Annotated in this window: 57 protein-coding genes (2 of these 57 cut by a window edge); 41 read left to right on the top strand and 16 right to left on the bottom strand. The window is 69.2% G+C overall.

The window, feature by feature from the left end; translation table 11 throughout:
• Positions 1-303 carry the 3' portion of a hypothetical protein gene (locus ABD197_RS14555; protein ID WP_344055573.1) on the top strand. It extends 18 nt beyond the left edge of the window, so the window shows 303 of its 321 coding nt (coding positions 19-321); its start codon lies off the left edge, out of view; the stop codon is at positions 301-303.
• Positions 304-530: 227 nt separating this feature from the next.
• Here ABD197_RS14555 and ABD197_RS14550 read toward each other — a convergent pair whose 3' ends face one another.
• Positions 531-695 (bottom strand): helix-turn-helix domain-containing protein, encoded by a 165-nt coding sequence (locus ABD197_RS14550; RefSeq protein WP_344055572.1) that lies wholly within the window; start codon positions 693-695, stop codon positions 531-533.
• Between the two features lie 177 nt (positions 696-872).
• Between ABD197_RS14550 and ABD197_RS14545 the strand changes: the two genes are divergently transcribed.
• The 11 genes from ABD197_RS14545 (at position 873) to fgd (ending at position 12,729) form a co-directional block, all read left to right on the top strand.
• A complete protein-coding gene (locus tag ABD197_RS14545; RefSeq protein ID WP_344055571.1) occupies positions 873-1,790 on the top strand; it encodes an IclR family transcriptional regulator in 918 nt (305 codons plus the stop codon).
• Between the two features lie 200 nt (positions 1,791-1,990).
• On the top strand, positions 1,991-3,211 hold the full coding sequence (locus tag ABD197_RS14540) for a sugar ABC transporter substrate-binding protein (RefSeq protein WP_344055570.1): 1,221 nt from the start codon (positions 1,991-1,993) through the stop codon (positions 3,209-3,211).
• Between the two features lie 66 nt (positions 3,212-3,277).
• On the top strand, positions 3,278-4,810 hold the full coding sequence (locus ABD197_RS14535; protein ID WP_344055569.1) for a sugar ABC transporter ATP-binding protein: 1,533 nt from the start codon (positions 3,278-3,280) through the stop codon (positions 4,808-4,810).
• Positions 4,807-5,811, top strand: coding sequence for an ABC transporter permease (locus tag ABD197_RS14530; protein ID WP_344055568.1), 1,005 nt, complete (start codon positions 4,807-4,809; stop codon positions 5,809-5,811). Before ABD197_RS14535 ends, ABD197_RS14530 begins: the two co-directional genes overlap by 4 nt.
• On the top strand, positions 5,804-6,679 hold the full coding sequence (locus tag ABD197_RS14525) for an isocitrate lyase/PEP mutase family protein (protein WP_344055567.1): 876 nt from the start codon (positions 5,804-5,806) through the stop codon (positions 6,677-6,679). The genes ABD197_RS14530 and ABD197_RS14525 overlap by 8 nt, the downstream gene beginning before the upstream one ends.
• Positions 6,676-7,563, top strand: a complete 888-nt coding sequence (locus ABD197_RS14520; RefSeq protein ID WP_344055566.1) for a DUF6282 family protein — start codon at positions 6,676-6,678, stop codon at positions 7,561-7,563. Before ABD197_RS14525 ends, ABD197_RS14520 begins: the two co-directional genes overlap by 4 nt.
• 25 nt (positions 7,564-7,588) lie before the next feature.
• Positions 7,589-9,187 carry an amidase family protein gene (locus tag ABD197_RS14515; protein ID WP_344055565.1) on the top strand — a complete coding sequence of 533 codons (1,599 nt, stop codon included), beginning with the start codon at positions 7,589-7,591 and terminating at the stop codon, positions 9,185-9,187.
• On the top strand, positions 9,187-9,585 hold the full coding sequence (locus tag ABD197_RS14510; RefSeq protein WP_344055564.1) for a carboxymuconolactone decarboxylase family protein: 399 nt from the start codon (positions 9,187-9,189) through the stop codon (positions 9,583-9,585). Before ABD197_RS14515 ends, ABD197_RS14510 begins: the two co-directional genes overlap by 1 nt.
• The gene (locus ABD197_RS14505; protein WP_344055563.1) at positions 9,582-10,577 is read left to right on the top strand and encodes an LLM class flavin-dependent oxidoreductase; all 996 of its coding nucleotides are present in this window, start codon (positions 9,582-9,584) and stop codon (positions 10,575-10,577) included. The genes ABD197_RS14510 and ABD197_RS14505 overlap by 4 nt, the downstream gene beginning before the upstream one ends.
• Positions 10,574-11,698, top strand: a complete 1,125-nt coding sequence (locus tag ABD197_RS14500) for an alcohol dehydrogenase catalytic domain-containing protein (RefSeq protein WP_344055880.1) — start codon at positions 10,574-10,576, stop codon at positions 11,696-11,698. Before ABD197_RS14505 ends, ABD197_RS14500 begins: the two co-directional genes overlap by 4 nt.
• A complete protein-coding gene (gene fgd / locus ABD197_RS14495; protein WP_425561040.1) occupies positions 11,692-12,729 on the top strand; it encodes a glucose-6-phosphate dehydrogenase (coenzyme-F420) in 1,038 nt (345 codons plus the stop codon). Before ABD197_RS14500 ends, fgd begins: the two co-directional genes overlap by 7 nt.
• A gap of 180 nt (positions 12,730-12,909) precedes the next feature.
• On the opposite strand, the gene ABD197_RS14490 is transcribed toward fgd, so the two are convergent.
• Positions 12,910-13,650: a winged helix-turn-helix domain-containing protein gene (locus tag ABD197_RS14490; protein WP_344055561.1), complete on the bottom strand. Its 741-nt coding sequence runs from the start codon at positions 13,648-13,650 to the stop codon at positions 12,910-12,912.
• 557 nt (positions 13,651-14,207) lie between these two features.
• Between ABD197_RS14490 and ABD197_RS14485 the strand changes: the two genes are divergently transcribed.
• The 9 genes from ABD197_RS14485 to ABD197_RS14445 all read left to right on the top strand — a co-directional run bounded on the left by ABD197_RS14485 (position 14,208) and on the right by ABD197_RS14445 (position 22,190).
• On the top strand, positions 14,208-15,233 hold the full coding sequence (locus ABD197_RS14485) for a LacI family DNA-binding transcriptional regulator (RefSeq protein ID WP_344055560.1): 1,026 nt from the start codon (positions 14,208-14,210) through the stop codon (positions 15,231-15,233).
• A 112-nt stretch (positions 15,234-15,345) separates the two neighbouring features.
• Positions 15,346-16,656: an ABC transporter substrate-binding protein gene (locus ABD197_RS14480; RefSeq protein ID WP_344055559.1), complete on the top strand. Its 1,311-nt coding sequence runs from the start codon at positions 15,346-15,348 to the stop codon at positions 16,654-16,656.
• Positions 16,657-16,712: 56 nt separating this feature from the next.
• Positions 16,713-17,675 carry a carbohydrate ABC transporter permease gene (locus tag ABD197_RS14475; RefSeq protein WP_344055558.1) on the top strand — a complete coding sequence of 321 codons (963 nt, stop codon included), beginning with the start codon at positions 16,713-16,715 and terminating at the stop codon, positions 17,673-17,675.
• On the top strand, positions 17,675-18,580 hold the full coding sequence (locus tag ABD197_RS14470; RefSeq protein WP_344055557.1) for a carbohydrate ABC transporter permease: 906 nt from the start codon (positions 17,675-17,677) through the stop codon (positions 18,578-18,580). Before ABD197_RS14475 ends, ABD197_RS14470 begins: the two co-directional genes overlap by 1 nt.
• Positions 18,580-20,802 carry an alpha-xylosidase gene (yicI, locus tag ABD197_RS14465; protein ID WP_344055556.1) on the top strand — a complete coding sequence of 741 codons (2,223 nt, stop codon included), beginning with the start codon at positions 18,580-18,582 and terminating at the stop codon, positions 20,800-20,802. Before ABD197_RS14470 ends, yicI begins: the two co-directional genes overlap by 1 nt.
• A gap of 70 nt (positions 20,803-20,872) precedes the next feature.
• Entirely contained in the window at positions 20,873-21,181 is a 309-nt protein-coding gene (locus ABD197_RS14460; protein WP_344055555.1) for a GNAT family N-acetyltransferase, read from the top strand.
• A 31-nt stretch (positions 21,182-21,212) separates the two neighbouring features.
• A complete protein-coding gene (locus tag ABD197_RS14455) occupies positions 21,213-21,632 on the top strand; it encodes a DUF1622 domain-containing protein (protein ID WP_344055554.1) in 420 nt (139 codons plus the stop codon).
• A 79-nt stretch (positions 21,633-21,711) separates the two neighbouring features.
• Positions 21,712-21,873, top strand: a complete 162-nt coding sequence (locus ABD197_RS14450; protein WP_344055553.1) for a hypothetical protein — start codon at positions 21,712-21,714, stop codon at positions 21,871-21,873.
• Entirely contained in the window at positions 21,870-22,190 is a 321-nt protein-coding gene (locus tag ABD197_RS14445) for a hypothetical protein (protein WP_344055552.1), read from the top strand. The genes ABD197_RS14450 and ABD197_RS14445 overlap by 4 nt, the downstream gene beginning before the upstream one ends.
• Before the next feature lies 1 nt (position 22,191).
• Here ABD197_RS14445 and ABD197_RS14440 read toward each other — a convergent pair whose 3' ends face one another.
• Positions 22,192-22,932, bottom strand: a complete 741-nt coding sequence (locus ABD197_RS14440) for an alpha/beta fold hydrolase (protein WP_344055551.1) — start codon at positions 22,930-22,932, stop codon at positions 22,192-22,194.
• Positions 22,933-22,995: 63 nt separating this feature from the next.
• On the opposite strand from ABD197_RS14440, the gene ABD197_RS14435 reads away from it, so the two are divergent.
• From ABD197_RS14435 to ABD197_RS14420, 4 genes are all read left to right on the top strand, one after another.
• Complete coding sequence (locus tag ABD197_RS14435; RefSeq protein ID WP_344055550.1) at positions 22,996-24,486, top strand: MFS transporter; 1,491 nt, start codon at positions 22,996-22,998, stop codon at positions 24,484-24,486.
• 55 nt (positions 24,487-24,541) lie between these two features.
• Positions 24,542-25,696: an exonuclease SbcCD subunit D gene (locus tag ABD197_RS14430; RefSeq protein WP_344055549.1), complete on the top strand. Its 1,155-nt coding sequence runs from the start codon at positions 24,542-24,544 to the stop codon at positions 25,694-25,696.
• Complete coding sequence (locus ABD197_RS14425; RefSeq protein ID WP_344055548.1) at positions 25,693-28,683, top strand: AAA family ATPase; 2,991 nt, start codon at positions 25,693-25,695, stop codon at positions 28,681-28,683. Before ABD197_RS14430 ends, ABD197_RS14425 begins: the two co-directional genes overlap by 4 nt.
• 61 nt (positions 28,684-28,744) lie before the next feature.
• Positions 28,745-28,930 carry a hypothetical protein gene (locus tag ABD197_RS14420; RefSeq protein WP_344055547.1) on the top strand — a complete coding sequence of 62 codons (186 nt, stop codon included), beginning with the start codon at positions 28,745-28,747 and terminating at the stop codon, positions 28,928-28,930.
• A 6-nt stretch (positions 28,931-28,936) separates the two neighbouring features.
• Here the strand turns inward: ABD197_RS14420 and ABD197_RS14415 are convergent, their stop codons facing one another.
• The 4 genes from ABD197_RS14415 to ABD197_RS14400 all read right to left on the bottom strand — a co-directional run bounded on the left by ABD197_RS14415 (position 28,937) and on the right by ABD197_RS14400 (position 33,614).
• On the bottom strand, positions 28,937-29,494 hold the full coding sequence (locus ABD197_RS14415; protein WP_344055546.1) for a phosphorylase family protein: 558 nt from the start codon (positions 29,492-29,494) through the stop codon (positions 28,937-28,939).
• A gap of 118 nt (positions 29,495-29,612) precedes the next feature.
• Positions 29,613-31,076, bottom strand: a complete 1,464-nt coding sequence (locus tag ABD197_RS14410) for a phytoene desaturase family protein (protein WP_344055545.1) — start codon at positions 31,074-31,076, stop codon at positions 29,613-29,615.
• Between the two features lie 3 nt (positions 31,077-31,079).
• The gene (locus tag ABD197_RS14405) at positions 31,080-33,149 is read right to left on the bottom strand and encodes an NAD(+) synthase (RefSeq protein WP_344055544.1); all 2,070 of its coding nucleotides are present in this window, start codon (positions 33,147-33,149) and stop codon (positions 31,080-31,082) included.
• A gap of 36 nt (positions 33,150-33,185) precedes the next feature.
• Positions 33,186-33,614: a YdeI/OmpD-associated family protein gene (locus ABD197_RS14400; protein ID WP_344055543.1), complete on the bottom strand. Its 429-nt coding sequence runs from the start codon at positions 33,612-33,614 to the stop codon at positions 33,186-33,188.
• A gap of 146 nt (positions 33,615-33,760) precedes the next feature.
• On the opposite strand from ABD197_RS14400, the gene ABD197_RS14395 reads away from it, so the two are divergent.
• The 3 genes from ABD197_RS14395 (at position 33,761) to ABD197_RS14385 (ending at position 39,258) form a co-directional block, all read left to right on the top strand.
• Positions 33,761-37,306: a TM0106 family RecB-like putative nuclease gene (locus tag ABD197_RS14395; protein WP_344055542.1), complete on the top strand. Its 3,546-nt coding sequence runs from the start codon at positions 33,761-33,763 to the stop codon at positions 37,304-37,306.
• A 186-nt stretch (positions 37,307-37,492) separates the two neighbouring features.
• Positions 37,493-38,014 carry a hypothetical protein gene (locus tag ABD197_RS14390; protein ID WP_344055541.1) on the top strand — a complete coding sequence of 174 codons (522 nt, stop codon included), beginning with the start codon at positions 37,493-37,495 and terminating at the stop codon, positions 38,012-38,014.
• A complete protein-coding gene (locus tag ABD197_RS14385) occupies positions 38,011-39,258 on the top strand; it encodes a type III PLP-dependent enzyme (protein ID WP_344055540.1) in 1,248 nt (415 codons plus the stop codon). Before ABD197_RS14390 ends, ABD197_RS14385 begins: the two co-directional genes overlap by 4 nt.
• Before the next feature lie 6 nt (positions 39,259-39,264).
• Here ABD197_RS14385 and upp read toward each other — a convergent pair whose 3' ends face one another.
• Positions 39,265-39,897 (bottom strand): uracil phosphoribosyltransferase, encoded by a 633-nt coding sequence (upp, locus tag ABD197_RS14380; protein ID WP_344055539.1) that lies wholly within the window; start codon positions 39,895-39,897, stop codon positions 39,265-39,267.
• 55 nt (positions 39,898-39,952) lie between these two features.
• Between upp and tadA the strand changes: the two genes are divergently transcribed.
• On the top strand, positions 39,953-40,414 hold the full coding sequence (gene tadA, locus ABD197_RS14375) for a tRNA adenosine(34) deaminase TadA (protein WP_344055538.1): 462 nt from the start codon (positions 39,953-39,955) through the stop codon (positions 40,412-40,414).
• Between the two features lie 317 nt (positions 40,415-40,731).
• Here the strand turns inward: tadA and ABD197_RS14370 are convergent, their stop codons facing one another.
• Together ABD197_RS14370 and ABD197_RS14365 are read right to left on the bottom strand one after the other, a co-directional pair.
• Complete coding sequence (locus ABD197_RS14370) at positions 40,732-41,712, bottom strand: cation diffusion facilitator family transporter (protein WP_344055537.1); 981 nt, start codon at positions 41,710-41,712, stop codon at positions 40,732-40,734.
• Positions 41,713-41,758: 46 nt separating this feature from the next.
• Positions 41,759-42,871 (bottom strand): alpha/beta fold hydrolase, encoded by a 1,113-nt coding sequence (locus ABD197_RS14365; RefSeq protein WP_344055536.1) that lies wholly within the window; start codon positions 42,869-42,871, stop codon positions 41,759-41,761.
• A gap of 124 nt (positions 42,872-42,995) precedes the next feature.
• Here ABD197_RS14365 and proC point away from each other — a divergent pair, with 124 nt between their 5' ends.
• Entirely contained in the window at positions 42,996-43,841 is an 846-nt protein-coding gene (gene proC, locus ABD197_RS14360) for a pyrroline-5-carboxylate reductase (protein WP_344055535.1), read from the top strand.
• Between the two features lie 30 nt (positions 43,842-43,871).
• Here proC and ABD197_RS14355 read toward each other — a convergent pair whose 3' ends face one another.
• On the bottom strand, positions 43,872-44,372 hold the full coding sequence (locus ABD197_RS14355) for a MarR family winged helix-turn-helix transcriptional regulator (protein WP_344055534.1): 501 nt from the start codon (positions 44,370-44,372) through the stop codon (positions 43,872-43,874).
• Positions 44,373-44,466: 94 nt separating this feature from the next.
• Between ABD197_RS14355 and ABD197_RS14350 the strand changes: the two genes are divergently transcribed.
• The 3 genes from ABD197_RS14350 to ABD197_RS14340 all read left to right on the top strand — a co-directional run bounded on the left by ABD197_RS14350 (position 44,467) and on the right by ABD197_RS14340 (position 47,441).
• Complete coding sequence (locus ABD197_RS14350) at positions 44,467-45,297, top strand: bacteriorhodopsin (RefSeq protein WP_344055533.1); 831 nt, start codon at positions 44,467-44,469, stop codon at positions 45,295-45,297.
• A gap of 88 nt (positions 45,298-45,385) precedes the next feature.
• Positions 45,386-46,753: a TrkH family potassium uptake protein gene (locus ABD197_RS14345; protein WP_344055532.1), complete on the top strand. Its 1,368-nt coding sequence runs from the start codon at positions 45,386-45,388 to the stop codon at positions 46,751-46,753.
• Positions 46,746-47,441, top strand: coding sequence for a potassium channel family protein (locus ABD197_RS14340; RefSeq protein WP_344055531.1), 696 nt, complete (start codon positions 46,746-46,748; stop codon positions 47,439-47,441). The genes ABD197_RS14345 and ABD197_RS14340 overlap by 8 nt, the downstream gene beginning before the upstream one ends.
• Before the next feature lie 12 nt (positions 47,442-47,453).
• Here ABD197_RS14340 and ABD197_RS14335 read toward each other — a convergent pair whose 3' ends face one another.
• Positions 47,454-48,125, bottom strand: a complete 672-nt coding sequence (locus tag ABD197_RS14335; RefSeq protein ID WP_344055530.1) for a potassium channel family protein — start codon at positions 48,123-48,125, stop codon at positions 47,454-47,456.
• A complete protein-coding gene (locus ABD197_RS14330) occupies positions 48,118-49,521 on the bottom strand; it encodes a TrkH family potassium uptake protein (protein ID WP_344055879.1) in 1,404 nt (467 codons plus the stop codon). The genes ABD197_RS14335 and ABD197_RS14330 overlap by 8 nt, the downstream gene beginning before the upstream one ends.
• Before the next feature lie 101 nt (positions 49,522-49,622).
• On the opposite strand from ABD197_RS14330, the gene ABD197_RS14325 reads away from it, so the two are divergent.
• Complete coding sequence (locus tag ABD197_RS14325) at positions 49,623-50,030, top strand: ArsR/SmtB family transcription factor (RefSeq protein WP_344055529.1); 408 nt, start codon at positions 49,623-49,625, stop codon at positions 50,028-50,030.
• 7 nt (positions 50,031-50,037) lie between these two features.
• Here ABD197_RS14325 and ABD197_RS14320 read toward each other — a convergent pair whose 3' ends face one another.
• On the bottom strand, positions 50,038-50,427 hold the full coding sequence (locus ABD197_RS14320) for a hypothetical protein (RefSeq protein WP_344055528.1): 390 nt from the start codon (positions 50,425-50,427) through the stop codon (positions 50,038-50,040).
• A gap of 158 nt (positions 50,428-50,585) precedes the next feature.
• Between ABD197_RS14320 and ABD197_RS14315 the strand changes: the two genes are divergently transcribed.
• The 4 genes from ABD197_RS14315 to ABD197_RS14300 all read left to right on the top strand — a co-directional run bounded on the left by ABD197_RS14315 (position 50,586) and on the right by ABD197_RS14300 (position 51,678).
• A complete protein-coding gene (locus ABD197_RS14315; protein WP_257503521.1) occupies positions 50,586-50,777 on the top strand; it encodes a helix-turn-helix domain-containing protein in 192 nt (63 codons plus the stop codon).
• 123 nt (positions 50,778-50,900) lie between these two features.
• Positions 50,901-50,999, top strand: coding sequence for a 30S ribosomal protein bS22 (locus ABD197_RS14310; RefSeq protein ID WP_003792170.1), 99 nt, complete (start codon positions 50,901-50,903; stop codon positions 50,997-50,999).
• A gap of 113 nt (positions 51,000-51,112) precedes the next feature.
• Positions 51,113-51,406, top strand: a complete 294-nt coding sequence (locus tag ABD197_RS14305) for a rhodanese-like domain-containing protein (RefSeq protein WP_344055527.1) — start codon at positions 51,113-51,115, stop codon at positions 51,404-51,406.
• On the top strand, positions 51,403-51,678 hold the full coding sequence (locus ABD197_RS14300; protein ID WP_344055526.1) for a glutaredoxin family protein: 276 nt from the start codon (positions 51,403-51,405) through the stop codon (positions 51,676-51,678). Before ABD197_RS14305 ends, ABD197_RS14300 begins: the two co-directional genes overlap by 4 nt.
• Here the strand turns inward: ABD197_RS14300 and ABD197_RS14295 are convergent.
• Together ABD197_RS14295 and aspS are read right to left on the bottom strand one after the other, a co-directional pair.
• Positions 51,660-52,466 (bottom strand): tyrosine-protein phosphatase, encoded by an 807-nt coding sequence (locus tag ABD197_RS14295; protein ID WP_344055525.1) that lies wholly within the window; start codon positions 52,464-52,466, stop codon positions 51,660-51,662. The two genes, ABD197_RS14300 and ABD197_RS14295, sit on opposite strands and share 19 nt — an antisense overlap.
• A 5-nt stretch (positions 52,467-52,471) precedes the next feature.
• On the bottom strand, positions 52,472-53,812 hold the full coding sequence (gene aspS, locus ABD197_RS14290) for an aspartate--tRNA(Asn) ligase (RefSeq protein WP_344055524.1): 1,341 nt from the start codon (positions 53,810-53,812) through the stop codon (positions 52,472-52,474).
• Between the two features lie 148 nt (positions 53,813-53,960).
• Between aspS and ABD197_RS14285 the strand changes: the two genes are divergently transcribed.
• The 3 genes from ABD197_RS14285 to ABD197_RS14275 all read left to right on the top strand — a co-directional run.
• Positions 53,961-54,632: a DedA family protein gene (locus tag ABD197_RS14285; protein WP_344055523.1), complete on the top strand. Its 672-nt coding sequence runs from the start codon at positions 53,961-53,963 to the stop codon at positions 54,630-54,632.
• Between the two features lie 26 nt (positions 54,633-54,658).
• Positions 54,659-55,027 carry a DUF6264 family protein gene (locus ABD197_RS14280; protein WP_344055522.1) on the top strand — a complete coding sequence of 123 codons (369 nt, stop codon included), beginning with the start codon at positions 54,659-54,661 and terminating at the stop codon, positions 55,025-55,027.
• A 79-nt stretch (positions 55,028-55,106) separates the two neighbouring features.
• Positions 55,107-55,213, top strand: partial view of a histidine phosphatase family protein gene (locus tag ABD197_RS14275; protein ID WP_344055521.1) — the 5' portion only. The gene runs 523 nt beyond the window's last position; 107 of the gene's 630 nt are visible here — the first part of the coding sequence; its start codon is at positions 55,107-55,109; its stop codon lies off the right edge, out of view.

Below are 55,213 nucleotides of genomic sequence, written 5' to 3'. Positions count from 1 at the left end.
AGCTACGCAGCGCTGCTCACGCTGATACTCCTCTTGGCGGCGATCGCTCTGACATACACGATGGTGGTCAGCGGTCTGAATGTCGCAGGATGTGGAGACCGATGCGACTACCCGTCGATCACGCGCGCCATGAACGGGTTCCTGGTCGCCGCAGGTCTTTCACTCACCACCGCTGTTGCTGGCAGCTATCTGCTCCGCGCGAAGGGGTGGTGGGTTCTCATCGCACCCGTTGCCGGGGCTCTTGTTCTGGTCCTGGCATTCTGGGTCACCTCCACAATCGCGCGCACCGCGACGCAGCTGTAGGGCCGATCGCGTTCCGTGCGCGGATCCTCAGTCGGGCGATGCCTCAACAGGGGACGGGCGCAGGCGCTGGAGCGGGACGCCTGTGCGGGCTGTGTCCGGGAGGGGAGTTCGCGGTCGGTCCGCGACCGCCTGCCGCCCAGAGGTGCCGCGCGGCGCCGGTGGTGTGGGCGTCGCGCGGGATTGTCTGCAGCGAGCTATGGACGAGCCGCTCGCCTTGCGTCGATAAATCACAGGGCTGCGAGCACTCGTCGGTTGGAGTGGGGATGACCCGGGAGGTCGAGCTTGTCGAAGAGATGCTGAATGTGCGTCTCCACGGTGCGTTCCGATATGAACAGTTTTGCGGCGATGCCCGAGTTGGTTAGCCCCTCGGCGACGGAGGCGGCCATCGCCATGCGGGAACCGGCGGTCGGAGCGACGGCCACGAGCGCGCGGGGTCAGCATCTTCGGCGCGAGATGAGGAGTGCAGATGGTGAGCGTGCCAGTCGTGCCCGCCACGAGAACCGTGGACGACGTACGACTCGTTTTCGTCATCCGATGCTGGGGAACGCCACCGATAGAGCCCGCGGCCTATGAACGACCCAATCGCGGCTCGACAGAGACGGTGGCCTTCTGCCCCTCTCGAGCGATGGGATGGACCGGTCTCCGGAAAGAGCGGACCCGCACCCCGCGGATGTGATCCGACCCGGTGCGGCTTGACTGGTGTCTTTGCGACGCCTACCGTTCGGTTCATGGGACAAAACGATGGTCCGGAGCGCGGATCCGACCTCAACGGCGTCACGCGCGCGGGAGAGATCCTGTTCGCATTCACCCGTGAGCGTCCCGAAATGGGGCTCACCCGCCTTGCTGCCGAGGTCGGGCTGAGCAAGGCGACCGTGCATCGTGTGGCACAGACGCTCGTCTCGCTCGGCCTGCTCGAGCAGAACGACCAGACGCGGGCCTACCGGCTGGGGGTGCGGATCATGCAGCTGGCCGACGTCGTCGCCTCGTCGCTCGACATCCGTAAAGAGGCCCGGTCGGCACTGCGTCAACTGCGCGAGCAGACGGGGGAGACGGTCTATCTGATGCTCTTGCGAGACAATGCGGCAGCCTGCGCCGAGCGCATCGAGGGGTGGCATCCGATGCGCGATCTCTCTACCCCTCCCGGCACCGTCGTGCCCCTCCACGTCGGCGCGAGTGGAAGCGCCATACTCAGCGTCCTTGACACCGACGCCCTGGATGCGGCCGTCTCCGGCCTCGATCCGGAACGCGGAGCGGCCGTCCGGCGCCGCGTGGCCTTCGCCCGCGAGCATGGCTATGCCGTTGCACGAGGAGACGTCTCACAAGGCGTGGGGGCCATCGCCGTCGCCCTGCGCGACGAGTCGGGCGCACCTGTGGGTGCCGTGAGCCTCGGCGGTCTTCTCGAACGTGTCGAAGCGGCTGAGACGCAACTCGCTGCGTCCGTGAGTGCGACCGCGGCCGCCGTAACCTCCGCGATGGGCTGGAGCTGACCCACTCCCCAACACCTGGCGCGGCTATCGCTGTGACGGGTGTCTTCGGCGCGCCCGAGTTCGGCACTTAGGGCGCCTGGCCGCGCCCGGTGTCGTAACACGAACGTCACACATCGCGTATTGACCGATGCGGGGAGTCAGCCCTAACGTGTGGTCCAGAAAGAGAAACGCTGGTCCGCTGAGCGAACCAGTGTCCGAAGTTGGAGCCGACCTCGGCGCCACTCGGAGCTTTCTCGCCCGACGTGCCTGACCGGGTGACTGCACCACACGCGGCAGCCGCCGCACCCGACATCGAATGTGAAAGGAGTCGAGCCATGAAGAAGCAGATGTGGTTCGCGCCCGTCGTCCTCGCTACGGCTGTTCTGCTGCTCAGCGCATGCAGCGGTCCGGACGAAGACGTCGCGGCGCCCAGCGCCCAGGCCGGTGCTGTGCCGGAGGCGGTCGCTGCAATCGCCGAGCAGGGCCGCCAGGAGATTTCCACCTGGCCCGGTCCGACAGACAGCCCAGTGACAGACGGGACGGCGCTGTCCGTCGTCGTCGTTCCCTGTGGAATGGCGACCGAGGGATGCAAACGGCAGGCGGAAGGTTTCATCGAAGCCGCCGACGCCCTCGGATGGGAGACGACCCTCGTCGACCCGAAGGGTGACCCCTCGCTGGACAACGCCGCCATTGACCAGGCCATCACGCAGGACGCGGACGCCGTGTTCCTCGTCTCCATCGACCCTGACATCGTCGCCGGCGCGCTCGAACGCGCTCGTGATGCGGGCATCTTTGTCGTCGCCTCCGCGACCGACAACACGACGGGACTCGATCACGAGGTGTCTCTTCATGGAGACGAGGAAGGTCGGATGCTTGCGGCGCAGATCGTCGTGGAGACCGGCGGCGATGCGAAGGTCGCCATGTTCACGGGCAACGAGTTCAAGACCGTTGTCAAACGCGTCGAGGGCAGCAAGGAGGTCTTCGCCGATTGCTCCGGATGCGAGATCGTGGCTGAGCAAGACATCTCGCAGACCGCAGGCGGTGCCGATCTCGTCTCGCTCGTGCAAAGCACGATCCAGGCCAACCCCGACGTGAACGTGCTGTGGGCTCCGTATGACGCCGCTGCCACAGACATGGTCCAGGCGGTCCAGCAATCCGGTCGTGACGACGTCATGGTGGCGTCGTTCAATGGAAACCTGCAGAACCTCGAGTTCATCCGCGCCGGCGCACCCCAAAAGATCGTGGTCGGCGAGGCGCTCGAGTGGGTCGGCTGGGCAGGTGCTGATGCGGTGCTTCGACTGAGCCAGGGCGCTCCGATGGTCGAGGATGACGGCGTTCCCGCGCGCATCCTCACCGCCGACAACCTCCCCGAGAAGGGCACCGCCTGGACGGGCGACTTCGACTTCCGCTCGGAGTACAGCCGCATGTGGGGCATCGGCTGACGTCGCCTCTCACCCCCGTCGGGGAGGACGCGCATGTCCTCCCCGACCCCGACGCTAGGAATTCCCATGGATGCTGCCATCGAGGTCAGAAACATCTCGAAGACCTTCGGCGCCCAGCGTGCGCTCGACGACGTGACCGTCGCCTTCGGAACCGGGCGCGTCACGGCTCTGCTCGGACAGAACGGCTCCGGCAAGTCGACGCTCATCAAGATCCTGTCCGGGTTCTACACCCCAGACGCAGGCGAGGGCGAGGCGTTCGTGCACGGCCAGCCCTTAGCGCTCCCGGTTGCCCCGCGCCACGTCCACTCGCTCGGCGTGCGCTTCCTGCATCAGGACCTCGCGATCGTTCCGGCGATGTCGGTAAGTGACAACTTCGCGCTGACGGAGCGCTTCACGGGGGTCGTCCGGGGCGGGCTGATCGCGCAGCGGCGTCAGGACGCCCGCGTCGCAGACACGCTCGACCGGCTGGGCGTCGAGGTCGATCCCTCGACGCTCATGAGTCAGCTGGCGCCTGCCCAGCAGACGATGGTCGCCATCGCGCGGGCATTCTTCGAGGCCGACCGACCGACGATCTTCCTCGATGAGCCGACGGCCTCCCTCCCCGAGTCCGAGGTGCAGAAGGTCCTCGGTGCTCTGCGCACGGCCGTCTCCGAAGGTGCATCGATCGTCTATGTCTCGCATCGCCTGGACGAGGTCCGACAGATCGCCGACGATCTCGTCATCCTGCGCGACGGACGCCTCGTGACGCACACGCCGAACGCGGGTCACTCGACCGCGGACCTCATCGAGCTAGTGCTCGGACGCCCGGCGCCCGTCGTCTCCCACCAGCGCTCCAGCATCGAGCGCCCTACCGTCTTGGCGGTCGAAGGGCTTGGTGGCCCACGGCTCCAGGGCGTCTCGTTCAAGCTCGGCCGGGGAGAGATCCTGGGCGTGACCGGCCTCATCGGATGCGGACGCTCCGAGCTGGCGCGCATGCTGGCCGGTGCGCAGTCTCCCGCGGCGGGCGGCCTCAGACTCAAGGACCAGGGGTACGCTCCGCGCTCACCTCGTCACGCTCGTCGCCGTGGAGTCGGATACGTCCCGCAGGACCGGCGGGCCGAGGGGGCCGTGACTGGAATGACCGTCGCGGAGAACGCAACGCTCAGCGTGCTCCACAGCGTCAGTGACGCGGGTTTCGTCAATCGGCGCAAAGAGGACGATCTCGCCCGCACGCTCGTGCGACGGTTCGGTGTTCGTCCCCCGATCCCCGCGGCGCCGATGGACGACCTCAGCGGCGGAAACCAGCAGAAGGTCGTCTTCGCGCGGAACGCGGCCCTCGATCTGTCGGTGCTGGTCCTCGATGAGCCGACGCAGGGAATCGACATCGGCGCACGCGGCGAGATCGCGGCCATCTGTCGCGAGCTCGCCGCAACCGGCATCGCGCTCGTCGTGGCATCGACCGACTTCGACGAACTCGCATCGCTTTGCGATCGGGTCCTCGTCCTCGACCGCGGACGCCTCGTGGACGAGGTCCGTGGGTCCGACATCACGGTCGAACGCCTAACCTCATCCAGCTTCTCCCCACCGTCATCCGAATCCTCGTCAGGAGCCCTCTCATGACCACTACGGCCACTACTGCCGCCCCGCGCGGCACGGGCCGCCGCATCGCGCAGCAGGCTGTGGGCAACTACGCCATCGTCATCTTCCTGCTCGTGCTTATCGCCGTCTTCTCGATGGTGGCGCCGACCCTTTTCCCCACCTGGTCCAACTTCCAGGCAATCGCCAACAATCAGGCCGTGCCCGCGATCCTCGCCCTCGCCGTGATCCTGCCCCTCGCGGCGGGAGAATTCGACCTGTCCGTCGGTGCAACGCTCGGTTTCACCTCGGTCCTCACCGCATGGGCGTCCATCGGTGGCGTGCCGCTCGTACCAGCCATCTTGCTGGGCATCGGCGCGGGCGCGCTCATCGGCGCGGTCAACGCCTTCCTCGTCGTCAAGGTACGGGTCAGCGCGTTCATCGCGACGCTCGGAATGGGGACGCTGCTCTCGGGCGGCAATCTGCTCCTCACGAACGGATCAGTGCTCTTCGAGGGCATCGACGAGGGGCTCACCGTGATCGCCCGCAGCCGCTTCCTGGGGCTCCCCCTCACGTTCTACTACCTCATCGTCATCGCGCTCATCCTGTGGATACTGCTGGAGCGGACCCCGTTCGGCCGCTACCTCGCCGCGACGGGACTCGGCCGTGCTCCCGCGCGCCTCGCCGGGGTCCCGACCAACGCGTATCTCGCGATCGCATTCATCGGCGCCGGCGCTCTCGCCGGAGTCGCCGGTGTGCTCCAGACCGGGACCGTGGGCTCGGCAAGCCCGAGCACGGGTCCTGCGTTCCTCCTGCCCGCTTACGCAGCAGCCTTCCTCGGGGCGACCACGATCCGGCGCGGAAGATTCAACGTCTGGGGAACCATGGTCGGAGTTCTCGTGCTGGCAGTGGGAGTGTCCGGTCTCAACCTGCTGGGAGCGCCATTCTGGGTCGCGCCCGTCTTCAACGGTCTCGCTTTGCTGCTGGCCGTCTCGTTCGCCGCCATCCTCGCAGGCCGAGGACGGAGAGGATCCGCCGGTGCCTGAGTCGCGCATCATCCGCGCTATCCGCGAAGCGGGCGGCACGATCGTCCTCCCCGGCGTCGGGACACCGCTCGAAGCCCTGGCGGCGCAGAGCGCCGGGGCGAGGGCCGCCTATGTCAGCGGGTACGCCACGGCCGCCTGGCGGCACGGCCTTCCGGACATCGGCATCATCGCGCTCGCCGAGATCACTGAGTCGCTGCGAGCGGTGACCGCGGTCGTCGACATGCCCGTCATCGTCGATGCCGACACGGGCTACGGCGACGTCGTCAACGTCGCGCGCGCCGTCGAGCGCCTCGAGTCATCGGGGGCGGCCGGCATCCAGCTGGAAGATCAGACGTGGCCCAAACGCTGCGGCCATCTGCGAGGCAAGTCCGTGGAGCCGACAGACGTGATGGAACGGAAGATCCGCGCAGCCGTGCGTGCCCGGGCCGACGAAACGACGCTCATCGTCGCCCGCACCGACGCCCGCGCCCCCTTCGGCATCGGAGAGGCGATCGATCGCGCGCGGCGTTACCACGACGCGGGCGCCGATGCGCTCTTCATCGACGCGCCGGAAAGTGAGGCGGAGCTCGAGCGGATCGCGGCCGAGGTCCCCGGCATCCTCGTCGCGAACATGTCGGAATCAGGGCTGACGCCCATGCTGTCCCGCGAGAGGTTCGCAGAACTCGGCTACGGGATCGTGCTGTACCCGACATCGTCCTTGCGGATCGCGTCGGACGCGTTCGTCCGCTTCTTCCGAGACCTTCTCGCCGACGGCGACAGTTCCGCGTGGGTCGACCGGATGTCGACGTTGGGAAGCCTCAACACCCTCGTGGGCATAGAGGCGGCGGAGCGTCTGGAGGCCGCGGTCCTCGGCGAGGTGGGGCCGTGACTCTCGCGGAAGGAATCCTCGAGGGTGCCGTCGACCTCCATCGGCACGGCTATCCAGAGATCTCCGACGATCTGCGCACTCCCGTGTCAGACGTCGACGACATCACGACCTGCAGGGATGCGGGGATGCGCGGCGTCGTTCTGAAGTCCCATGTGTGGCCCACGATCGGGCGTGCGCAACTGGTGGCGCAAGCCGTCGAGGGGATCGCGGTCATCCCATCGATCACGCTCAACCGCTTCGCGGGCGGCATCACACCCGACATCGTCGAGATGGCGGTGAAGCAGGGTGCGGGTGTCGTCTTCCTGCCGACGGTCAGCGCGGCAAGCGACCTCGCGCGCGCTGGAATCTCCGCACGCATCGCCGGCGTCATCGATCGGTTCGATGCCGCGCGCGAGGTCGGCACCCGGATGCTGACGTCCGATGGCGAACTCACCCCCGACGCGCGAAATCTGCTCGACGTGCTCGACGATTTCCCCGTGCTCGTCTACTCGGGGCACGTGAGCACGACCGAGACGATCGCTCTGCTCAAGACGGGCAGACTCAGCGACCGGTACGTCTTCGCGCACCCCGACAGCCATTCCATCGGTGCACGTGCCGACGAGATGGCCGAGGCCGCCAGGCTGGGCGCCTTCGTCGAGATCTGCGCGCTGGGCGCGTACCCCCAGATCGGGCGCGTCACCCACGCCGACCTCGCGGGCATGGTGCGTCTGGTCGGGGCCGAACGATGCGTCGCGACATCCGATTACTTTTTCTCGTGGAGCCCTCCGTCCAGCGCGATGCTTCAGGATCTCGCCGACGGACTTGCGGCTGCTGGCCTGTCGCGGCGCGAACTGGAGCTCATCTTCCGCGACAATCCGGCTCATCTCGTTCACAACCACCTCTGACAACCTGACCGAGAAAGGGGCGACGATGCGCCGACTGACTCCCGAGGACATTACGAACCTCTCCACTGAACTGGGCTTCCCGATCCCGGCTGCCGAGGCTGAGCGATTCCAGACGCTCACCGACTACATGATCGACACGGTCGACCGGTTTGACAACGTCGCTCGTGCACAGCCGAGGCCCTCTGCGCCGCCGCGGGACGCCGGACGCGTGCCTCGCCCCGACGAAGATCCGCTGAACGCGGTCTTGCGTGTCGTCGACATCTTCCAGCCCAGCGCATCGGGCGCCCTCGATGGGATCAACGTCGTCATGAAGGACAACATCCCCATCGCGGGTGTGCCTATGACGATGGGGTCGGACGTCCTGACGGACTACGTGCCTGCCGAGGACGCCGAGTTGACCCGGCGCGTGCTTGCCGCCGGCGGTCGGATCGTGGGGACGACGAACATGGAGGCGTTCGCCTTCTCGGGTGGGGGAGAGACGTCGGGGCACGGTCGCGTCGAGAATCCTTTTGACCGAGCGCGCACGGCCTCGGGGTCCTCGACCGGGTCGGCCGTTGCGCTCTGGTACGACGGCGTCGACTTGGCCTGGGGGACGGACACGGGTGGCTCGTGCCGGATCCCCGCCTCGTGGAGCGGTGTCCTAGGCCTCAAGCCGACGCACGGCCTCGTGCCGTTCGGAGGCATCCCGACCTCGGACTGGCGATTCGATCATGCCGGGCCCCTTGCGCGCAGCGTCGAGATCATGGCGCGCGGAATGGATGCGGTCGTGTCGCCTATCGTCTACGACGACGCAGACTATGTATCCCCGGTCCGTATCGAACGCCCCGCCTACGCGGCGGAGGTGGCTTCGACGGGCCCCGACCTCACGGGAGTCCGGATTGGACTCGTCCGCCAGGGGTTCCGCGCGGCTGACGATCCTGACGCGGCGGAGGGGGCGATCGAGACGGCGGATGCCGTACGGACCGCCGCCGACCGTTTCGCCGCCCTCGGGGCCGAGGTCGCCGACGTCGATCTGGGCGTGCTCGCTGAGGGCGGTGACGTCATGTTCGCCGCGATGCTCGAATCGGCGACCGCCGCGACCTTCGGTTGGCCCAACGCCTACCACTGGCTCGCGGAGTCGTCGCCGGAGTTCGCCGCAGCGCTGTCGACCGCGATCGCCGGCCGGGGAGAACGGATGCCCGACAACTTCAAGGCCGTACTCATGGTCGGCACGTATCTCAATCGTCAGCGCGGAGGCGAGGTCGGCGCGCGCGCCCATCAGCTGGCCGCGGGGATGCGCGCCGCGGTCGACGATGCGCTCAACGGGGTCGACGTGCTCATGATGCCGACGACGTCGCACACGCCGTTTCTCGCGCGAGACGATGTCGACGGGGTCGAGACGTCGTTGCGGGGCTGGGGCATGATGCACAACGTCCCGCTCTTCAACCTGACGGGCCACCCTGCTATCAGCATGCCCGCCGCTGATGCGGGAGGTCTTCCGGTCGGCGTCATGGCCGTCGCTCGGCGCCATGACGACGCGCGGCTGCTGCGACTCGCGCGCGCGTACGAGCTCGGTCACGGCTGGGCTCTTCAGGACGCCCCCTTCGACTGGGTCCAGCCGACGACCTTCACGAAGGGACGCTGATGGATGCCGCCGCTGTGACGGACCTGGTCGCCCGGATCGAGAGCGATCGGGGAGTCGTGCATCCCAATCTCGAGATCGCGTCACGGCAGAGCCCGGACGCTCTCGCGCAGTTCCACGAGTCATACATGCACGCCGTGCACCAGAACGACGTGCTGCCGCGCGCGACGAAGGAGCTCATCATGATCGCCGCTGACGCGGCGGTCTACTTCACCTACGGTCTAAAGTTCCACATGGGCGAGGCGCTGCGTCACGGTGCGACACGCGAGGAGATCGTCAACGCCCTCGAGCTCGCTGGCCTCGTGGGGGGCTTCCATGTGCCGATGATGGCCTTCCCGCTTCTAGAGGAGGTCCTCGCCACCGACGAGTTCGCCCATCTCGCCCGGACGGATGCCGGATGAAGGCCGGACTCTTCCTCACGAACGAGCACACGGCACCTGCCGATCTCTCCGCGCACCTGGGTCAGCAGTTGGATATGACGGCGGTGGTCGCGGATGCCGGCTGGGACTCGATCTTCACGGGACAGCACTTCATCACGGAGGGTACGCAGCGCCTGCAGCCCTTGCCGTTCCTCGCCCGGCTGGCGGCTGAGGCGCCCGGCCTCTCTTTCGGGACCGGCATACACCTTTGGACGCTCGGGAACCCGGTGGCGATGGCCGAGGAGTTCGCGACGCTCGACGTCATCACGGGCGGCAAAACCGTCGCTGGGCTCGGTCTCGGCTACCGTCCCGAGGAATTCGCTGCCTTCGGCGTCGACCGTTCGTCGCGCGTGAAGCGCTTCGAACGCAGCCTCGAGATCGCTCGTCGACTCTGGCGCGGCGAGGCGGTCGACGCGGATGAGCCGTGGTGCCGGCTAGAAGGGGCGACGATCGGAACGCCCCCCGTCGCGGGTGACATCCCCGTCTGGATCGGGGGAACGAGCGACCCTGCCGTACGGCGCGCGGGACGGCTCTCGGAGGGGTGGATCCTCAACCCCGCCGCGCCGAGTGAGACGATCGCGCGGCAAGCCGTGCTCTATCGCGAGACATCCGTCCAGCACGGCAATGGTCGTGGGTGGATCGCGGCGTTTCGCGAGGTGTATTGCGCCCCCACGACCAAGAAAGCCCGGGAGCAGGCGCTGCCCTACCTCGAGAAGAAGTACGGCCGCTACGCAACCTGGGGTCAGGACGATGGGCATCCCGGCCAACGAGCCCTCACGGGAGGGGCCGACACCGTTGGCCGTGGCCGCTTCATCGTGGGCGACCCCGAGCACTGCCTGACGGAGCTCACTCGCTTCCGCGACGAGATCGGTGTTGACGAGTTCATCTACCGGACCGAGTGGCCCGACATGCCCGCCGAGTCGGCGCACTCGTCGCTGGATCTTCTGGTCAGAGAGGTGGTGCCCGCACTGTGAGAATCCGAGGAGCAGTTCTGCATTCCGAAGGCGCGGCCCGACCCTACAGCGAGTCGATGCCGTTGCAGCTCGCCGAGATCGATCTCGATCCGCCGGGTCGCGGCGAGATCCTTGTGCGAATCGAAGCGGCGGGGCTCTGTCACTCGGATCTCTCGGTCATCAATGGCGACCGTTCGCGTCCGCTCCCGATGCTGCTTGGGCATGAAGCATCCGGTCGGGTTATCGACTGCGGTCCGAACGTCGACGACCTCGGGGTCGGCGATCGCGTCGTCATGACGTTCCTCCCGCGGTGCGGCGAGTGCCCTGCATGTGCGAGCGACGGGCGCATGCCCTGCGAACGAGGAAGTGCGTCGAACGCGGCAGGCACGCTGCTTTCAGGGGAGCGCCGTCTGCACCAGAACGGACGCGGCCTGCAGCACCATCTCGGAGTGTCCGCCTTTGCGACAGCCGCAGTCGTCGACAGGCGCTCCGTCGTGCGCGTTGATGAGGACGTGCCCGCCGATATCGCGGCGCTTCTCGGGTGCGCGATCCTGACGGGCGGCGGAGCCATCCTGAACGCTGCGCCTCCGACATCTGGGGATCGCGTCTGCGTCGTCGGGCTCGGGGGCGTCGGGATGGCGGCGCTTCTCACGGCCTGTGCGATCGACGGTGTCGAGGTTATCGGCGTGGATCTCGACGAAGGCAAGCGTGCGACGGCGCTCGAGCTTGGGGCAGCGCGGGTGTTTGCGCCGGATGATGCACGTGAGGCGCGTGTTCGAGCGGAGGTCGTGGTCGAAGCGGCGGGCGCGGCGGCGGCCTTTGAGACGGCACTCGCCCTGACGGCGCCGGGTGGAACGACGGTCACCGTCGGTCTCCCGCATCCGGATGCGCGAGTGTCAGTGAGTCCCCTCTTGCTCGTCGCCGAGGGTCGGCATGTCGTGGGAAGCTATCTGGGCTCCGCCGTGCCCGAGCGTGACATCCCGCGATACGTTGAGCTGTGGCGCAGTGGCAGGCTGCCGATCGACCGGCTCATCTCGGCGCACCGCGCCCTGTCGGACATCAATGCGGGCATGGACGAGCTTGCCGACGGTCGATCCATCCGCCAGATCATCGAGTTTCCCACCGACGGGGTCGGATCGTGAGCCGCGTTCGGTTCGGGCTGAAGGCGTCGGCGGAGCAGTTTGCTCCCCGTGAGCTCGTGGAGATCGCGGTCGAGGCGGAGGCGGCCGGTTTCGACAGCGTGACCGTCAGTGACCACTTCCAGCCCTGGCGTCACACCGGCGGACACGCACCCTTCGCCTTGGCATGGATGGCGGCCGTTGGAGAGCGGACGTCGTCGTTGACCCTCGGCACGTCGGTGCTCACGCCCTCGTTCCGCTACAACCCGGCGGTGCTCGCGCAAGCGTTCGGGACTATGGGCTGTCTCTTCCCAGGGCGGGTGTTCCTCGGGGTGGGAACCGGTGAGGCACTGAACGAGGTCGCATCGGGGTGGAAGGGCCCGTGGCCGGCCTTCCGCGAGCGTTTCGCTCGACTGCGTGAGTCGGTCGACATCATGCGCCTGCTGTGGACCGAGGATCGCGTGACACTCGATGGCGAGTACTACTCGGTCCGCGACGCCACGGTGTACGACCGGCCTGAGCGACCGGTTCCGATCTTCGTCGCAGCCGGTGGTCCCGTCGTCGCCCGTTACGCCGGCCGCGCCGGAGACGGCTTCATCTGTACATCCGGTAAGGGGATGGCCCTCTACACCGATGAGCTTCAGCCCGCGGTGACCGACGGCGCGCGCTCCGTCGGCCGTGATCCGGAATCGGTCGAGCGGATGATCGAGATCAAGGTTTCGTACGACACCGACCCCGGCCGTGCGCTTGAAAACACCCGGTTCTGGGCGCCGCTCTCGCTGTCGAAGGAGCAGAAGCATGACCTGACGGACCCCGTCGAGATGGAGCAGGCGGCAGATGCTCTGTCCATCGAGCAGATCGCATCGCGATGGATCGTCGGATCGGATCCCGAGCAGGTGGCGTCCAGCGTCCGTGAGTACGTCCAGGCGGGGTTCACGCACCTCATCTTCCATGCGCCCGGACTCGACCAACGCCGATTCATCGCACAGTTCTCTCACGACGTGCTGCCGCTCCTCATCGAAGGCGGGGCCTCGACCGGGAAGGCGCCTCACTGATCGCGCCCGCACGCTGCCGCTCATTCAAACAGTTCCCAGGGCACCGCTCATCACTTCGTGACCAAGGCAGTGTCGACGATTCGGTGGCCGCATACGTGCCCCGAGATGCTGCCCGATCACCGCGTCAACTGCAGCAGCATCCCGGCGGCCGGCGTCCGGTGCGCAAGCGCGCCGCCGACGCTAGAAGCGGTCGGGGGAGGGGGTGCCGTGTCCGTAGCGGATCGACACGTCGGCGTGGCGGTCGAAGCGGTAGCCGACGCCGCGGACGGTGCGCACGATGTCCTCGTAGCGTCCGAGCTTGGCGCGAAGACGACGCACGTGCACGTCGATCGTGCGCTCGCCGGGCGACTCCTCTTCGCTCGCGTTCTGCCACAGCGAGCCGACGAGCTCGGTGCGCTCGATCGTGCGCCCCTCGCGGAGCACGAGGTACTGCAGCAGCTCGAACTCCTTGAACGTGAAGGCGGCCGATTCGCCGTCGATCAGCACGCGCTTGCGTGAGATGTCCACGACGACGCCGCCGGGTGCGCGGTCCTCGTCTTCGGGCTCGTCCGCCTTCGTGCGGGCGATCGCAGAGGGCTCGTGGAGGGCGAGGCGGACGACGTCGACGTCGCGGCCGCCTGAGCCGACCGGCGCGAGCGCGACCGTCGCGTACGTCTCGGCCTCGGGCGCGAGATCGGCGAGCGTGCGGCGGAGGGCGTCGACGAGGACGCCGAGGCTCACTCCGGATGCCGCGGCCTTGGCCTCGTCGATGCCGACGTACAGGGCGAAGCCGCGGGGTGCGGTGCCGGCCGGGAGGGCGCGGGCCTCGGCGGCGGGTGTGGCAGCCGGAACGGGCGTTGCGGCCGGAGCCGCCGGAGCAGACGGAACCGCGCGCAGGTGACGCGGGGCGGCGGGACGTTCGAGAAGGGCGGTGTTCGACATGAGGTGTCCTTGCGGAGAGAACCCGGTCGCGGGTTCGGTGTGTGCTGCGATGCGGCCTCGGAGCGGGCCGGTGATTCGGCATCCTCATCGCGTGATCGACGCGGGGTTCGGATGCTCGAGGGATCCGTGCAGCGTTACAGAAGCTGCGCGCGGATCGAGCGGGTCGCTGTGTTCAGCGACGGCTTCGTGTCAGCGACACATTCGACAACACATGACGACGCGGCCGGCCATCATCATGCCGGCAGTCCCGTTCGCCTCCAGGGCGGACAGAGAGCGTGCGTTGTCAGTCATGTCGCGATTATGACGGATTGCGTCGAAAATCGTCAAATCGCGCGGATGCCGCAGCCTCGACGTGACGGAATGTTACAGATTGCTCAGTCGCAGCTCGCGACCGCGCCGACCTTCCCGACGCCCACCACGGAACGCATTTGTTGCCACTTCCAGCAAAAGGCTTGCGCTCCGCGTCGACATGCGCTTACCATCGCCATCGAAGCGCTTCGCGGAAGCGCTTCGATCCTCCGGACCGTGGGCGTCCGGACCACGACGACGGAGCGGACATGGTCAAGATCAACGAGGTGGCACAGGCCGCCGGCGTCTCGATCAGCACGGTGTCGTACGCGCTGAGTGGCAAGCGCCCGATCTCGCCGGACACCCGTCGCCGCATCGAGAAGGCCGTGCACGAGCTCGGATACAGCCCGAACGCGGGGGCGCGGATGCTGGCCGGCAGCCGGACGCAGATCTTCGCGCTGACCGAACCGCTGCGCAAAGACACCCACGCGCCGACGCACATGGCGTTCGTCCTCGCGACGGCGGTTGCGGCCCGACGCAACGACTACGACATCCTCCTGCTGACGGACGAGGATGCGACGGCCGGTATGAGCCGCGTCGCCTCGAACGGACTCGTGGATGCGATCCTGGTGCTCGATGTCGCCCCGGATGACGAGCGCGTGAAGCTCGCTCGTGCGATCTCCACGCCGACGATCTTCATCGGCATCCCGAACGACAACGCCGGACTCGTCTGCGTCGACCTCGACTTCGCGGCGGCCGCAGAACTCGCCGTCGATCGGCTCGCGGATGCCGGCCACCGCGCGATCGGCCTCGTCGGCCAACCCGAGGTCAGCTACGAGATGTCGAACTTCCCCCCGCGCGTCCTGGCCGCGTTCGAGAAGCGTGCCGGTGAGCGCGACATCCGGTCCGGGTTCGGGGCCACCGGCTCCAAGCACACGAGCAGGACGGCAACGCGCCGCACGGTCGCGCGGCTGCTCGACGAGGGAGCGACAGCCCTCGTGCTGCACTGCACCGAGGAGGCGCACGTCGTCGTGCTCGGCGAGCTCGCCGAGCGGGGGCTGCGCGTCCCCGAGGACGTCTCGCTCGTCTCGGTGGGGGCGTCCTTCGACACAGCCGCGCTGCGGACGCCCGTCGACATGATCCCGCTCGTGCCGCAGACCTCGTGCGACCTCGCCGTGGACCTCGCGCTGCAGAGCCTCGGCGAGGATCGGCCCGAACCGGGACTGCGCCTGATCGACCCCGTCTACGCCGCACACGGCTCCCTCGCCGCCCCGCCGGGGGGCTCCGCCGACTGAGCGTCCGCAGCCCCTCGTTTTCCGTTCGCCGAGCATCGAAGCGCTTCGACAACTTCACCTCCCACCCGCACCGCACATGAGACCACCGCAGGTCCAGAAAGGAACGCCACTGATGGCACGTATCACCCGCACCACGAAGAGGGGGCTCGTCCTCCTCAGCGCACTGACCGTCACCGGTCTCGCGCTCGCCGGCTGCTCCGGCGGCGCAGGCTCCGCAGAGGAGTCCGGCGACACCCTGAAGCTCTGGCACTACGAAAGCGCCGACAGCGCGATGGGCAAGGCCTGGAACGAGGCCATCAAGGTCTTCGAGGAGGAGACCGGCGCCACGGTCGAGTTCGAGGAGAAGTCCTTCGAGCAGATCCAGAAGACCGCGAGCCAGGTGCTGGACACCGACGCCGCTCCCGATCTGATGGAGTTCAACAAGGGCAACGCGACGGCCGGTTTCCTCGCGAGCACGGGCCTGATCACCGACATCTCCGACGCGGTGGACGAGTACGGCTGGGCCGACAAGCTCGCCCCGTCGCTGCAGACGACGGCGAAGTACAGCGAAGACGGCGTCATGGGCGGTGACGCCTGGTACGGCATCCCGAACTACGGCGAGTTCGTCGGCGTCTACTACAACCAGGACGCCTTCGAAGCCGCGGGTCTCGAGATCCCCACGACCTACGACGAGTTCGTCTCGGTGCTGGATGCGTTCGTCGCGCAGGGCATCACGCCGCTCGCCGAGGCCGGCGCGGAGTACCCGCTCGGACAGCTCTGGTACCAGCTGGCCCTGAGCAACGGCGACCGCCAGTTCGTGAACGACTACCAGCTGTACGAGAACCCCGTCGACTGGCAGGGCGACACCCTGACGACGGCGACGACCACGCTGAAGGAGTACGTCGACAAGGGCTACATCGCCTCCGATGTCTCCTCGATCAAGGCGGAGGACGCCGGCGTCGCCTTCATCAACGGCACCGCCCCGATCTTCGTCTCGGGCTCGTGGTGGTACGGCCGCTTCGTGAACGAGGCGACCGGCTTCGACTGGACCATGACCGCGTTCCCGGGTGCCGACCTCTCGCTCGGCTCGTCGGGCAACCTCTGGGTCGTGCCCGAGAACGCGGCGAACAAGGAGCTGGCGTACCAGTTCATCGACATCACGATGCGCCCCGAGATCCAGGCGATCATCGGCAACAACGGCGGAGTCCCGGTCGCGGCCGATCCCGCCGACATCACCGACGAGAAGAGCGCCGAGCTCATCTCGACGTTCAACGGGATCCTCGACCAGGACGGACTGTCGTTCTACCCCGACTGGCCGGCGCCCGGCTTCTACGACGTGATCGTGCAGGAGCTGCAGGGCCTCGTCACCGGTGTGCAGGACGTGAAGACCACGAACGCCAACCTCGGTGAGCAGTACGACGAAGGAACCGCCGAGTTCCGTTGATCCGCGGTGGGGCGGTGTCCTTCCGGATGCCGCCCCACCCCGTCCTGGAGTTGACCATGTCTGTTGCCACCCGCTCGGGCCGCGTGAAGCTGCCACCCGAGCAGCCGTCCATTCCCCAGCGCAAGGGGGGAACCGGCGCGTACTGGATGTACCTGCTGCCCGGCTTCGCGCTGTTGATCGTGATCGTGATCGTCCCGCTCATCTGGAACGTCTACCTCACCTTCACGAAGTGGAAGGGCGTGCGCACGCCCGAGTTCATCGGGTTGGAGAACTGGCAGAAGCTCCTCACGGACGACGACTTCTGGACCTCATTCACCAACTCGGTCTGGATGGTCATCGCGATGGTGGTCGTCCCCACGATCGTGGGGCTCATCGTCGCGGCGCTGCTGTTCGACGTCGTGGGTCGCAAGTTCGGCGGCAAGGTCGGCAGCTTCTTGCGGGCCACGTACTACCTGCCGCAGATCCTCCCGGTCGCCATTGCCGGCATCGTCGTGGGCTGGATCGTCCGCCCGGGCGCGGACGGCGCTCTCAACCAGATCCTCGGATTCTTCGGCATCCCGCCCGTGGACTGGCTCGGGCAGATGCCGTCCGCCCTCATCGTGCTCATGGTCGTGCTGATCTGGGTGCAGCTGGGCTACCCGATCGTGGTCTTCATGGCCGCCCTGCAGCGCGTCGACCCGGAGCTGTACGAGGCCGCGGAGCTCGACGGAGCCAACTGGTTCCAGCGGTTCTCGGCCATCACGATGAGCATCATCCGCCCGGAGATCTTCGTCGTCACCCTGACCTGCACGATCGCCGCGCTCAAGGTCTTCGGACCCGTCTATGTCATCACCCGCGGCGGTCCCGCCGGGGCGACCCTCGTGCCGGCGTACTACGCGTACACGGAGTTCTTCACCAAGCGCAACGTCGGCTACGGCGCGACGATCGCGACGGTGCTCACGATCGTCGTCGTGATCGTCTCGATCGTGTTCATCCGGGTGCAGAACTCGATCGAGCTCAAGGAAAGGGCGGGACTGTGATGGCCGTCGGAACCGTTCTGACCACCACCCCGGCCACGTCGGCCAAGACTCCGCGGCCGTCGCGCGGGCGCGGCGGGATGACGAAGAAGCGCAGCATCGACTGGCTGCTGCTGGCCCTCGTGATCGTGGGCGCGCTCGCGGTGATCGCGCCGTTCTACCTCGTGCTCGTGAACTCGTTCAAGTCCCCGATCGACTACGCGACCTCCGGCCCGCTCGCGCTGCCGGAGTCGCTGGACTTCTCGGGCATCGTGAAGTTCTGGGAGCGGGTGAACTTCCCCGAGAAGGTCTGGAACTCGATCTTCATCTCGGGCGTCGTCGCCGTGCTCGCCGTCCTGATCTCGATGCTGAACGCGTTCGCGATCGGCATCGGCCGGGTCAAGGGCCGCTCGTGGATCGTGCTGCTCTTCCTCCTGGCGAACCTGCTGCCGCAGGAAGCCCTGCTGTACCCGCTGTACTACATGTTCAAAGAGGTGGGTCTCTACGACAACGTGTGGTCGGTGATCATCGTCTTCACTGTGATCCAGGCGGCCTTCGGCACCTACCTGCTCTCCAGCGTCTACGGCACGTTCCCGAAGGAGATCCTGGAGGCGGCCTCGCTCGACGGCGCCGGCCGCTGGCAGATCCTCTGGCGGGTCGTCTTCCCGATCAGCCGCCCGACCCTGTCGGTGCTGCTCATCTTCTTCTTCATCTGGACGTGGAACGAGTTCCTCATCCCGCTCACGTTCCTCGCCTCCAACGCCAACCAGACGGTTCCTGTCGCCATCAGCGTGCTGCAGGGCGACCGCCTCATGGACGTCACGACGACGAGCGCGTCGGCACTTCTCGGCATCATCCCCACGCTCATCTTCTTCCTCATCTTCCAGCGCACCCTCACCAGGGGCATCACCTCAGGAGCAGTCAAGTAATGAAGTTCACCGACGGGTTCTGGCAGCTGCGACCCGGCGTCACCGCGCTGTACGCCCAGGAGGCGTACGACATCGATCGGCAGGATGCCGCGCTCGTGGTCACGGCACCGACCAAGGTGATCGCGTCGCGCGGCGACGTGCTGAACCGGCCGACCCTCACCGTCACACTGTCCTCGCCCCTGGAGGGGATCGTGCGGGTGCGGATCGCGCATCACACGGGCGGCGCGTGGCACGGCGGCTTCGATCTGCCCGGCGCGGTCGACGGCGGCGTCGGCTCGGCATCCGTGACCGAGGACGGCGGCGTGCTGCAGACCGGGCGCCTCACGGCGCGGATCGCCCCCGGTGCGCCGTGGGACCTCTCCTTCGAGATCGACGGGCAGCGCGTCACCGGCAGCGGCGGGCGCTCGCAGGGCTACATCTCGCTGGATGCCGGCGCCCAGGTCGACCGCGGAATCGTGGGCAACGCGCGCGCCGGCGCGGCCGCTCCGGTCGAGCGCGTGTTCGTGCACGAGCAGCTGGATCTCGGCGTGGGCGAGCTCATCTACGGGCTGGGGGAGCGCTTCGGACCGCTCGTGAAGAACGGGCAGACCGTCGAGGTGTGGAACGCCGACGGCGGCACCTCGAGCGAGCAGGCGTACAAGAACGTGCCGTTCCACCTCTCCAGCCGCGGCTACGGCGTGCTGGTGAACGATCCGGGTCACGTCTCGTACGAGATCGGGTCGGAGGCGGTCGAGCGCGTGCAGTTCTCGGTGCCCGGCGAAGTGCTCGAATACTTCGTGATCGCGGGCCCGACGCCCAAGGACGTCCTCGAGCGCTACACCGCGCTGACCGGTCGCCCCCCGATCGTGCCCGCGTGGTCGTACGGACTGTGGCTGTCGACGTCCTTCACGACCGACTACGACGAAGCGACCGTCACGTCGTTCGTGGACGAGATGGCCCGGCGCGAGCTGCCGGTGTCGGTCTTCCACTTCGACTGCTTCTGGATGCGCGAGTTCAACTGGTGCGACTTCGAGTGGGATCCGCGGGTCTTCCCGGACCCCGACGGCATGCTCGCCCGCCTGCACGAGAAGGATCTGCGCGTGTGCGTGTGGATCAACCCGTACATCGCGCAGCGATCGCCGCTGTTCGCCGAGGCGGCGGCATCCGGCTATCTCGTGAAGCGCCCCGACGGCTCGGTGTGGCAGTGGGATCTCTGGCAGGCCGGCATGGGCCTGGTCGACTTCACGAACCCGGATGCGACCGCCTGGTACCAGGGCAAGCTCCGCGCGCTGATCGACCAGGGCGTGGACTGCTTCAAGACCGACTTCGGCGAGCGGATCCCGCTCGAGGTGGACTACTTCGACGGATCCGACCCGTCGCGCATGCACAACCTCTACACACAGCTCTACAACAAGGCGGTCCACGACGTGCTCGTCGACGCCAAGGGCGAGGGCGAGGCCGTCCTGTTCGCCCGCTCGGCGACGGCCGGCGGCCAGAGCATGCCGGTGCACTGGGGAGGTGATTCGACCTCGACGTTCGCCTCGATGGCCGAGACGCTCCGCGGCGGTCTCTCCCTGGCCCTCAGCGGATTCGCGTACTGGAGCCACGACATCGGGGGCTTCGAGGGCACTCCGGATGCCGACGTCTTCAAGCGCTGGACGGCGTTCGGGCTGCTGGGCTCGCACAGTCGGTTCCATGGTTCGGGCTCGTACCGCGTGCCGTGGGCGTTCGACGAGGAGGCCGTCGAGGTCACGCGCGTCTTCACGCATCTGAAGATGCAGCTCATGCCCTACCTCTACGCGGCCTCCCTGGAGGCGGCATCCCTCGGCACGCCGCTCCTGCGACCGATGGCGCTCGAGTTCCCGGACGACCCCGCCGTCGGCTACCTCGACCGGCAGTACATGCTCGGCGCGGACATCCTCGTCGCGCCGGTCTTCAGTGCGTCGGGGGACGTGGACTTCTACCTTCCGGACGGCACCTGGACGCATCTGCTGACCGGCGAGCAGGTCGAGGGGGGACGCTGGCGGCGCGAACGGCACGACTTCCTCTCGCTCCCGCTGTACGTCCGGCCGGGCGCCGTGATCCCGTGGGGCGCGCGCACCGACCGCCCGGACTACGACTACCTCGAGGGCCTGCGCCTCCGGGTCTTCGCGGGCGGGGCGGGCACGGCCGAGGTCGTCGTGACGGCGCCGGACGGCCGTGCGGAGACCTTCCGGGTGAACCGGTCGGAGGTGACCGGCTGAGATCTGCGCTCCCGGGAATCGCACAGCCCGGCTCGGCCATCGCCGAGCCGGGCGGACGTACCCTGTCAGGGTGAGTTCCTCGACAGCGCTGACCTTCACCCGAGAGGCGGACGCCTCGCGCTACACCCTGCACCGCGGTGACGACCTGGTGAGTGTGCTGGACTACCGCGATGACGGTCGCACCGTCGCGATGACCCGCGCGTACACGGTGCCCACGTTCCGGGGTCACGGGTACGCCGGGGAGGTCGTCGACCGCGCGGTGGCCGACCTCGAGAAGCAGGGGGACCGTCAGGTCATCCCGGTGTGCTGGTACGTCGCCGACTGGTTCGCCGCGCACCCCGAACGCGCCGGCATCCTGCAGCAGCGCGCCCGCGCGTAGTCAGCGGGTACCGGGCCATATGCTGGCCGACGTGGACATCGAGACCGTCTTCACCGCGATCGCCCTCGGCTTCGAGGCGATCGGCGCGCTCGCGATGGTCATCGGGTTCGTGATCGCCGTCGTGCTCGGCTGGCGGTCACTGCGCCGGGGAGAGGGCGGTTCGGCGGCGTTCTCGGTCCTGCGCACGACGCTGGGGTCGGCCATCCTCCTCGGGCTCGAAGTGCTCGTGGCCGCCGACCTCATCCGGACGATCACCTCGAAGCCGTCGATGGAGGACGCCCTCATCCTCGGGGTCATCGTGCTGATTCGGACGATCCTGTCGATGTCGATCCAGATCGAGATCGAAGGCACTCTGCCGTGGCGGCGGGCGCTGCTGACCAGCGGCGGGCAGATGATCGGCGAAGCCGTCTCGCGCGACCGAGCCGCCTCCGCCGCGTCGCGTCCGGCGTAGACCTCGGCGCGATCCGCCGTCAACCCCTAGGGGCGGGCGGGCGCGGTGCGCGAGTGTGGGGGAGTCGATTGGAGACACCATGAGCACGGACGCCTCATCCACGGGCCTGCCGCCGAACACCCCGAACGGAACGGACGCCACCGCCGATACGGGGGATGATGTCGAGAGCGATCAGCCCGGCCAGAACGCCGACCCCGACCTGATCACCGATGATGACCTGAAGAAGGGTGAAGACGAATGAGCGACGCACAGAGTGGCGCCTCCGCAGCGGACTCCGTCGGCGGGGCGGTCCACGATTCCGACGACAAGCGCGCGCAGGTCGACGGGAACGGGCAGCCCGTGCAGAACGAGCCCGTGCTCGAGCAGAACGACGCCAGCACCGAGGACAAGCTCCAGGGGATCGCCGCGCAGACCCGCGTCGATCTGGGGGACGAGTCGCACGACCGATATGCGGAGGTCATCCGTCAGCGGCTGTCCGACGCGCAGATCGAGCTCAGCGACGACGAGGTCACCACATGGGCGCGCCGCGCGCACCCGAGCGGTGGCGACGGGGTCTGAGTCAGCCCCGAAGGAACCGTCGGATGGCGGCGGCCGAGGCCGCGGCATCCCGGATCATCGTCTCGTGGCCGTGCCCGGCGATCTCGGTCGCCGAGGAGTCGGGCAGGGCCGCGACGACGAATCGGCACCATGCCGGCGGGCAGACGCGATCCGACTCGCCGCGGATGACGAGCGTCGGCGCCGTGACGCGCGGGTAGACGGCTTCCGGTCGATGCGCGAGCATCGCGCGGAACTTGCCGCGCAGATTCGGTCCTGCCCGCAGGTACTCCCGGGCTCCGATCGCAATCACCCGCGGACTCTCGATCGCGATGTCCTGGACGAGCCGGAGGATCTGCTGCCACGCCGTCCGCTCCCGCCGGTTCACCGTGGGCCCGATCAGGACGACGCGGTCGACGAGCTGCGGATGCCGCGCCGCGAGTTCGACGGCGATCTGGCTGCCCATCGAATGCCCCACCACGACGACCGGCGCGCTGCGGCGATCGCGCAGCAAGGCGGCGAGAAGGTCGGCCGTCCGCTCCATCGTCAGGACGCGGACCGGCTCGGGTGCCTCGCCGTACCCGGGCAGGTCGACGGCGATCGTGCCGCCGCCGGCAGCGACCAGATGATCGGACAGGTCGGCGAAGATCGTGCGGCCCATCCCGATCCCGTGCACCAGCAGGAACGTGCTCTGCGCGTCGGCGGCACCGCGGGTCTCGGCGACGAGGGTCGCGCCCGCATGGCTGAAGGAGGCGATCGCGCTCACCCGTTGAGGCTAACCGCATCCCGGGCGACCCCCGGACCCGCCCGCACGACTAGCGTGGACGCGATGTCCGATACCGCCTCGCGCACCGCCGCCCCCACCGGGACGATCACCCTGAGCGCCCCCCAGCGGTGGCGGGCCTTCTGGGTGTGCGTCGCCGTCGCCGCGATCACGATCCTCGACCTGTCGAAGGTGAACGTCGCGCTGCCGTCGATCGAAGAGGCGCTCGGCGCCGGGTCGACCGAGCTGCAGCTCATCGTCTCCGGATACGTGCTCACGTTCGGGCTCGTGCTCGTGCCGATGGGCCGGCTCGGCGATCAGCGGTCCCGGCGCGCGCTGTTCATCGTCGGCCTGTCGCTGTTCACCGTCACGAGCCTGCTGTGCGCGATCGCGGTGAGCCCGGTGATGCTCATGATCGCCCGGCTGCTGCAGGGCGTGGCGGCCGGCATCCAGATGCCCCAGGTCCTGGGGCTCATCCAGCAGCTCTTCCAGGGCAAAGAGCGCGGACGGGCGTTCGGCCTGTTCGGCGCCACGATCGGCATCGCGACGGCGTTCGGGCCGACACTGGGTGGACTCCTCATCCTGGTCGGCGGGGCGACGGACGGCTGGCGCCTCATCTTCTGGATGAACGTGCCGCTCGGGCTCATCGCGATCGGGCTCGCGATCTGGGTGCTGCCGCGCACGCGGTTGAAGACGGGCAAGGCGCTCTCGTTCGACGCGTTCGGCGTCGTGCTCTTCGGCCTCGCCGTGCTCTCGCTGATGTGGCCGTTCCTCTTCACGACCGGGTCGCCGGACGACGACCCGCGTCGGTGGTGGCTCCTGGTCGCGTTCGTGCTCTTCGCCGGCGCGTTCGTCGCGTGGGAGCGCCGCTACGAACGCAACGGCAACCAGCCGCTCATCCGGTTCGCGCTGTTCCGGGTGTCCTCCTTCCGCAACGGCACCCTGCTGATCGCCGCGTACTTCACCGCGCTTCCCGCTCTGTTCCTGCTCACGACCCTCTTCCTGCAGACCGGCGTCGGACTCGAGCCGGTGTACGCGGGCATGGTCTCGATCGGGTTCGCTCTCGCGAGCGCGGTGTTCTCCTGGATCGGCGGCAACCTCGTCGGGAAGTACGGGCGACCGGTGGTCGTCTGGGGCCTTTCGGCGGTGCTCCTGTGCGTGGTCGGGCTCGCCGCCGCGGCGCTGTTCGTCCCCGCGGATGCCGTCGCGTGGGTCATGGCCGGCGTCATGGTGGTCGGCGGCATCGGCGGCGGACTCGTGATCTCGCCCAACCAGACGCTGACCCTCGCCGACATCCCGGTCAAGCAGGGCGGGGTGGCCGGCTCGATCGGACAGCTCGGCCAGCGCATCGGCACCGCCGTCGGCACGGCTGTGGCCCTGTCGCTCTTCTACGCCACGATCTACCGCGAGGCCGGCGGAGACGCACCGGACATCGTCGTCTATCACGACGCCTACGCGTACGGGATGATCGCCGTCGCGATCTTCGTCGCCCTCGCGTTCTCGATCTCGGTCATCGACCTCGGCTCGCGGCGCAAGAAGAAGCAGAAGGTCGGCTGAGCGAAAGCCCGCTCGCCTCGGCGGCGATGTCGGCGGGCCGCCGTAGCGTGTGAGCATGCGGATCCTGCACACCTCCGACTGGCACATCGGGCGGTCCTTCCACGGACACTCCACGCTCGACGCGCTGCGCGGTGTGCTCGAGCGCCTCGCCGATCAGGTGCGCGAGAACGACGTCGACGTCGTCATCGTCGCCGGCGACGTGTTCGACTCCGCCGCGCCCGCGGCCGCGTGCTACTCCCTGCTCACCGACACCCTCGCCGCCCTGTCCGCCTCCGGCGCCCAGATCATCGTGACGAGTGGAAACCACGACTCCGCCGCGCGACTCGGCTTCCAGGCGGCACTGCTGCGGGACGGGATCCATGTCGTGACCGATCCGCTCACGGTCGGCATCCCGATCACGATCGCCGACGCGCACGGCCCCGTGCACTTCTACGGCATCCCGTTCCTCGAGCCTGCGCTCGTGCGGCATCTGTGGCCGGACGCCGGGCTGCGTTCGCAGCACGCCACGATCGCGCACGCGATGGGTCTCGTCCGCGCCGACCTCGAGGCCCGCGGTGGGCGCTCGGTCGCGATCGCACACTGCTTCGCCGCGGGTGTGGAGGCCACCGCCGGCGTCGAGCGCGAGATCCGGCAGGGGAGCCTGGACGTCGTGGCGCTGAGCGCTTTCGACGGGCCCGACTACGTCGCGCTCGGCCACATCCACGGCCGCCAGCAGCTCTCCGACCGGGTGCGGTACGCCGGAGCGCCGCTGCACTACAGCTTCGGCGAGGGCGACAAGCCGCGCGGCTCGTGGCTGGTCGACCTCGACGCCGACGGGCTGTCAAGCGTGACCTGGCTCGACCTGCCCGTGCCGCGGTCCCTCAAGACCCTCCGCGGCACGCTCGATGAGCTCCTGACCGACGAGCGCTTCACCGATTCCGAACAGGCGTGGGTGTGCGCGCAGTACACCGACGCGACGCCCCAGCTCGATCCGATGCGGCGTCTGCAGGCCCGGTATCCCTTCTGCGCCACGGTGATGCACACGCCGGAGGGTCGGCGCGCAGACGACGGCCTGACCTACTCCCGTCGCGTGCGCGCGGCGCGCAGCGATGCCGAACTCGTCGATGCGTTCCTCATCCACGTGCGCGAGGGCGAGGGCGCAAGCGAGCACGAGGCACGGATCGTCCGCGACGTCATCGACGAGCGCAGTCTCGCCGAGGCGCGCGCATGAGACTCCACCGTCTCGAGATCGAAGGGTTCGGACCGTTCCGGGAGCGGCAGGTCGTCGACTTCGACGCCTTCGCCGCCGACGGCATCTTCCTGATCGCGGGCCGCACCGGCGCCGGAAAGTCCAGCGTGCTCGACGGCGTGTGCTTCGCGCTCTACGGCGGGGCGCCGCGCTACGAGGGTACGGACAAGCGCCTGCGCAGCGACCACTGCGCACCTGAGGACCCGACGACGGTCTCGGTCGAGTTCAGCGCCGCAGAGCGACGGTGGCGGGTGACCCGGTCACCCGAATACGAACGTCCCAAGCTGCGCGGACCGGGGCTCACGACCGAACCCCACCGCGCCCAGCTCGACGAACTCGTCGACGGCGAATGGGTCGGTAAAGCAGCGCGCCCGGTCGATGTGGCCCGCGAGCTCGACGAGATCCTGGGGCTGAGTCAGCAGCAGTTTCTCCAGGTGATCCTCCTGGCACAGGGGCGTTTCGCGGAGTTCCTCCTCGCCAAGAACGACGACCGGCAGCGGCTGTTGCGCAAGCTGTTCGGCACGCGCACGTACGAGGACTATCAGAACGCGTTCGAGCAGCGCCGGAAGGACGCCGAGCGCGCGCTGACGGCCGCCGGCGATGGAGTCGGGATGCTCCTCGGCGAGGCGGAGCGGCTCACGCGCGAGACTGCGGGGGACGAGCCCTCGGCTGACGGGACTCCGTCGACCGCCGACCGCTTCGCGGAAGTCGAGCGCGCCGTGCAGCGCGCCGCGTACCGCGCCGAGACGAGTGCGCGCGAGCGCGATGCCGCCGACACCGCGCACGCGGCGGCCGAGGCGCGGCACCGTGCCGCGGCGACCCTGCGTGAGAAGCAGGTGCAGCGCGTCCGCGCGCGGACGGCACTGGCCGCCTTGGAGTCCGCGTCCGGCGCGATCGACCACGACCGTCTGGTCCTCGAGCGCGCGGTCGCCGCCGAGGCACTGCGCACATCGATCGATGTCGCCGCCCGCGCCGAGGCGGCCGCGAGCCGTGCGTCCGCCGCCGAGCAGCTCGCGCTGACGGCCTGGATCGCGGCGGGGGAGCGACCGGATGCCGCCGGGCTCGGCATCCGGATCGCGCAGCTCACCGGCGAGATCGCGATCGCGACGGCCGCCGCGTCGGCGGAGTCCGAACTCGCCGCCGCCGAGAACGCCGTGGTCACCACGCGGGAGACGTGCGCCGAGTTCACGGCGCTCCTCGGCCGGATCGACGAGGCACGGGCAGGGCTCCCCGAACGACTCGCCCGGCTCGACGAGCAGATCCGCGTGCACACCGCCGCCGCGGGTGCGCTCCCCGCGGCGCAGGCGCACCGCGACGAGGTCGCCGAGCGGCTCGCCGCCGCGCGGGAGGCGGAACAGCTCGCGGGCGCGCGGAACGACGCCGACGCCGCGCACGCCGTGGCACTGACCGCGCTCGAGCGCGCCGCAGCGACGGTGAACGCGCTCCTCCGACAGCGCCTCGCGGGCCATGCCGCCGAACTCGCCGCCGCCCTCGTCGACGGAGAACCCTGCGCGGTGTGCGGCGCGCTCGAGCATCCCGCACCGGCGCCGCTGACGGACACCGTGGTGACCGATGACGACGTCGCCGCGGCCGAGGCGCAGAAGGATCACGCGGCGGATGCCGAGCGCGCGGCATCCGGGCGCGCACGGCTTGCACGCGACGCCCACGCCGCTGCCCTCGCCCGAGCGGGCGGCGAGTCGGTGGAGACGCTGGAGACGGCCATGACGGCCGCGGAGGTTGCCCTCGTGGCCGCCGCCGACTCCGCCCGGTCACGAGACCGACTGCAGGCCGAGCGCGACGAACTCCACGCGACCGACAAGGCCGCAGCCACCGAGCGCGAGGCACTTGCGGCCGAGCTGGTCGAGGCGCAGACCGCGCTCGCCCGCCACGAAGCGCAGGCTGCGGGCGCACGAGCGACCGTGGATGCCGCCCGCGGCGACTTCGCGTCGGTCTCGGCCCGCATCGCGGAGGCGACTCGGCTTCGGAGCCTCGCGCAGGCGCTCGAGGACGCGCACGCGGAGGCCTCCGTGCGGGCGGCTGCCTCCGCGGATGCCGCCGCCGACCTCGCGGTCCGCATCGAGAGCTCCGGGTTCGTCGATGCGGCGGAGGCCACGTCGGCTCTGCGCGACGCGGGGGAACGCACAGCGCTGGACGCCCGGATCCGCGACCACGACGCGGCGCTGCGCGCCGAACGGGACCGTCTTCGCGAGCTCGAGCTCGACCTGGCGGGCGAACCCGATGAGCCGATCGACCTCGAACCGCTCAGCACCGCTCTGGCGGCGGCACGCGACGCGTGGAGCGCCGCGGTGGATGCCGCCGTGCATGCCGCGCAGACGCACGAGCGCCTGCGCGACCTGCACGCACGCGCCGTGCAGGCGCACGCGACGATCGCCGACCTCGCCGACGAGTACGACGTCGTGGCCCGGCTCGCGAACACGGTCGCCGGCAAGGCCCCGAACACGCACCGCATGACGCTCGAGTCGTTCGTCCTCGCCGCCGAGCTCGAAGCGATCGTCGAGGCCGCGAATCTGCGTCTGCAGGACATGTCGTCCGCCCGGTATCGGTTGCAGCACACCGACGCCCGCGCGGCGCGGGGAGCGGCATCCGGCCTCGGTCTGCAGGTCATGGACGCCCACACGGGTCAGGCGCGTCCCGCGCAGTCGCTCTCCGGCGGGGAAACGTTCCTCGCCTCGCTCGCCCTCGCGCTGGGCCTCGCGGAGGTCGTGACCGCCCGCGCAGGAGGCGTGAAGCTCGACACCCTGTTCATCGACGAGGGCTTCGGTTCGCTCGACGACGACACGCTCGACCTCGCGATGCGCACGCTCGACGAGCTCCGCCAGGGCGGGCGCACGGTCGGCCTCATCAGCCACGTCGCGGCGATGAAGGAGCAGCTCCCCGCTCAGCTCGTGGTGGAGGCCACGGCGCAGGGCCCGAGCGTGATCCGCCAGGACTCGGCGCTTCCGGTCTGACCGGAGCTCCCTCCCGGCACGAGGGCGGAGGAGCAGGGCTCAGGCGCCGTAGGCTGGAGGGGTGAACAAGGGAACAATCTGGACCATCGTCGGCGTCGTCGCAGCCATCGTGATCGCGTGGTTCCTCGTGAACATCCTGTTCTCGGTGCTGGCCTTCGTCTTCAAGCTGCTCGCGGTCGCGGTCGTGGCGCTGATCGTCTTCGTGATCCTGCGCGTGATCTTCTCGCGCCGCGACACCGAGGTCTGAGCCGGCTCAGACGCCGTACTCGTCGCGGATGAACTCGCGCAGCTGAGCGCTGCAGGCGGTCACCGTCGCACGCCAGTCGGTGATCGCGTCGTCCTGCGCACGATCCGAGACCGCCTTGATCACGCGGATCGGGACGCCGAACTGCTCCGCCACCCACGCGTACGCGTAGGCCTCCATGTCGACCAGACCCGCCCCGAGCGGGCGGATCACCGCGACGGCCTCGACGTCGTCGACGAAGTGGTCGCCGGTCGCGATCGTGACACCCTCGCGTCCGAGCTCGACGCGGGGCGGCAGGGACACGTGCTGGCCCACGATCCCGTCGATGTCGGTCACATCGTGCTGGATCGCGGCATCGATCTCGTACACGTCCGCACTCAGCAGTGTGTCGATCGCACCCGCGGTGCCGACCACGACGATCTCCTCATAGCTGCCGGCATCCAGAGCACGGGTGAGCGCATACGTCGCCTGCAGCTTGCCGGGACCGGTGACGAGCCGGTCGAATCCCGGAAGGTCCTCCGGAAAGGCGACGAGTTCGGCTTCGAGGGCGGCGACCAGGAGTTTCATCCCTCCAGTCTCCCAGGTCGTGCCCGCAAGCTTCGGCGCCATGTTCCTGCGACGGCGCCTGAGGTTTCATAGGGCCATTGCAGATCGGTGTCGCCAACCTGCCGGGGGAACGCCCGGATCAGACGCTGAACAGGTCCGCGGGGACCACCTCGCCGACTCCGGCGTCGCGCAGCACCTGCCGCGCGGCGTACCAGCCGGGCATGCCGGTGACCCCCGGACCGGGGGGAGTGGATGCCGAGCCCAGGTACACGCCGGGCATCGGAGTCCGCCACGGCGTGGGGGAGACCACGGGCCGGCGCACCGCCTGCACGACGGTGAACGCGCCGCCCAGGATGTCGCCGCCGATGTCGGACGGATTGAACGCGACGCGCTCCGCCGCAGTCATCGAGTGAGAGCCCAGGACGCGGTCGCGGAAACCCGGAGCGAAGCGCTCGACCTGCCGGGTCACGAGCTCGGTCGGGTCCAGCGGGGAGTCTGCGGGCACGTGGATGTACGCCCACAGCACAGCCTTGCCGCGCGGCGCCCGCGTCGGGTCGAGGACCGACGGCTGGACGGCGAGCACGTACGGTCGGCCGGACACCGCACCCCGCGCCACGGTGTTCTCCGCGTGCTCGACCTCCGCGCGCGTTCCGCCGAGGTGCACCGTCGGCGATCGCGCGACGTCGGGGTTCTCCCAGGGGATGGGGCCGTCCAGTGCGAAGTCCACTTTCGCGGCGCCGGCGCCGTAGCGGTACCGGCGAATCGCCCGTGCGTAGCCGCCGGGGATCCCCGGGTGGGTGAGCAGCAGCCGCGGCGACGTGTCGAGCACGAGGACGTCGCCGGCGGCCGGGTCGCCCCAGTCGAGGTCTGCGAGCGAGTCCACGCGGTGCTGCGTCACGACCTCGCCGCCGTGCGCGCGCACGTCGGCGATCAGTGCGTCCGCGATGCGTTGCGCGCCGCCTCGGGGGTAGGCCCACCCGTCGCCGGTGTGGCCGTGTGCGGCGAGGAAGAGCCCCGACGCGGCGGCGCCGAGCGAGGGCAGGCGGGTGTTCGCGTGCGCGAAGACCCCGGACAGCAGGGCCGCTGCCTCCTTCGTCGAGAAGGTCCCGCGGCCGAGCGCCGTTCCGAGCTGCAGGACGCGCAGACCGAATCTCGCGGTGGTGAGCGGATGCCGCGGCACGCGCAGCAGCTGCGAGCCGGTGAAATCCACCACGGCGTCCAGGTGCGAGCTCAGCGGCCGCAGCGCTGCGCGCCACGCGCGGGCGTCTGCTCCCAGTGCCTCGGCGGTCCGGTCGATGTCGCGCCACGCGATCGCCGCCCGTCCGCCGTCGAGCGGTTGGGCGTAGGAGATGTCGGGGGTGACCCAGTCGATCCGGCTGCGCAGCCGGAAAGCGCGGAAGAACGGGGAGCTGAGCGCGGCGGGATGCACCGCGGATCCGATGTCGTGGCGGAAGCCCGGGAGCGTGAGCTCGGCAGTGCGCAGACCGCCACCGGCCTGCGCGGACGCTTCGAGCACGCGCACCGAGTAGCCGGCCCGCGCGAGCGCGACGGCGGCCGTGAGTCCGTTGGGCCCGCTGCCGACGACCGTGGCGCGCTTGCCCATGGATCAGTCGTCCGCGCGGGCGGATTCGGGGAGGGCGGCATCCAATTCGGCGAGCCAGACCGCCGCGTTCCCGTCCGACGGCGCGCGCCAGTCGCCGCGCGGGGAGAGGGATCCTGCCGGCGACACCTTCGGGCCGTTGGGGATCGCCGAGCGCTTGAACTGCGCGAACGCGAAGTAGCGCTGCAGGAAGACCCGGAGCCACTTCGCCACCGTGGGCAGGTCGTAGGCGTACCGGTCCTCGGCGGGGAAGCCCGGCGGCCACGCCCCGGCATCCGCATCGCGCCACGCGCGCTCGGCGAGGAAGGCGATCTTGGACGGCCGCATGCCGTAGCGGAGGATGTGGAAGAGCGCGAAGTCGTGCAGCGCGTAGGGGCCGATGCGGTCCTCGGTGGACTGCAGCTTGCCGTCCTGTCCCGCCGGGACGAGTTCGGGGCTGATCTCGGTGTCGAGCACCGACTGCAGGACCCGCTTGGCCTCGGCGCTCAGCCCGGTCGTGTCATCGGCGATCACCCAGCGGATGACGTGCTGGATGAGGGTCTTCGGAACTCCGGTGTTCACGGCGTAGTGGCTCATCTGGTCGCCCACGCCGTACGTCGCCCAGCCGAGCGCGAGCTCGGACAGGTCGGACGTGCCGATCACGAGCCCGCCCCGCTGGTTCGCCAGCCGGAACAGGTAGTCCGTGCGCAGTCCCGCCTGCACGTTCTCGAACGTCACGTCGTGCACGGGCTCGCCGTCGGCAAACGGATGCCCGATCCGGCCGAGCAGCTCGGTGGCGGCATCCCGGATGTCGATCGTCTCGATCGATGCGCCGATCGCCTCGGCGAGGGCGATCGCGTTGGACTTGGTGTGATCCGAGGTCGCGAACCCCGGCATCGTGAAGGCGAGGATGTCGCTGCGGGGGCGCCCCATGCGATCCATCGCCCGGGCGATCACCAGGAGCGCGTGGGTGGAATCGAGGCCGCCGCTCACGCCGATCACGGGCTTGGGTCCGCCGATCGCCTGGAGGCGCTGCACGAGACCCGACACCTGGATGTTGAAGGCCTCGTAGCAGTCCAGCGCGAGACGCGCGGGGTCATCCGGCACGAACGGGAAGCGGTCCAGCGCGCGGTGCAGGCCGATGTCGCCGGTCGGCGGGCTGAGTTCGAAATGCACCGTGCGGAACATCGCGTCGGCGTGCTCGGCGCGGCGGTTGTCGTCGAACGTGCCCTGGCGGAGGCGGTCCTGGCGGAGGCGGTCGAGGTCAACATCGGCGATCGCGCGGCGCGGGCCGTCGGGGAAGCGCTCGGTCTCGGCCAGCAGGGTGCCGCCCTCGTAGATCAGGGTCTGACCGTCCCACGAGACGTCGTTCGTCGATTCGCCCTGCCCGGCAGCGGCGTACGCGTACGCCGCGAGGCACCGCAGCGACTGCGACCGGCAGAGGATCTTGCGGTCCTCGGCGCGGGCGATCGTGATCGGGCTGCCGGAGAGGTTCAGCAGGACGGTGGCCCCCGCCAGCGCCGCGGAGGAGGACGGCGGGATCGGCACCCAGACGTCTTCGCAGACCTCGGCGTGGACGACGAGGCCCGGCACGTCGAGGGCTTCGAACAGCAGGTCGGGTCCGAACGGCGCCTGCAGCTCGCCGATCCGGATGTCCTGCCCCGCCTGATCGTCGCCGGGGGCGTACCAGCGGCGCTCGTAGAACTCGCGGTACGTCGGCAGGTACGACTTCGGGGCCACGCCGAGCAGCTCGCCGCGGTGGATCACGACGGCGCAGTTGTAGAGGCGGTTGCGGTGCCGCAGCGGCGCACCCACCACGAGCATCGGCAGAAGATCCTCGGATGCCGCCACGAGCGTCGCGATGGCGTGCTCGGTCGCATCGAGCACGGCATCCTGCATCACGAGGTCGTCGATCGCATACCCGGTCAGGCACAGCTCGGGGAAGACGGCGACGGCGACGGCATCGGCGTCGCACGCGCGTGCGGTCGCGAGCACGGTTTCGGCGTTGCGCGCCGGGTCGGCGATCGCGACGGGGATCGTGCACGCGGCGATGCGGGCGAAGCCGTGGCGGTAGGCACTCTCGAAGTCGAGGCTCATCCGCCCAGTCTGTCAGGAGGGCGGCGCTTCGTCGCGTCAGCCGAGTTTCGCCACGATCGCCGCGATCCGGCGGTCGCGGGTGTCCGCGGTCTTCGCGCCTTCGACATTCGTGACGTGCGCCTTGCGCGCGCTCGGGGCGAGGGCGTCGAACGCCTGCCGCGCTCCTGCGGCATCGAGCGCGGCACCCAGATCCGTGGGCACCTCCACGGTGCGCGGGGTCGTGTCGAGCTCGAGGTCGACCGTGATCGGATCTCCGCCCGTCAACCCCGTGGCGGCGCGCTTGTCGGAGGAGAACGGGATCAGGTGGCGCCCGCCCATGACCGCGAGCGTGCTCGGATAGCGGAAGCCGTTCACGGTCACGAGCACCGCGGCGCGCTTTCCCCCGCCCAGCTCGGAGACGAGGTCGGGCGGGACCTCGATGCCCGTGTTGTTGCCCTGTTGCAGAAGCGTCGTCTCGAACCGCATATCCGCGAGCGTACAGCCGCCCTGCTCCCCGCGAGAGGGCAGATGTGCAGGGCGACACGCCGTGTCCAGGGTGCATGTGTGCCCTCTCGCGAGCGGCAGGCGGTGTCGGGGGACGCACGTACGATCGGGGGGACGAAAGGGACCCTGTGCGATACATCCCGGCTGAGGCGCGCGTCGTCTGGAGCGCGAGCGACCTCAAGGCGGCCGCCGAGTGCGAGTTCGCCTGGCTGCGGGCGATCGACGCGAAGCTCGGGCGCATCGCGGCGGTCGACGAGCCCGAAGACGCCACCCTCGAGCGCGCCGGCCGCCTCGGCGGCGAGCACGAGCTGCGGGTGCTCGCCGACTACCGACGCCGGTTCGGTGAGGGCGTGATCGAGATCGCCGCGGCGAGATCATCGGATGCCGACGCGCTGGCCGCCGCCGTCGCCCACACGAACACCGCCCTCGCCTCGGACGCAGACGTGATCTACCAGGCGGCTTTCGCGACGGACGAGTTCGTGGGCTTTGCCGACTTCCTCGTCCGCGACGAGGGCGGCCGGTGGATGGTGCAGGACAGCAAACTCGCGCGCCGCGCCCGGGTGACCGCACTCATGCAGCTGGCCGCTTACGCCGATCAGCTCGACCGGCTCGGCATCCCGCGCTCCGATCGCGTCGAGCTGCTGCTGGGCGACGGGTCGACGAGCGAGCATCTCGTCGACGATCTGCTCCCCGTGTTCGATCTCCGCCGCGCCCGCCTGCGCGCCCTGATCGCCGACCGCGCGCTCGACCGCGGCGCCGACGCGCCGGCGATCGCATGGGGCGACCCCCGCGGCGAGCTCGGGGTCATCGCGTGTGGGCGGTGCGCGACGTGCGACCTCGAAGTGATCGCGAATCGCGACCTCCTGCTCGTGGCGGGAATGCGCCCGGTGCAGCGCGAGCGGCTGCGCGCCGCCGGCGTCGAGACGATCGACGCTCTCGCCGCGGCTCCGACCGGGCCCGCGGGCATGAATCCGGACACATTCGCGATGCTGCGCACGCAGGCGCGGCTGCAGCTGAGCGCGCCGGCGGGCACGGGCGGGGCCGACCCGACCGGCGCCCCGCCGCCGTACGAAGTCGTCGCGCCGAAGGCGCTCGGTGCCCTCCCGCGGCCCGACCTCGGAGACCTGTTCTTCGACTTCGAGGGCGATCCGCTCTACACCGAGGGCGATGCGACGGTGTGGGGCATCGACTACCTGTTCGGGTGGGTGGACGTCCGCGAGCAGTACAGCGCGCTGTGGGCGCATTCGTTCGCCGACGAGAAGGCGGCTCTGCAGCGCTTCCTGGATCTTCTCGAGGTGCACCGGGCCCGGCATCCGGATTTCCACATCTACCACTACGCCCCGTACGAGCCGACGCACCTGCTGACGATGGCGGCGCGCTATGGGACGCGCGAGGCCGAGGTCGACCGCCTGTTGCGCGACGGCGTGTTCGTCGACCTGTACCCGATCGTCCGGCAGGCGCTGCGGGTCGGGTCGCGGTCGTACTCGATCAAGAAGCTCGAGCCGCTCTACATGGGCGCCGACGTCCGCACGAGCGACGTGCAGAAGGGCGACGACTCGATCGTCCGCTACGTCGAGGCGCGCGCGCTGCAGGACGAGGGGGCGGATGCGGCGGCGCAGGCGATCTTCGACGACCTCGCCGATTACAACCGCTACGACTGCGTCTCGACGAGGCGTCTGCGGGACTGGCTCGTCGACCATGCGCGGGAGGCGGGGCTCCGCCCGACGCCGAACCAGGACCCGGACGAGCGGTCGTACGAGCCGTCTCCGCGCGCGGTCGCCCTCACGGCGCTCGCCGCAGACCTGCCCGACGAATCACCCGAGTCCGCCGCCCTGCAGCTGGGCGCCGCGGCGATCGACTACTACCCGCGCGAGGCCAAATCGTTCTGGGCCACGCACTTCCTCCGCCTGCGCGAGCCGCTGTCGCTGTGGGAGGAGACCCGCGACGTCACGGTCGTCGACGCCACCCGGTCACGCGTCATCGAGGACTGGCACCACCCCGAGGGCAAGAGCGAGCGCCGACGCGTCGAGCTTCGGGGCGAGCTCGCACCCGGAACGCGGCTCAGTGGGGGCTCCTCGCCGTTCGCGATCTACGAGCTGCCCGCGCCGTTCCCGTTCGATGCGAAGCCGCGGTGGATCCACGGCGTCCGAACGGTCACGGTCGTCGAGGTGCTCGATGACGGGGCGATCGTCGAAGAGCTCGCGGTGGACGGGAACACGTGGGACGAGCTGCCGATCGCACTGACACCCCAGGCGCCGCCGAGTGCCGGCCGTCAGCAGGCGGCGATCGACGACTGGGCCGATGGTCTCCTCGCCGCCGCGCCCGATCTGCCCGGCCATCCAGCGACTGACATCCTGCTGCGCCGACCCCCGCGCACCCGCGGCGGGTCTCTCCCGGCATCGACCGGCGACGACGTCGACGCGATCGTCCGCGCGGTGCTCGACCTCGATCAGAGCTACCTCGCGGTGCAGGGACCGCCCGGGACCGGCAAGACGTTCGTCGGCTCGCACGTCATCGCGCGGCTCGTGCGCGAGCACGGCTTCCGGGTCGGAGTCGTCGCGCAGTCGCACAACGTCGTCGAGCACATGCTCGGACGCGTCGTCGCGGCGGGCGTCGAGCCGGGCATCGTCGGCAAGGCGCCCAAGGACGCCTCCGCCCCCGGCATCCCGTACACGGCGATCCCGAAGAACGGCATGACCGCATTCACCGCGGAGCACGCTGCGACCGGGTTCGTCGTCGGCGGCACCGCGTGGGACTTCGCGCACGAGGGGCGCGTACCCCGGGGCAGCCTCGACCTGCTCGTGATCGACGAGGCCGGACAGTTCTCCCTCGCCTCGACGATCGCGGTCTCCCTCGCGGCGCCGCGGCTGCTTCTGCTGGGCGACCCGCAGCAGCTGCCGCAGGTCAGCCAGGGGACCCATCCCGCACCTGTGGACAGATCCGCGCTCGGGTGGGTGATCGACGGGGCCGATGTGATCCCCGCCGAGTACGGGTACTTCCTGGCGCGCACGTGGCGCATGAGGCCCGAGGTCGCGGCGCCCGTCTCCCGGCTGTCCTACGGTGGCGAGCTCGCCGCGCATCCGGCGACGGCGCGGCGCGTCCTGGACGGCATCCGTCCGGGTCTCCTTCCGATCCCGGTGCGCCATCACGGCAACGCGACGCAGTCTCCCGAGGAGGCGGCCGTCGTCGCCGCGCTCGTCCGCGACCTCGTCGGGCGCGAGTGGACCGGCATCCGCATCGGCGAGGACGGCGACGCCGAAACGCTGCCGCCCCGCCCGCTGGGCGAGCGCGACATCATCGTCGTCACGCCGTACAACGCGCAGCAGGTGGCCGTCGAGCGGGCCCTGACGGATGCCGGATTCCCCGACGTGCCGGTCGGGACGGTCGATCGCTTCCAAGGTCAGGAGGCCGCGGTGGCGATCGTGTCGCTCGCCGCGTCGTCCGGGCGCGACGCACCGCGCGGACTCGAGTTCCTCCTGCTGCGCAACCGGCTGAACGTGGCGATCTCCCGCGCGATGCATACGGCGTATCTGGTCTCGTCACCGGGCCTGCTGGACGACCTCCCGCGCACGCCGGACGGAGTGGCGCGGCTCAGCGGGTTCGTCCGGCTGACGCAGTCCGCCGATGCGTCGGTGGACGCGCGCGAGCCGGTGACGGTGCTCGAGGCCCATTAGACGGCTCGGGCGCGACTGTCAACCCCGTCCGTTCCGGAACCCGGAGTTCGTACGCTATCCAGGCGTCTTTCGGGACGCAGGCCGCGGCATCCGTTCGGCGAGGGGTGGATGCTGCGGCCATCTCTGTCTTGCGCCGACGTATCACCGCGTGCCCGGGGCGCTCTCCCTTTCAACGAGGGGGAGAACATGACTGCCATCGACGCCGGATCCACCGTCCGTCTGGAAACCGCCACCGCGGACGCGCCCAAGCGGCGCGGACTGCTCTTCTGGGTCATCCGTTACCTGCCCGCCGAGATCGTGGGCACCGCGGCGATGATCGTGGCGGGGCTGGCCGTCACGGCCTGGACCGATGTCCCTGCACTCATCGCGCTTGCAGCCATCGTGGGGGAGAGCCTCGGCTTCTACGCCGTCCTGGCGATCACGATCTACGCCGAGCAGTCCGCGGTGTCGGCGAACGGCCGCAACGCCGTCGTGCGCACGTTCATGCTGCTGGTCGCCGAGTTCGGGCCGGCCGAGCTTCTGGACACGCTGCTCGTGCGCCCCGCAGCGCTCACACTCGGTGTCTGGCTCATCCCCGATCCGGTGTGGGGTCTGCTGGCGGGCAAGGTGGTCGCGGACATCATCTTCTACGCGGTGGCCGCCGGATCGTTCATGATCACCGCGAAGACGGGTCTGCGCGAACGACGCGCCAAGGAGCAGGACTCGTGAGCATCGCCACCACCCGCCGCGCGGAGGAGGCCTTCCGCGACGCGCGTCGCGAAGAGGCCGCCTCCCTGATGCGATCGGATGCCGCTCGCGCGGCGATCGCGCTGCACGGCACACCGGTTCTGCTGCTGCAGACCGAGCGCGTCCGCGCCCAGTACCGCCGCCTGCGGGCCGCGCTGCCGTTCGTCGACTTCCACTTCGCGGTGAAGGCCCTCGCTCACGAGGGGGTCCTGGAGACGCTCGCGGAGGAGGGGTGCGGCTTCGACGTGGCGACCGGCGAAGAGCTCGCGCTTCTCGATCGCGTGCCGCGCGGACGCATCATCCACACGCACCCGATCAAGAAGCCCGCTGAGATCGCGGAGGCGATCGACGCCGGCGTACGGACGTTCGTGATCGACAACGAGATCGAACTGGCGAAGTTCATCGGAGCTCCGTCGGATGTCCGGCTCCTGGTGCGGCTCGCGTACCGCAGCCCGCACGCGAAGAGCGACCTGTCCAGCAAGTTCGGGGTGGGCCCGTTCGAGGCCATGCACCTGATCGTCGCGGCGCGCGAGCGCGGCATCCGCGTCGCCGGCTTCAGCTTCCACGTCGGCAGCCAGCTCGATGACCCGGCCCGATTCGCCGCGGCGATCACGGAGACGGTCGCGCTGATCGATCGCGTCCGCGCCGAGCTCGGCGTGCACCTGGACGTGCTAGACATCGGCGGGGGCTTCCCGATCGCGTACGACAGTGCGGTGCGGTCGATCGAAGAGCTCGCGGCCGTGATCGGCCCCGTGCTGGCGGCGCGCGCGGGCGACCTGGAGATCCTCGCCGAACCCGGACGGGCGATGGTCGCGGAGTCGATGATGCTCGTCACGAGCGTCGTGGGGGTCGCTGAACGTGATGACGGGCGGTGGTACTACCTGGACGACGGCCTCTACGGGGCGTACTCGAACGTGCTCACCGAGGACGTGCATCCGCTGATCTTCGCCGAGCGCGAGCTGGAGGCCGCGGACACGTCTGCGCACCGTTGGGCGACGCTCGCCGGGCCGACGTGCGACTCGAGCGACGTGATCGCCCGGGAGGCGCTCATGCCCGAGCTCGAGGTCGGCGACCTGCTCGTGAGTCCGGCGATGGGCGCGTACACCGTCGTGACGGCCAGCCGCTTCAACGGCCGACCCGTGACGACGATCGCCGTGCTGGACGCCGTCGAGGTCGCGCGGGTCGGCGCCGTGGAACGCGAGCCGGCCCTGGCTGCGCTGGCGTGACCCGACTCAGACCGTGCCGTAGAGGCGGTCGCCGGCGTCACCGAGTCCGGGCACGATGTAGCCCTTCTCGTTGAGCCGCTCGTCGAGCGCGCCGAGCACGAGTGTCACGTCGTGGCCCTCGACCTGCTTCTCGATCGCCGCGACGCCCTCCGGCGCGCCCAGCAGGCAGATCGCCGTGACGTCGCGGGCGCCGCGGGCGAAGAGGAACTCCATCGCGGCGCCGAGCGATCCGCCCGTGGCGAGCATCGGATCGAGCACGAAGCACTGCCGGTCGCTCAGGTCCTCGGGGAGGCGCTCGGCGTACGTCGTCGGCTCGAGCGTCACTTCGTTGCGCGCCATGCCGAGGAACCCCACTTCGGCACTCGGCAGGAGCTTGACCATGCCGTCCAGCATCCCGAGGCCGGCGCGGAGGATCGGCACCACGAGCGGACGCGGGTCGCTGATGCGCACACCCACCGTCGTGGTGACCGGAGTCTGGATCTCGTGCGGGCTCACGCGGACGTTGCGCGTGGCCTCGTAGGCGAGGAGGGTGACCAGTTCTTCGGTGAGCTGGCGGAACACCGGCGACGGGGTGGTCTGGTCGCGCAGGACCGTGAGCTTGTGGGTGATGAGCGGGTGATCCGCGACGTGCAGGCGCATACGTTCAGGGTATGGCACCGGGGCTCCCCGGCGTGGTGGGGCGTACGCTCTGAGGGTGATCGCCGCCCCCTCCGACGCCGCGGCGATGCGACGTGCCCTGGCGCTCGCCCAGGAGGCCGCCGCGGACGGCGACGTGCCCGTCGGTGCGGTGGTGACGGATGCCGAGGGCGCGGTGATCGGCGAGGGCCGCAACCGGCGCGAGGAGACCCACGATCCGACGGCGCACGCCGAGATCGTGGCGCTGCGCCAGGCCGCGGTCGCGCGCGGCGGCTGGAACCTCGACGGATGCACGCTCGTGGTCACGTTGGAGCCGTGCGTGATGTGCGCCGGAGCGATGCTGCAGGCGCACGTCTCGCGCCTCGTCTACGGCGCGTGGGACGACAAGGCCGGCGCCGTGGGATCGGTGTACGACGTCGTCCGCGACCGACGGCTGCCGCAGCGCGCGGAGGTGATCGCCGGCGTGTACGCCGAGGAGGCGGCATCCCTCCTGCACACGTTCTTCACCGCCCGCCGCTAGCCCCTCGCCCCCTTCGCCCCGCGCGCCGATCCCTCTGCCGCCGAGGTGGTCCCTCTCCCCCCGAGATGGTCCCTCTCGCGTCGAGATGGTCCCTTTCCTTTCGAGATGGTCCCTTCCCCGTCGAGATGGTGTCCACCGCCTCGGGGGAGAACCCACCATGTCGGGGGAGAACCCACCATCTCGGCGGAGAACCCACCAGCTCGGGGGAGGAACCACCATCTCGGGGGAGAACCCACCATTTCGGCGGGAAACCCACCACCTCGGTCAGAAACCCACCATCTCGGCGGGAGAGCGCGACGGAGAGTGGATGCCGCGCGTCAGTCGGCGGAACGGATGACGATCTGCTCGGTGGCCGGCTGCGCGGCGAGCGAACCCGAGTCGTCGGGGCCGGCGTACACGTCGGGCTCGAAGTAGATCGCCCGCGCGATCGGCACCGCCGCGCGCACGCGCGCCTCGACGATGTCGATCTCGGCCGCGACGTCGGCGAACAGCTTGTCCGCCGCGAACCCCAGCTTCGCCGCCACGAGGAGCTCGTCGGGGCCCAGGTAGAGGGTCTTCACGTGGATCAGGTGCTCCACCTCGGGGCCGGAGGTGATCGCCTTCACGATCTTGCGGTGATCGGCATCCGTCGCCCCCTCGCCCACGAGCAGGCTCTTCGTCTCGATGCCGAGCGTGATCGCGACCACGATCAGGAGCGTGCCGATCATGAGCGTGCCGATCGCGTCGAACACCGAGTTGCCGGTGATCGTGGTGAGCCCGACGCCGAGGAGGGCGAAGACGAGTCCGATGAGGGCCGCCACGTCCTCGAGGAGCACGACGGGCAGCTCGGGTGCCTTCGCGTGCCGGATGAAGCCGACCCACGACTCGCCCTTCTTGCGGACGAGGTTGCTCTCACGGATCGCGGTGCGCAGCGAGAACGATTCCAGTCCGATCGCGATCAGCAGCACCGTGAGCGGAACCCACACGTTCTCGAGCTCGTGCGGGTGCGTGAGCTTGTCGACGCCCTCGTAGATCGAGAACAGACCACCGACGGAGAACAGGATGATCGAGACGACGAACGCGTACACGTAGCGCTCGCGGCCGTATCCGAACGGGTGCTCGCTGTCGGCGCGCTTCTTGGCCTTGCGGCCGCCCAGCAGGAGCAGCAGCTGGTTGCCGGAGTCGGCGACCGAGTGGATGCCCTCGGCGAGCATCGAGGCTGAGCCCGAGAAAAACCACGCGATGAACTTCGCCAGGGCGATGCCCATGTTCGCCAAGAACGCGGCGATGATCGCCTTGCCGCCACCCGATGCACTCATGAGTGACGAGTCTAGGTTCCCGGACCCGCCCGCGTCCGCGCCCGCGTCAGTCGGCGGACTTGAGGATGATCGTCTCGGTCGGGGGTGAGGGATCGGCGGGAGCCCCGACGTAGCCGATCACCGACAGCAGCGCGTGACGGAACTCCGCGGGCGCCTCCAGGTGCGCCGAATGCCCGACGCCCTCCAGCGCCACCTCGGTGACCTCACCGCCCGCGGCGGCGTACGCGTCGAGCACGTCGCGGGTCTGCGCGACCATCTCCTGGGCGGGGGCGACGTCCGCGCCGGGCCAGCCGGGCACGATCCCGAGCTGTCCGAGGTAGTTGAGGTCGTAGAACGACGTGTCCGAGACGATCGCGTCGGCGGTGCCGTGGATCCACGCGATCGGCGGCTTCGGGTCGAGCTCGACGATGCCCGAGACGTCGAAGTACCGCGGCGTCATGGTGTTCAGGACGCCGATCGTGCCCGCGGCGAATCCGGGCCAGTTCGCGCTCGCCGCGCCGTCGCCCGGATAGTTGCCCGTGGCCGTCGAGGTCGCGAGCATCGACTCGACCCAGGTGTCCTCGTGCTCGGTCGTGTACCCGGCCGCGACATAGCCCGACCGGAAGACGCTCCGGGGTGAGGTGGGCGCGTCCGCCGTCGTGTCGCGGTCGATGAGGCGCTGCACGAAGTCGGGGTTCGCACCGCCGCCGCCGGTCCCGGCATCGTCATCCGTGAGCCGGGTGCCGTCGCGGCGCGTACCCCCGAACCCGTACGGCGAGACGGGCGACTGCAGCGTCAGGCTCAGCACCGGGTGATCCAACGCATACTGCATCACGACGCCGCCGCCCATCGACCAGCCGACCAGGTGCGCCGTCGGGATCCCGAGCGCCTCGAGCGTCGCGAACACGTCGTCGCTGAAGTCGCGGACGCCCCGGGTCGCATCCACCGGCGCGTGCTCGGTCGCGCCGAAGCCGCGCAGGTCGATCGCGATGACCCGCAGGTCGCTCGGCAGGTCCTGCATGACCTCCTGCCAGAACAGCGACGACGACACGTTGCCGTGGATCAGCACGACGGTCCGATCCGGAGGTGTCGCCGGATCGTCGCCTTCTCTCTCGAGGACGCCCACGTTCAGATCCGGGGTTTCCACGATGCGGGAACGGATGCCGTCGAAGAGGCTCATGGGAAGGATCCTTCGTTGTGCGCGGGGGTCTTTCGCCGCTGTTTCCTCGACTATAGCCCCGCCCCGCACGCCGGTGAACGGGGTTTCAGGTTCGCATCCTCGCAGCCTGGTTAGGATGATCGGCATGCCTGCACAGACCCCTGCCCTGCCCCCCATCGCGATCATCGGCGCGGGCTCGATGGGAGGGGCGATCCTGCAGGGGCTCGTCCGCTCGGGGCTCGCCGTGGGTGGGGTGACGGTGACCAATCGCACGCGTGCGAAGGCTGAGCCGCTCGCCGGTCAGCCCGGCGTCACGAGCATCGCCCTCGAAGACCAGCCGGACGGGAACTCCCGGGCCGTCGCATCGGCGCGCATCGTGCTCATCGGCGTGAAGCCGGCGATGGTCCCGGAGCTGCTGAGCGAGATCACGCCGCACCTCGGTCCCGACGCCGTCGTCGTCAGCCTCGCGGCGGGAGTGACGATCGCGACGTTCGAGTCGATCCTCCCCGCCGGCACCTCGGTGCTGCGATCGATGCCGAACACCCCGGCCGTCGTCGGCCTCGCGGTGACCGGCCTGTCCGCGGGGACGGCCGCGACGCCTGAGGACACCGCCCTCGTGCGGGCGCTGTTCGAGACGGTCGGCACCGTGATCGAGGTGCCGGAATCCCAGATCGACGCGCTGTCGACGATCTCCGGCTCGGGCCCCGCCTATGTGTTCCTCCTGATCGAGGAGTTCCTGAAGGCCGCGATCGGTAAGGGCTTCAGCGAGGCGGACGCCCGCACGATGGCCGAGCAGACCTTCATCGGCGCGACGGCGCTGCTGGCGGCATCCGATGTCGACCCCGCCGAGCTGCGGCGGCAGGTGACGAGCCCGAAGGGCACGACCGAGCGCGCGGTGGCGGTCCTGCAGGACGCGCACCTCGACGACGTCTTCGTCCGGGCGACGGATGCCGCGCTCGAGCGCGCGCGCGAACTCGCGGCCGGCGCGTAACGGGAAGAGCAGCCGGGGGAGCCGCGGCGCTCAGAGCGCCGCGATGCTGCGTTCGCGGTCCAGCCGCGCGGTGTGGTCGGCGATCGCGGTCGCCACGGACTCGAGCTGGGTGGTGAACGCCGCGAGCTCGGCGGAGCTGAGGTGGGCGGTTGCGCCAGTGATCATCTCGGCGAAGTCGCTGTGCATGCGTTCCATGGCGACGTGCGCACGCGGTGTGAGCGAGAGCATGACGCTTCGGCGGTCATCGGGGTTGTCGAGGCGCTGCAGCAGGTCGATTTCGACCAGTCGGCGCGAGATGAGCGTGATGGCCGCGGTCGTCATGTGCATATGGGCGGCGAGGCGCTTGGGCGTCACGGCCACGTGTTCGCCGATGTAGAACAGCGCGCGCAGCTCGCTGGCAGACAGGCCCTCTTCCTCAGCGATCCGCTCCCGGTTTCGATCCAGCGCCCGGGAGAACCGGACTGCCGCGGCGGGAAAGGCGCTGAGCTTGTACGAACGGCCGTCCTGATCCGCGTCCTCGTCTCTCGTCACGCACTCATGGTACTCAAGCGCCTTGTTGACATGCTGTGTAATAAACGTACTTAGACAGTAACTTGAATAGTTGCTTAAACAAGGAGGAGTCATCGTGATACCCGATCTCTTGACCGCCGCGCAGCACTCGACGGTCTACAACTCGCTCTCCCTCGTGATCGCTGCTCAGCTGTTCACCGCGATCTTCCTGCTCATCTCGCTGCCGAGGGTTCTCCCGCGCTATCGACCCGCGATCACGATCGCGCTGATCGTCTGCGGAATCGCCGCCTACCACTACTTCCGCATCTTCGACTCGTTCAACGCGGCGTACACGACGACCGCGATCGGCGGCGCCGGCGACTACACGCTCGCAGAGGGAGCCGCCTTCAACGAGGGCTACCGCTACGTCGACTGGCTGCTGACCGTTCCGCTGCTGCTCGTGGAACTCGTCGCCGTGCTCGCGTTGGCGCGCGCGATGCAGAACAAGCTGCTCATGCAGCTCGTTCCCGCATCGATCCTGATGATCGTCCTGGGCTACCCCGGTGAGATCAGCGAGGACGTCGGCGTGCGGACGATCTTCGGCATCCTGTCCACGATCCCCTTCCTGTTCATCCTGTGGGTGCTGTTCGTCGAGCTCAGCAAGTCCCTGAAGACCCAGCCGGAAGCCGTGCGCGGCACCATCAGCCGCCTGCGCTACCTCCTCTTGCTGAGCTGGGGCGTGTACCCGATCGCCTACCTCCTGCCGTCGCTGGATGTCGGAGCCGACGGGTGGGTGTGGAAGCAGGTCGGCTATTCGATCGCCGACATCGTCGCCAAGGCGGTGTACGGCATCATCATCTACCAGGTCGCGAAGACGAAGTCGTGGATCGAGGATCCATCCTTCGCCCAGCAGGAGCGCTCGCACGCCGAGACCGTGAGCTTGACCGAGCGCGCCGTCAAGCCCTGATGCCGAGGGGAGCCGCCGGCTCCCTGCCGATCGCGCGAATTCGGGTGCGGTGGTGTGCGGACACGGAGAGCGGCTAGAGTCGCTCTCCGTGTCCACCCGTGCCGCCCCCGTGGCGACAAGGTCGCGCCGTGGAATACGCCTGCACCCCGCTCAGGCTGTCGTGGCCGGCTTCGCCGCGACCAACCTGATCGGCACCGCGCTGCTCAGTCTCCCGATCTCGTCGCGCTCGGGCGAATGGACCGGCTTCGTCGACGCGCTGTTCACGGCGACCTCCGCAGTGTGCGTCACCGGCCTCACCGTGCTGGACACGGCGACGCACTGGAGCCCGTTCGGGCTGGTCGTGATCCTCGTCCTCATCCAGCTCGGCGGCTTGGGGATCATGATCTTCGCGTCGCTGGTCGGACTCGCCTTGGCGCGGAAACTCACAGTCCGTTCGCGCCTGAACACCGCCGCCGAGGCGAAAGCCGTCGGCTACGACGATGTCCGCGGGCTCGTACGCGGCATCCTGCTCATCTCGCTCATCATCGAGGCGGTCACATTCTGCTTCCTCGCACCGCGCTTCATGCTCGCCTATGGCTATGGTCCGGCGGAGGCGGCGTGGTACGCGCTGTTCCACAGCGTCTCGTCGTTCAACAACGCCGGATTCGCGCTCTACAGCGACAACCTGATCGGGTTCGCCGCCGACCCCTGGATCTGCCTGCCCCTGTGCGGGGCGATCATCCTCGGCGGGCTCGGATTCCCGGTGATCATGCAGCTGCGCAAGGAGTTCCGGCGCCCACTGCACTGGAGCATGAACACCAAGATCGTGCTGTGGGCCACCGCAACCCTCCTCGTGGGTGGCACGGTCTACATCACGGTGTTCGAGTGGTCCAACGCCGAGACACTCGGCGCCTACGATCCTGCGACGAGGCTGCTCATCGGCTTCTTCCATTCGGTGCAGACCCGTACGGCGGGGTTCAACTCGGTCGACATCGGACTGATGCACGACGAGACGTGGCTGGGCATGGACGTGCTGATGTTCATCGGCGGTGGGCCCGCGGGAACAGCCGGCGGTATCAAGGTGACCACGTTCGCCGTGCTGTTCTTCATCATGGCCACCGAGCTGCGGGGTGAGGGCGCCGTGAACATCTTCGGCAAGCGACTGTCTCGCGCGGTCCACCGGCAGGCGATCACCGTGGTGCTGATGGCGGTCGCGGCCGTCATGGTGGCGACGATCTCGCTCATGGTCATCACGGGCTTGTCGTTCGATCGTGTGTTCTTCGAGGCGGTGTCGGCATTCGGCACGGTAGGGCTGTCGACGGGCATCACCGGTGACCTGCCCGACGCGGCCGAGATCGTCTTGGTGCTCTTGATGTTCCTCGGCCGGCTCGGTCCGCTGACGCTCGGCAGCGCCATCGCGCTGCGACAACGTCGCATCCTGTACGAATACCCCAAGGAGAGGCCCGCCATTGGCTAAGTTCTCGCTCTTCTCAGACACATCCCGCCGGATCGCGGAGGCCGATTCGGTTGCGGTGATCGGGCTCGGCCGCTTCGGCAGCAGCCTCGCGCTGGAGCTCATGGCGTCGGGGACGGAGGTGCTCGGCATCGACAGCGACGAAGAGATCGTGCAGTCGCACAACGGTCAGCTCACGCAGGTCGTCCGGGCGGATTCGACCAAGGAGGAGGCGCTGCGTCAACTCGCCGTGGACGAGTTCGACCGCGTCGTGGTCGCGATCGGCGACGACGTGCAGGCCTCCATCCTCACAGCGTCGCTTCTGCTCCAGTTGAAGGTTCCCGTCGTCTGGGCCAAGGCGATCAGCGAACAGCACGGCACGATCCTCGCCCAGCTGGGTGTGCATCACGTCGTGTATCCCGAGAAGGACATGGGTCGGCGCGTGGCGCACCTCGTGCGCGGTGCCGCGATCGACTACCTCGAGATCGACCGGGGCTATTCGCTGGTCAAAGCCACCGTTCCCGCCTCTTTCGTCGGCGTGCCGTTGGGTCAGACGCGCCTTCGCCAGCAGCATGGTGTCACCATCGCGGCCTACCGCGACGACAGCGGATCATGGCAGAACGCCGACAACGCGACGGTGCTCGCTCCCGGCGCGGCGGTCTTGATCGTCGGGCCGACGTCGAGAGCCGAGGCCTTCGCTCAGCTGCGCTGACCGGACGATGCCTCAGCGGTCGAGAGCCGCGAACCGCTCGATGTCGCCGTTCGTACCCGACACGATGATCAGGTCGTGGTTCGTGACGATCGTGTTCGCCTCCGCGTAGCGGAACGGCTTGCCCGGGCTCTTCACCCCGACCACGGTCACGTTGTACTTGGACCGCACGCCCGATTCGTTCAGCCCGACTCCGCGGATGAACTTCGGCGGGTACATCTTCGCGATCGCGAAGTCGTCGTCGAACCGGATGAAGTCCAGCATCCGCCCGCTCACGAGATGGGCGACGCGCTCACCGGCCTCGCGCTCGGGGTAGATGACGTGGTTCGCGCCCACGCGGGCGAGGATCTTGCCGTGCGACTGCGACACCGCCTTCGCCCAGATCTGCGGCACCTTCAGGTCGACGAGGTTCGCGGTGATCAGGACCGAGGCCTCGATCGAGGATCCGACGGCGACGACGGCCACCTGGAAGTCCTGCGCGCCGATCTGCTTGAGCGCGTCGACGTTGCGGGCATCGGCCTGCACGGCGTGCGTGACACGTTCGGACCACTTCTGGACCAGATCCAGGCTCTCATCGATCGCGAGCACTTCGCGGTCCAGGCGATCCAGCTCGCCCGCACAGGCGGCGCCGAAGCGTCCGAGTCCGATCACCAGGACAGGAGCATCGCCCCTGATGCGCTCAACCAACGATCGGCCTTTCCACCGGCAGCGCGAACAGCTGCGAACGGGATGACGCGGCCACGGCCGCGGCGAGAGTCACTGTACCAATGCGTCCCATGAACATCGTCAGCGCCATGACGTAGACGCCGGCGTCGGGCAGGGATTCGGTGAGCCCCGTGGACAGGCCGACGGTGGCGAACCCCGAGATCACATCGAACAGCACCATCTCGACCGGCGACTTGGTGATGTGCGCGATCGTGATGGTCGACAGGGCGACGATCGTCGCGCCCCACGCGACGACGGACAGCGCGACGCGCTGCACGTCGCTCGGGATGCGGCGCCCGAAGGCCTGCACCGAGGGGCGACCCTTCGCCTCGGACCACACCGCGAGTGCGAGGACGGCGAGGGTGGTCACCTTGATGCCGCCCGCGGTGGACGCCGATCCTCCGCCGACGAACATGAGCATCGACCCGACCAGGAGCGACGAGCCGTTGAGCTCGCCGATGTCCACGACCGAGAATCCGCCGGAGCGGGTCATCGCCGACAGGAAGAACGACTGGAACACGGTGTCCCACGCATCGCGGCTGCCGAAGGTCTCGGGGTTGTCGAACTCGAGGGCGAGGAACGCGGCTGCGCCGAGGAAGAACAGCAGGACGGTCGTGATGAGCGTGAGCTTCGCGTGCAGGGTCCAGTGCCGCACGTGCCACTGGTGGCGCCACAGCGTGTAGATGACCGGGAAGCCGATCGAGCCGAGGAAGACACCCGCCATCATGACGGTGAGGAAGAAGTAGTCGTACTGGAACGGCAGGATGCCGTCCGGGTTGGGGGAGAACCCGGTGTTCGTGAACGCCATCGCGGCGTAGTACGGCGCCTCCCAGAGCGCGGTGAGAGGATCGACGCCGCCCACGAGGAGGGAGGGGTACAGGAGGACCGCGATCACGGCCTCGATCACGAGGGTGGACAGCGCGACGGTGCGCAGCAGAACACCGACTTCGCCGAGTCGGACCGTCTGTCCTTCGTTCACGACGCCGCCGTGCGCGCGCATCGGATTCGTGTCGCCCGCCGCGATGAGTTTGGCGCGCAGACCCAGTCTTTTGGAGATCACGAGCCCGAGGATCGACGCGAGCGTGAGGACGCCCATCGCGCCGACGTTCACGCCGATGAAGATGATGACCTGGCCGAACGGCGACCAGTACGTTCCCATGTTCACCGTGGTCAATCCGGTGACGCAGATCGTGGAGACCGCGGTGAACAGGGCGTCCGCGAACGGGGCCCGCGTGCCGGTGGCGGTCGCGGCGGGGAGGGACAGGAAGCCGGTGAACAGCAGGATGAGTGCGGCGAAGACGAGGACCGCGAACCTGGCGGGCGAAGCGGTGGTGAGGTCCTGCAGGCGATCCCAGGCCAGGCGCAGGGAGGCTCTCATCCGCGTCACGAAGGACCCCTTCGGGTCAGTCGCCATGCGCGGCCCCCTCGCTCGAAACCTCAGTCATGGTACTCCGGCAGATGCCCGACTAACCTAAGCACATGGCGGACATCTTCGACGTGATCGCGGACGGCACCCGCCGCGACATCCTGCAGCTCCTCCTGGATCGGTCATCCGCCGGAGAGCGCGGGACGAGCGTGTCGCACATCGTGCAGCAGCTCGGTGTCAGCCAGCCGACGGTCTCCAAGCACCTTAAAGTGCTGCGCGAGGCGCAGCTGGTGTCGGTTCGCGAAGAGGGCCAGCACCGCTACTACAGCCTGTCGGCCGCGCCGCTGGACGAAGTCGACGACTGGCTCATCCCCTTCCTCGACGACGGGGCGGATGCCGAGCTCGGCGGCTCTTCCACGCTTCCGGACTCGGCGGCGCACGCGGCGGACACCCTGGGGCGTGCGGCGGCGTCGGCCAAGCACGCGTTCGAGAGCGCGCTGAAGAAGCTGCCGGGCCGCTGAGCCGGGCTCAGGAGTTCGGCGCCGTGGAGTCCTGGTCCTGGTCCTGCTGCGGCGCACCCGGAGCGGGACGGTCGCCGTCGCGGTCCCCCCAGCCCTGACCGGGATCGCCACCCGGGAAGCCGCGGTCTCCGAACTCAGCGGCGGGCCCGCCTCGACCCGAATCGAGGGCGAAGCCGGTCGCCACGCCACCGCCGAAAGCGAGTGCCAGCAGAAGCGCGCCTCCCGCGGCGATCCCGCCGATGAGCCAGCCGCGGGACGAGGGGCGCGTCGGTGGGGCTGTGGGCTCCGGCGTGGCAGGCGACGCTCCGGCGGGCGGCGCTTCGGGAAGGACGGCGGTCGGCTGCTCGGCGGGCGCGGTGGGAGCGGGTGCAGTGGGTTCGGAATCGTCGCGGGACATGCGTCCGATGCTCGCGCGAGCGCTGAGGTGCGACCTCTGCGGCGGGTATGGGTCGGCTGGGAACGGCACACGCTTCGATCCCAGTGGTCACACGGGTTTACAGGCGTCGCACGCACCCCATAGAGTGTGCTGTGCACGATCCTGGGGAAGGGGAGATCATGGCGGAACTGCCTGATGTGCGCTTCCTGACCGTCGCGGAGGTCGCCGACATCATGCGCGTGTCGAAGATGACCGTGTACCGGCTCGTTCACGCGGGCGAGTTGCCCGCCGTCCGGTTCGGGCGCAGTTACCGCGTTCCCGAGTCCGCCGTCACCGACGCGCTGCAGCGCCCGATCGCCGACGTCGGCTGAGCGAGGTTTCTCAGGTCGACGCGCCTGATAGACTTTGCCAAGGCATTTTTCCGTTCTTGCCGTTCCCGGGCACGACTGCACGAAAGTGCAGGTAGCCCAGACCCCGACTTAGTGAGGTTTTCCGTGGGTTCAGTCATCAAGAAGCGCCGCAAGCGCATGGCGAAGAAGAAGCACCGCAAGCTGCTTCGCAAGACTCGCCACCAGCGCCGCAACAAGAAGTAGCAGCGGCCGCGGGCATCGCCCGCGCACACCGAGCGCCTGTCCGAGGACGGGCGCTTCGTGTTGTCGGCACCGCGGTGGCGCTCACCTGGTCTGGGCAGCACCAGAATGGAACCATGAAGTCGATCACCGTCGAGCAGCGCCGTGCCCGTGAGGGCGTCCCTCTCATCGATGTCCGCGAGCCCGACGAGTTCGCCGCCGGGCGCGTGCCCGGAGCCGTGAACCTTCCGATGTCCCGCATCGGCGAACTGCTGGATCAGCTGCCCGACGGCGAGTTCGATGTCATCTGCGCTCTCGGTGGGCGGTCGGGTCGTGTGGTCGAGGCGCTGGAGGCGCGCGGATACGACGCGGTCAACGTCGAGGGCGGCACGAACGGATGGATCGACGCGGGCTACCCCGTCGAGCGATGACCGAGATCACGCTGATCGGCAAGCCCGACTGCCACTTGTGCGATGTGGCGGAGGAGATCGTCGGTTCGGTCCTCGCTGAACTGCCCGACGAGGTGGCCGACCGCATCGAGCTTCGCGAGGCGTCGATCGCCGACGACCCCGCTCTGTACGAACTGTGGTGGGAGAAGATCCCGGTCATCCTGATCGACGGCCGGCTGCACGCGCACTGGCGAGTCTCAGCCGATCGTCTTCGAGCGGCGCTCACGGACGCGGCTCAGCCGACGAGTCGCTGACGCAGACGTCCGAGGTCCTCCTCGGTCGCTCCGCCGCTGCGCAGATAGGCGTCAGAGCCGCCGTGCTCCCGGTCGACCCACTCGAGTGCCGTCATGATCGCCGACGCGGGCGTCTGCGCGATGAGCTCCTCGAGGGCCGGTGTCCGCGGGATCCCCATGGCGGCGATCATCCCGAACATCCGGTCCGCCCACGCGCCCGCCAGATTCGCCTCCGACGACGCGTAGTCGGCGATCAGGGCCTCACGCTGCACCCCCACCGCGTCCAGGACCAGCGCGACGCTCACGCCCGTCCGGTCCTTACCCGCCGTGCAGTGTACGAGAACAGCCTCGCGATCGGCGTCCGGCGCCGGAGGGTCCGCCACGACGCGCGTGAACTCGGCAAAGACGCCGGCTCCGTGCGCAAGCATCGATGTGTAGAGCGCGCTCAGCTGCGGCAGTTGCGCGAGGGCCTGCTCGACGGCCGCCTCGGCGTGAGCGCCCGGCGCGGAGAGTGCCTGATCGGCCAGTCCGTTCAACGCGCCCTCGAGCAGCTCGAGATGCACGACGCGGAACTCGGTCTCGGCGGGCAGGCGGTCGGGGGAGAGTTGCCGCTCCATCGGCGTCCGGAAGTCGACGATCACGCCGATGCCCGTGTCTGCGAGCCGGCGCCCGCCCTCCGGGGTCAGTCCGCTCAGCGCATCCGAGCGGAAGAGCACACCCGCCCGGACGGCGCCGCCGCCGATGAGCGGCATCCCGCCGACATCGCGGAAGTTGACGGTGCCCTCCGGCGCCCCGTGTCCCGCTGCCATCGCGCTCAGGGAGCCAGGCGCGTCGGGCCGCGGAACAGGTAGGTCACCTCGCGGATCGACGATTCGCCGAGCAGGAGCATGAGGACGCGCGCGAGACCCATCCCGAACCCGCCGTGCGGCGGAGCGCCGAAGCGGAAGAAGTCGAGGTAGAAGTCCAGGTGCTCGGGATCGAGCCCCTTCTCCTTGGCCTGCTCGATCAGGACGTCGACGCGGTGCTCGCGCTGCGCGCCCGTCGTGATCTCGACCCCGTTGAACAGGAGGTCGTAGCTCTTGGTGAGCCCGGTCTCCTCGTCGCGCATGTGGTAGAACGCGCGGATCGCAGGGTGGTAGTCGGTGATGAAGACGAACTGGTGACCGTACGTCTCCTGCACATAGGCGGCGATCTGGCGCTCGCCCTCCGGGTCGAGATCGCCGTCGGTGCGCGGCACTTCGTAGCCGCGCGACTTCACGATCTCGAGGGCCTCGGCGAGCGGGATGCGCGGGAACGGGACCGTGGGAACCTGCACCTCGACCTCGAACAGCTGCGCGATCTCTTCGCCGTGCTTGTCCTTGACCGCCTGGAAGGCGAACTGCAGCAGCTCCTCCTGCATCCGGGCGACATCCTCGTGCGAGTCGATCCAGCTGATCTCGGCGTCGATCGAGGTGAACTCGGTCGCGTGCCGGCTCGTGAAGGAGGGGTCGGCGCGGAACGCCGGGGCGATCTCGAAGATCTTGCCGAAGCCGGCGACCTGGGCCATCTGCTTGAAGAACTGGGGCGACTGCGCGAGATAAGCGGTCTGGTCGTTGAAGTACTCCAGGGCGAACAGTTCCGCGTTGGACTCCGACGGGCTCGCCATGAGCTTCGGCGAGTGGACCTCGATGTAGTCGCGCTCGATCCAGTACGTGCGCAGCGCGTGTTCGAACGTCGTCTGCACGCGGAAGATCAGGTTGTTGCGCCGCTGCCGGAGGTCGAGGAAGCGCCAGTCCATGCGCTTGTCCGGGCTGCTGTCGGCCGCGATGGGCGTCTCCGGGTTCGCCGCCGCGGCGATCTCGAGCGTGCCGACCTTGATCTCGACGCCGCCGAGCTTGACGCGCTCGTCGTGCTTGAGCTCGCCCCGCACGGTGAGGAAGGTGCCGGTCGCGAGCGCGGAGATCACGTCGGTGAGCGCGAGGGCCGCGGCGTCCTGCTCCGTGCCGTCCTCGGCCGGGCGCGTGGCGGGGTTCACGAGCTGCACGGCGCCGGTCTCGTCCCGCAGGATGACGAACTGCACCTTCTTCTGATCGCGCACGGTCTCGACCCAACCGGAGACCGTGACCGGTCCGTCCTCGCGGGCGTGCAGCTGGGAGACGAGAGTGCGTTCGGTCATGACGGATCAGTCTACGCGGGGCGGATGCCGCTCCCCGCGAGTCGCCCACACCCAGGCTTCGGTCACCTTCGCCCCGTAGCCTGGAGAGGTCTCGTCCGTCTGGGCGACGGCATCCGATCACCGCCCGACGACTCGCAGGAGCCGCACGATGACCGCAAGCCCCGCCGACGGATCCTGGCTGACCGCCCTGAGCGACTGGGCCGTCTCCCTCATGGACGTGATCGGCCCGATCGGGGCCGGCCTCGCGATCGCGCTCGAGAACCTCTTCCCGCCGCTGCCCAGCGAGGTCATCCTGCCGCTGGCGGGTCTGGCCGCGAGCCGCGGCTCCTTCACGCTCATCGAGGCGCTCGCCTGGACGACCGCCGGCTCGATCGTCGGCGCGTTCGCTCTGTACGGGCTCGGCGCGTGGCTCGGCGCGGACCGCCTGCGGCGCCTCGCCGCGCACATCCCGCTCCTGCACCCCGAGGACATCGACCGCACGGTCGCGTGGTTCCAGCGGCACGGTGTCAAGGCGATCTTCTTCGGACGCATGCTGCCGGTGTTCCGCAGCCTCATCTCGATCCCCGCGGGGATCACGCGGATGCCGCTGCTGAAGTTCGGTCTGCTCACCGCCGCCGGCAGCCTCATCTGGAACAGCATCTTCGTTCTCTCCGGATTCTTCCTCGGGGAGTCCTGGCACGTCGTGGAGCAGTACGCCGAGATCCTGCAGTACATCGTGATCATCGGGGCCGTCGGCGGTGTGGCGTTCTTCATCCACCGCCGCGTGCGCTCCCTGCTGGAGCATCGACGCAACGGAGCCGTGGAGGACGGCGCGTCCTGAGAAGCCACGCCTCCTAGGATGGGCGCGTGACGCAGCCGCCCGCCCTCCCCTCGCCCGCCAAGCGTCCGCTGCGGACGTGGGACCTCGTCCTGACGATCATCCTGCTCGTCCTGGCCGGCGTCCTCGCGGCGATCATGTCGTTCTTCGGCTTCTTCCTCGCGATGGCCTCGGACCCCTGCGGCGTCCGCGACTGCAGCTTCGACCTGATCACGACCGGCATGTTCGTCGCCGTCGGGCTGCCCTGGCTGTTCCTCATCATCACCGCCGTTGTCGCGATCGTCCTGCTGGTCAAGCGGCGGCTCGCGTTCTGGGTTCCGCTCGTGGGCGGCGTGCTCATCATCGCGTCGTGGTTCATCGGCGCGTTCATCGCCGCGGCGGGTGTCCCGGGCTCCTAGCTCTCGGCCGGCATCCCGGGCTCCTGGCTCTCGGCCGGCATCCAGACTGCCCATATCTTCGCCCACGTAGACTGGCAGGGTGCCCGCCGATCGCCTCCATCTCGTGCGCCACGGAGAGGTCCACAACCCCCGCCGCGTGCTGTACGGACGGCTCCCGGGCTACGGACTCAGTGGCGACGGCCGCCG

Source organism: Microbacterium lacus, from assembly GCF_039531105.1.
GTDB classification, from domain to species: domain Bacteria; phylum Actinomycetota; class Actinomycetes; order Actinomycetales; family Microbacteriaceae; genus Microbacterium; species Microbacterium lacus.
The sequence above is the reverse complement of the archived record's forward strand: the minus strand, read 5'-3'. Positions and strand labels throughout refer to the sequence as shown.

What these genes read in the sequence shown, in the direction of transcription:
- ABD197_RS14550 (WP_344055572.1), bottom strand. Translation starts at nt 695, where the DNA reads ATGGCGATGGCCGCCTCCGTCGCCGAGGGGCTAACCAACTCGGGCATC.
- ABD197_RS14545 (WP_344055571.1), top strand. Translation starts at nt 873, where the DNA reads ATGAACGACCCAATCGCGGCTCGACAGAGACGGTGGCCTTCTGCCCCT.
- ABD197_RS14535 (WP_344055569.1), top strand. Translation starts at nt 3,278, where the DNA reads ATGGATGCTGCCATCGAGGTCAGAAACATCTCGAAGACCTTCGGCGCC.
- ABD197_RS14530 (WP_344055568.1), top strand. Translation starts at nt 4,807, where the DNA reads ATGACCACTACGGCCACTACTGCCGCCCCGCGCGGCACGGGCCGCCGC.
- ABD197_RS14515 (WP_344055565.1), top strand. Translation starts at nt 7,589, where the DNA reads ATGCGCCGACTGACTCCCGAGGACATTACGAACCTCTCCACTGAACTG.
- ABD197_RS14510 (WP_344055564.1), top strand. Translation starts at nt 9,187, where the DNA reads ATGGATGCCGCCGCTGTGACGGACCTGGTCGCCCGGATCGAGAGCGAT.
- ABD197_RS14505 (WP_344055563.1), top strand. Translation starts at nt 9,582, where the DNA reads ATGAAGGCCGGACTCTTCCTCACGAACGAGCACACGGCACCTGCCGAT.
- ABD197_RS14490 (WP_344055561.1), bottom strand. Translation starts at nt 13,650, where the DNA reads ATGTCGAACACCGCCCTTCTCGAACGTCCCGCCGCCCCGCGTCACCTG.
- ABD197_RS14485 (WP_344055560.1), top strand. Translation starts at nt 14,208, where the DNA reads ATGGTCAAGATCAACGAGGTGGCACAGGCCGCCGGCGTCTCGATCAGC.
- ABD197_RS14480 (WP_344055559.1), top strand. Translation starts at nt 15,346, where the DNA reads ATGGCACGTATCACCCGCACCACGAAGAGGGGGCTCGTCCTCCTCAGC.
- ABD197_RS14475 (WP_344055558.1), top strand. Translation starts at nt 16,713, where the DNA reads ATGTCTGTTGCCACCCGCTCGGGCCGCGTGAAGCTGCCACCCGAGCAG.
- ABD197_RS14470 (WP_344055557.1), top strand. Translation starts at nt 17,675, where the DNA reads ATGGCCGTCGGAACCGTTCTGACCACCACCCCGGCCACGTCGGCCAAG.
- yicI (WP_344055556.1), top strand. Translation starts at nt 18,580, where the DNA reads ATGAAGTTCACCGACGGGTTCTGGCAGCTGCGACCCGGCGTCACCGCG.
- ABD197_RS14450 (WP_344055553.1), top strand. Translation starts at nt 21,712, where the DNA reads ATGAGCACGGACGCCTCATCCACGGGCCTGCCGCCGAACACCCCGAAC.
- ABD197_RS14445 (WP_344055552.1), top strand. Translation starts at nt 21,870, where the DNA reads ATGAGCGACGCACAGAGTGGCGCCTCCGCAGCGGACTCCGTCGGCGGG.
- ABD197_RS14435 (WP_344055550.1), top strand. Translation starts at nt 22,996, where the DNA reads ATGTCCGATACCGCCTCGCGCACCGCCGCCCCCACCGGGACGATCACC.
- ABD197_RS14430 (WP_344055549.1), top strand. Translation starts at nt 24,542, where the DNA reads ATGCGGATCCTGCACACCTCCGACTGGCACATCGGGCGGTCCTTCCAC.
- ABD197_RS14425 (WP_344055548.1), top strand. Translation starts at nt 25,693, where the DNA reads ATGAGACTCCACCGTCTCGAGATCGAAGGGTTCGGACCGTTCCGGGAG.
- ABD197_RS14415 (WP_344055546.1), bottom strand. Translation starts at nt 29,494, where the DNA reads ATGAAACTCCTGGTCGCCGCCCTCGAAGCCGAACTCGTCGCCTTTCCG.
- ABD197_RS14410 (WP_344055545.1), bottom strand. Translation starts at nt 31,076, where the DNA reads ATGGGCAAGCGCGCCACGGTCGTCGGCAGCGGGCCCAACGGACTCACG.
- ABD197_RS14405 (WP_344055544.1), bottom strand. Translation starts at nt 33,149, where the DNA reads ATGAGCCTCGACTTCGAGAGTGCCTACCGCCACGGCTTCGCCCGCATC.
- ABD197_RS14400 (WP_344055543.1), bottom strand. Translation starts at nt 33,614, where the DNA reads ATGCGGTTCGAGACGACGCTTCTGCAACAGGGCAACAACACGGGCATC.
- ABD197_RS14390 (WP_344055541.1), top strand. Translation starts at nt 37,493, where the DNA reads ATGACTGCCATCGACGCCGGATCCACCGTCCGTCTGGAAACCGCCACC.
- upp (WP_344055539.1), bottom strand. Translation starts at nt 39,897, where the DNA reads ATGCGCCTGCACGTCGCGGATCACCCGCTCATCACCCACAAGCTCACG.
- ABD197_RS14370 (WP_344055537.1), bottom strand. Translation starts at nt 41,712, where the DNA reads ATGAGTGCATCGGGTGGCGGCAAGGCGATCATCGCCGCGTTCTTGGCG.
- ABD197_RS14365 (WP_344055536.1), bottom strand. Translation starts at nt 42,871, where the DNA reads ATGAGCCTCTTCGACGGCATCCGTTCCCGCATCGTGGAAACCCCGGAT.
- proC (WP_344055535.1), top strand. Translation starts at nt 42,996, where the DNA reads ATGCCTGCACAGACCCCTGCCCTGCCCCCCATCGCGATCATCGGCGCG.
- ABD197_RS14330 (WP_344055879.1), bottom strand. Translation starts at nt 49,521, where the DNA reads ATGAGAGCCTCCCTGCGCCTGGCCTGGGATCGCCTGCAGGACCTCACC.
- ABD197_RS14325 (WP_344055529.1), top strand. Translation starts at nt 49,623, where the DNA reads ATGGCGGACATCTTCGACGTGATCGCGGACGGCACCCGCCGCGACATC.
- ABD197_RS14320 (WP_344055528.1), bottom strand. Translation starts at nt 50,427, where the DNA reads ATGTCCCGCGACGATTCCGAACCCACTGCACCCGCTCCCACCGCGCCC.
- ABD197_RS14315 (WP_257503521.1), top strand. Translation starts at nt 50,586, where the DNA reads ATGGCGGAACTGCCTGATGTGCGCTTCCTGACCGTCGCGGAGGTCGCC.
- ABD197_RS14305 (WP_344055527.1), top strand. Translation starts at nt 51,113, where the DNA reads ATGAAGTCGATCACCGTCGAGCAGCGCCGTGCCCGTGAGGGCGTCCCT.
- ABD197_RS14300 (WP_344055526.1), top strand. Translation starts at nt 51,403, where the DNA reads ATGACCGAGATCACGCTGATCGGCAAGCCCGACTGCCACTTGTGCGAT.
- ABD197_RS14295 (WP_344055525.1), bottom strand. Translation starts at nt 52,466, where the DNA reads ATGGCAGCGGGACACGGGGCGCCGGAGGGCACCGTCAACTTCCGCGAT.
- aspS (WP_344055524.1), bottom strand. Translation starts at nt 53,812, where the DNA reads ATGACCGAACGCACTCTCGTCTCCCAGCTGCACGCCCGCGAGGACGGA.
- ABD197_RS14285 (WP_344055523.1), top strand. Translation starts at nt 53,961, where the DNA reads ATGACCGCAAGCCCCGCCGACGGATCCTGGCTGACCGCCCTGAGCGAC.